This window comes from Caulobacter sp. GW821-FHT10C03 (assembly GCF_059415485.1).
In genome coordinates this window covers 109,779-165,449 of sequence record NZ_JBWKNI010000005.1, presented here as the reverse complement: position 1 = coordinate 165,449, position 55,671 = coordinate 109,779, and the positions used below count along the sequence as shown (strand labels likewise).

Genomic DNA, 55,671 nt, shown 5'->3' with positions numbered 1-55,671 from the left:
GCCAAGCTCGAGATGTTCCTCGATCAGGTGTTCGTCTTCACCCCCAAGGGCAAGCTGGTCAGCCTGCCGCGGGGCGCGATGCCGCTGGACTTCGCCTATGCGGTCCACACCAGCGTCGGCGACACCTGCATCGGCGTGAAGATCAACGGCGAGCTGAAACCGCTGCGCACCATCCTGACCAACGGCGACGTGGTCGAGGTGATCCGGGGCTCCAAGCCCGTGGTGCCGCCGGACTGGCGCTCGTTGACGGTGACCGGCCGGGCGCGTTCCGCCATTCGGCGTCACATCCGCCAGACCGAGAAGGAAGAGTTCCTGCGCCTGGGCCGGGCCTCGGTGGAGCAGATCTTCGAACGCGCCGGCAAGAGCCTGAAGGACGTGTCGCTGCGGCCGATCCTCGAACGGTTCGTTCTGGAGAGCGAAGAGAGCCTGTTCGACGCCGTCGGCCGCGGGCGGGTGACGCCGAGCCAGGTGCTGGAGACGGCGTTCCCCGGCATGAAGGACGCCGAGCGCGAGGCCGCCACGGCCCGTCGCAAGATCGAGGGCGGCAAGGGCGCGCGGCTCTATGTGCGCGGCGGCGGGCTGACGCCGGGCGTGTCGCTGCACTTCGCCCACTGCTGCAGCCCGGTGCCGGGCGACCGCATCGTCGGCATCCTGCGCGAGGACGGTGAAGGGCTGGACGTCCACACCATCGACTGCCCGAAGCTGGCCGAGTTCGAGGAGCGCGAGGACCTCTGGCGCGACCTCAACTGGACGCCGGAAGCCGAGCGCGACACCGTCTCGCTGGCCCGCCTGCATGCCACCATCGGCAATGCGCCGGGCGTGCTGGGGCAGGTCTGCACGATCATCGGCGAGGCGGGCGGCAACATCGTCAACCTGCGCATGCACCACCGGCAGAGCGACTTCTTCGACACCGACATCGACGTCGAGGTGCGCGACGCCAAGCACCTGACCAACATCTCGGCGGCGCTGCGCACCTGCCCGTCGGTCGAGACGGTGGACCGGACGCGGGGCTGACCCCGCGTCCGTCGCCGCGCGTCAGGCGGCCGCCTTTACCGGCTGCTCGATCCAGAGACCAAAGCCCACGGCCAGGCGGTTCCAGCCGTTGATGACGTTGATCATCAGGGTCAGCTTGACCTGCTCTTCTTCATCGAACTGAGCCGCGAGATCGGCGTGGGCGGCTTCCTGGGTGTGGCCTTCGGACAGGCGCGTCAGGGCCTCGGTCCAGGCCAGGGCGGCGCGTTCGCGGGGCGTGTAGCAGGGGGCCTCGCGCCAGGCCGACAGCAGGTAGATGCGCTGCTCGGTCTCGCCCTGGGCGCGGGCTTCGGCCGTGTGCATGTTGATGCAGTTGGCGCAGGCGTTGATCTGCGAGGCGCGGATCTTGACCAGTTCGACCAGGCTGGGCTCCAGGCTGGCGGCGATGGCGGTCGAGGCGGCGAACCACGACTTCATCACGGCGGGAGCGACGGCGAAGGGATCGAGCTTGGCGGTCATGGCGGGTCTCCTTTGAGAGGGTTGCGCCGTCATGACGAGGCGAAGGCCGCGCGTGTGACGCGGCCCCGCGAAATAATTTCAGTGCGAGCCCCGCAGCGCCGCCACCGCGTCCCGCGTCGCCTGGGTCAGGGGCGAGGGCAGGGCGTCGAGGGCGAACCAGCCCCAGTCGGCGATGGCCTCGGGCTCCTGGATCGCCGGCTCGCCCACGCAGCCGTCGGCGCGATAGGTGACGGCCAGCCAGTGGCTGTCGGCGGTGATCATGTCGGTGACGGCCAGCACCGGGCCGGCGACGACCTCGATCCCCAGCTCCTCGCGGATCTCGCGTTCGGCGCAGGCGCGGCCGGGCTCGCCCCAGTCGAGCTTGCCGCCCGGCTGGCCCCAATGGCCGGCCTCGGGCTCGCGGCGACGCTGGACCAGCAGGATGCGGCCCTGGGCGTCGAGAATGGCCGCGCCGCAGCCGACGCGGGGGCGGAGAGGGGAGTCGCTCATGGCGCTGTCCTACGCCCCTTCGTCGATGGTTTGTAGACTCGCCGCGCTGGCCTTATATCCACGGCTCATGACCAACGACGACGTCCTCGAAGAATTCCGCGCCGCCGGCGCCCTGCGCGAAGGCCACTTCGTGCTGTCCAGCGGCCTGCACAGCCCGGTCTTCCTGCAGAAGAACCTGGTGTTCATGCGGCCCGAGCGCTGCGAGCGCCTCTGCAAGGCCCTGGCCGACAAGATCGTCGCCACGGTGGGCCATGTGGACGTCGCCGTGTCGCCGGCCGTCGGCGGCATCATCCCCGGCTACGAGACCGCCCGCCACCTGAACGTGCCGTCGATCTATGTCGAGCGCGAGGGCGGCGGCTTCAAGTTCCGCCGCGGCTTCCACCTGGAGCCGGGCCAGAAGGTCGTGATGGTCGAGGACATCGTCACCACCGGCCTGTCGTCGCGCGAATGCATCCAGGCGATCAAGGACGTCGGCGGCGACGTCGTGGCCGCGGCCTGCATCGTCGACCGCTCGGGCGGCAAGGTCGATGTCGGCGTGCCGCTGATCGCCCTGGCCAGCCTGGACGTGCCGGCCTATCCCGCCGACGCCCTGCCGCCCGAACTGGCCGCGATCCCGATCGAGGATCCGGGCAGCCGCCGGCTGAAGGGCTGAGCCCCATGCTGCGGCTCGGCGTCAACATCGACCACGTGGCCACGATCCGCAATGCGCGCGGGTCGAGCTATCCGGAACCGGTGCGGGCCGCCGAGCTGGCGCTCGCGGCCGGCGCCGACGGCATCACCGCGCACCTGCGCGAGGACCGCCGCCACATCAGCGACGCCGACATCGTCGTGCTGACCGACCTCTGTCTCAAGCGCGGCAAGCCGCTGAACTTCGAGATGGCGGTCACCGACGAGATGGTCGGCATCGCCATCGGGGCCCGGCCGCACGCGGCATGCCTGGTGCCCGAGCGGCGCGAGGAGGTGACCACCGAAGGCGGCCTCGACGTGGTCAAGGGCGCCAACCGCATCGCCGACGCCACCGGCCGGCTGCGCACCGTCGGCGCGCGGGTGTCGCTGTTCATCGAGCCCGACCCCGCCCAGATCCAGGCTTCCGCCGACGCCGGCGCCCAGGTCGTGGAGCTGCACACCGGCGCCTATTGCGACGCCGCCCGCGCCGGCGACACCGAGCGCGCCGCGGCCATCCTGGAACGCCTGAAGGCGGGCGCGGCCCTTGCCGCCTCGCTGGGGCTGGAGGTCCACGCCGGCCACGGCATCGACTACGCCACGGTCAAGCCGATCGCCGCCATCCCGCAGATCGTCGAGCTGAACATCGGCCACTTCCTGATCGGCGAGGCGATCTTCGTCGGCCTGCCGCAGGCCATCCTGCGGATGCGGACCTTGATCGACGCCGCAAGGCTGGAGGCCGCGGCGTGATCATCGGGATCGGCTCGGACCTCAGCGACATCCGCCGGATCGAGAAATCCCTCGAACGCTTCGGCGAGCGCTTCACCAACAAGGTCTTCACCGAGATCGAGCGCAAGCGGTCCGAGCGCAAGCCCGACCGCGCCTCCAGCTACGCTAAGCGCTTCGCCGCCAAGGAGGCCTGCTCCAAGGCGCTGGGCACGGGTCTGAAGCAGGGCGTGCACCTGGCCGACATGGGCGTGGTCAACCTGCCGTCGGGCAAGCCGACCATGGCCCTGACCGGCGGGGCGGCGGCCAAGCTGGCGCAGTTGATCCCCGAGGGCATGGTCCCGGTGATCCACCTGTCGCTGACCGACGACCACCCCTACGCCCAGGCCTTCGTGATCATCGAGGCTCTGCCGGCGTCCTGACGGCGCGCGGCTTGCAGTGATTCCCTCTCCGAGGCGGCCATTGCGCCGTTTCGGAACGGGGGACTGCAACATGACCATCTGGACCGACGAAGACGTCGAACCCAAGCGTTCCAATCTGGCGCCCTGGCAGCAGAGGCCGTTCGCCTGGTTGGCTATCGGCTGGGGTTTCCTGGCGCTGGTGGCGGTGGCGATTTTGGCGACCTTAGCGGTCTGATTTCGCCGAGGATCGTCCTTCTTCCGTAAAATCCCCGCGAAAGCGGGGACCCAGGCTTTTTCTGCAATCCTCAGCGCTCGACGATAAAACACCTGGGTCCCCGCTTTCGCGGGGATTTTACGGGAAGAGTTGCTGCCTCTAGCTCGCCGGCGCGGCCTCGCGGCGATACCGCGCGCTGCGGCCGTCGGAGGTGATCGCCTCGAAGGCCGTCACCGCGCCCTTGGCGTCGCGTTCGAACACCACGCGGCGACTGGGCTCGTCCAGAACGGTGAAGCTCTCGCCGCCCAGCGGCAGCAGCACGGTGACCGGACGCTTGCCGCGCTTCATGCCGATGCGACCGTCGAGCTGGACGATATCGATCCCGCCGTAGCCCCCGACATAGTCGGCGAGCGGCTTGGCGACGGGCGGCGAGGCCTCCGCGCGGATCGCCTCCAGCGCCCAGCGGGCGTCCTGGGCGTCGGGGCCGGCGGCGGTCTTTAGCACCGCCTCAAGGGCCAGGGCCCTGGCGGTCTCCAGCGCCTTGGCGGGGACGACCGCGACGTCGGGCTGCACGCCGTCGCCCTCCCAGTTGGTCTTGGTGATCGGGCTGATCGGCGAGCCGTTTGACACGAAGACCGCGAAGCCGCTGGCCACAGGCACCGGGCCGCCGGGATTGGCCGCGCCGGCGCTGGCCTCGCCGACGATCACCGCGCGCTTGGCGTTCTTCAGGGTGTAGGCGAAGGCCTCGGCCGCCGAGCCGGTGCGCGGGCTGACGAGCAGATAGAGCGGCACGTCCAGACGCGGGGCGGCGTACCAGTCGGTCGGGGCCTCGCTGGCCGTGCCCTCGCGGTACTTGAAGGTGTTGTAGATGTCCGCGCCCTTGGGCGTGAAGGCGCTGGAGAGGTAGCCGACCATGGCCGGCGAGCCGCCGCCGTTGTCGCGCAGGTCGATGATCACCGCGTCGGCGTTGGCCACCGTCTGCAACGCCGCCTCGATGGTCTTGCGGGCCGGGGCGTCGGGCTGGCCGAACTCGAAGTCGGCGAACATCCGCAGGTCGATATAGCCGAGATTGCCGCCCAGGATCTCGACCCGGCGCACGCCGTAATTGGCGCGGCGGAAGGGATCGGGCCGGGCCGCGTCAGGGCCGGCCGAGGCTGGGACTAGGCGGGGGGCTGGTCCAGCGCCGGCATTGGGGCCGGCGCCCTGCGGCGGCGGGCCGTCGGCCGAGGGCGGCGACCAGGAGACGCTGAAGTGGTGGTCCAGGGGCCGCAGGCGCTCGGTGAGCGTGGTCGCCAGATCGCGCGGGTCGGTCAGGCGGTCGTAGGCGCCCTTTTCGGCCTCGGCGCGCAGCTGAGCCGCGACGGCCGCGCCCTTGGCGGCGTCGTAGTAGTTGTCGGCGATGGCCTTGGCGACGCCATCGACCACGGGACGTGGCGCGACCTGCGCGGCCTGGACGACCGAGACGGCGCAGAGGCCGGCGGCGAGGGCGAGAAGCGGGATGGACGGGCGCATGGCGGATCCCCTGACGAACCGCGCCGGAGAACATCATTCGCCGACGGGCGCGGCCAATGAATAATCTTTAAGGCGACCATCGTTCGGTTCGCCCAATCGTCGCCATGAAGCGTCACTATCGCGCCGATGCTTGCTCGCGGCGGCAACCGCGTCTAGCAAGACCTGTCGGGCTCGCCCGACCCCCATTCGCAAAGAGCCCCGCCGCGCATGACCGAAGCCGTCGAGACCACGCCCCCCGAAGAAGAGAAGGGCGGCGCCGTCAACGAATTCATCGAGATCATCAAGACCGTGGCCTACGCCCTGGGCATCGCCCTGGTGCTGCGGGTTCTGCTGTTCCAGCCGTTCACGATCCCGTCGGCCTCGATGGAGCCCAACCTCTATCAAGGCGACTACATCATCGTCTCGAAGTTCTCGTACGGCTATTCGAAGCACTCGATCCCGTTCAGCCCGCCGCTGTTCAAGGGCCGCATCCTGGGCTCGACGCCCAAGCGGGGCGACATCGTCGTCTTCAAGCTGCCGCGCGACGGCCACGTCGACTACATCAAGCGCCTGGTGGGCCTGCCCGGCGACCGCATCCAGGTTCGCGGCGGCGCGCTCTACATCAACGACAAGCCGGTCAAGCGTCAGGAACTGGCCGACGTGCTGGTCGACAGCGGCTACGGCTTCACTCAACCGATGAAGCGCATCCAGGAAACGACCCCCGAGGGCCGCACCTACCTGACCCAGGCCGACGCCGGTCCGGACACCCAGGGCGACAACACCGGGGTCTATGTCGTTCCGGAGAACTGCTACTTCTTCATGGGCGACAACCGCGACAACTCGGCCGACAGCCGCTTCAACCCGGGCATCTCGCCGTTCAAGACGGACGCCGGGACCTGCAAGTGGAACTACGAGAACGACCAGTACACCGGCGACTCGATCGGCGTGGGCTTCGTCCCGGCCGAGAACCTGGTCGGCAAGGCGCAGATCATCCTGCTGTCGTGGAACGCCGACGCGCACCTGTTCAAGCCCTGGACCTGGTTCCTGGACGCCCGTCCGAGCCGCTTCTTCCGCGTGCTGAAGTAACACCATGGCCGTGAAGGACAGACGGGTCGCCGCCGTCGGCGACCTGGAGCGCCGGATCGGTCATCGGTTCGAAGACCGCGAACTGCTCGAGCGGGCCCTGACCCACGCCAGCGTCGGCGACGGCGCCAAGGCCAAGGTCCGCGACAACGAGGTGCTGGAGTTCATCGGCGACCGGGTGCTCGGGCTCCTGGCCGCCGAGGCCCTGGCCGAGCGCTTCCCCAAGGCCAAGGAGGGCGAGCTCGCCCCGCGCCTGAACGCCCTGGTCAGCCGCGAGACCTGCGCTCGCGTCGCCAAGGGCGCGGACCTTGGTCCCGCCCTGCGCCTGTCGGCCTCGTCCAGCAAGATCGGCGGCCGCGAGACGGAATCGATCCTGGCCGGCGCCTGCGAGGCTTTGATGGCCGCCCTCTATCAGGACGGCGGTCTGGAACTGGCCCGCAAGGTGTTCCTCGACCTGTGGTCCGAGGAGTTCGACCGGGCCGGGCAGGGGCGTCCGCGCGACCCCAAGACGGCCCTGCAGGAATGGGCGCAGGGCAAGGGCAAGCCGCTGCCGACCTACCGCGTGCTCGAGCGCACCGGCCCCGACCACGCGCCGGTGTTCACCGTCGAGGTCCTGGTCAAGGACGTCGATCCCGCCATCGCCAAGGGCAAGTCGAGGCAGGAGGCCGAGAAGGCCGCCGCCAAGGCGCTGCTGGAGCAGGTGGGAGCGGGGTGAGGCCTCCTCTCCCTTCCCTCCGATGGGGAAAGGGTCGGGGATGGGGGTGAAGCGGCGGTTCGGCCGGCAAGCGCCCTGACCACCCCCACCTAACCCTCCCCCATCAAGGGGGAGGGCTTTTGCGGTGCTCTGTGCTACACGCACGCGCAATGACTGACTCCACCCAGAACACCCGCGCCGGGTTCGCCGCCATCATCGGCGCGCCGAACGCCGGCAAATCCACCCTGGTCAACCGCATGGTCGGGGCCAAGGTTTCGATCGTCACCCAGAAGGTGCAGACGACGCGCTTCCCCGTGCGCGGCGTCGCCCTGTCGGGCAACGCCCAGATCATCCTCGTCGACACCCCCGGGATCTTCAGCCCCCGTCGCCGGCTCGACCGCGCCATGGTGCGCTCGGCCTGGGCCGGTTCGGAAGAAGCCGAGGTCACCGTGCACCTCGTCGACGTGCAGGCCGAACTGGCCGACCGCGCCCGCAACGCCACTCCGGCCGAGCACCGCGCCGTGCAGGACGTCCAGACCATCATCGAGGCCCTCAAGGAGAGCGGTCGCAAGGTGATCCTGGCGCTCAACAAGATCGACGGCATCAAGCGCGACACCCTGCTGGGCGTGGCCAAGGACTTCTTCGACACCGGCGTCTACACCGACGTCTTCATGATCAGCGCCGAGACCGGCGCGGGCGTCGACGACCTGATGGCCAAGCTGGTCGAGGCCATGCCGGAGGGCCCGTGGCTCTATCCGGAAGACCAGACCGCGGACCTGCCGGCCCGCCTGCTGGCCGCCGAGATCACCCGCGAGAAGATCTATCTGCGGGTCCACGAGGAGCTGCCCTACGCGGCCACCGTCGAGACCACCTCGTTCGAGGAACGGGCCGACGGCAGCGCCCGCATCGAGCAGACCATCTATGTCGAGCGCGACGGCCAGCGGGCCATCGTGCTGGGCAAGGGCGGCCAGGTGCTGAAGTGGATCGGCCAGGCCTCGCGCGAGGAACTGCAGGACATCCTGGACCGCAAGGTGCACCTCTTCCTGCACGTGAAGGTCAAGGAGAACTGGGCCGAGGAGCGCGGCCTGTTCAGCGACATGGGTCTCGACTTCGATGTTTGACGGACAGGTCGCCCCCAGCGTGGACCTCGACGCCTATTTCGCGCGGATCGGCCATGCCGGCCCGCGCGAGCCGACGCTCGAGACCCTGCGGGCGATCTGCCAGAAGCATCCGGACGCCATCCCGTTCGAAAACCTCGACGTGCTGCTGGGCCGGGGGATCAGCATCGTCCCGGCCGACATCGACGCCAAGCTGCTGTCGGCTGGTCGCGGCGGCTACTGCTTCGAGCAGAACGGGTTGCTGAAGCGCGTGCTGAAGACGCTGGGTTTCGAAGTCCAGTCGCTGATGGCGCGCGTCTGGTGGATGAAACCTCCGGAAGCGCCGACCCGCGCCCGCTCGCACATGATCCTGAAGGTCACGATCGACGGCAGGGACTGGCTGGCCGACGCCGGCTTCGGCGGTTGCGTGCTGACCGCGCCGCTGGATCTGTTCTCCGACGAGGTGCAGGCCACGCCCAACGGCGCTTTCCGCATCGAGCCGGCCGCGCCGGAGATGGGCGGCGAGCGCCTAGTGCTGGCCGATCTCTCGGGCAAGTGGGCGCCGCTCTACCAGGTGGCGCTGGGGCCGTGGGACGACGTCGACTACGAGCCGGCCAACTTCTTCACCTACACCCACCCTAGTTCGCACTTCACCTGGAGCATGACGGTGGGCCGCACGACGCCGACCGCCCGCTACGCCCTGAAGAACAACCGCCTGACCCACCGCGACGCCACGGGCGCGCTGGTCGAGCAGCGCGACCTGTCGGTCGACGAGCTGGAGGCGGTGCTGCGCGACGTCATCGGCCTGCCGGTCGAGCCGGAATGGCGCGCGGTGCTGGAGAAGGTCGTGGGCTGGGGGACGCCCGCCTAGATGGAGTGGGAGGACGACGCCTTCGTGCTGTCGGCCCGCGCCCACGGCGAGACCGGGGCGATCGTCGAGCTGCTGACCCAGGACCGGGGCAAGTTCGTCGCCCACGTGGCCGGGGCGGCGTCGCGGCGGATGAAGCCGTTTCTGCAGGCCGGGGCGCGGGTGATCGTCCGCTATCGCGCCCGTGGTCCCGATCAGATGGGTTCGGCCCAGCTGGAGCCGATGGGCGAGGGGCCTTCGTCGTTGTTCGACGACCGCCTGGCTTTGGCCGGCCTGCAATCGGCCGCTTCGGTCGCGGCTGGGGCCTTGCCCGAGCGTGAGCCGCACCCGGGCGCGTTCCTGGCCCTGGAGACCCTGATCCGGGTGCTGGAGATCCCAGACATCTGGCCTGCGGTCTATGTGCGCTACGAGGCGGGCCTGTTGCAGGACCTGGGCTTTGGCCTGGACCTGTCGAAATGCGCCGCCACCGGCGACCTCGACGACCTGGTCTATGTCAGCCCGCGTACGGGCCGGGCTGTCAGCCGCAAGGCCGGCGCGCCCTATCAGGACAAGCTGCTGCCGCTGCCGCCGTTCCTGCTGTCGTCGCAGGGCGGCTTGAGCGACGGCGACGTCAAGGCGGGCCTCGACATTACCGGCCACTTCCTCGAGCAGTTCGTGTTTGGCCCTCTGAACCGCCCGCTGCCGCCGGCCCGCATGTGGTTGCTGGACCGGCTGGGCGAGGCGGGGCGGCTTTAGCCGTTCCTACTCGATCCGCTCGTGGACGCCCTCGGCGCCGCGAACCCAGTAGCCCGCGGCCTTGATCTGCTTGGGCGAAAAACCGCGAACCTCGACCAGATGCGCGCGCAGAGCCTTGGCGACGCGGGCTTCGGCGGCGAGCCAGATGAAGCCTTCCTTGTCGGCCGGCAGCACGGCGTCCAGCGCGGCAGTCAGAGCTTGGGTGTCGTCGCCGCCGTCGCGGACCAGCCAGTGCGGCGTCCAGGCGGCCTTGGTCTCGACGGCCAGGGCGTCGTCGGCGGCGTCGAGGATGGCCAGGGTGGCGATCGTCTCGCCGTCTTCCGCTTCCTCCAGCCGGCGGCCGATGGCGGGCAGGGCGGTCTCGTCGCCGATCAGCACCAGCCAGGGCAGGGCGTCGGGGATCAGCACCGAGCCGCGCGGGCCGCCGATGTTCAGCGTATCGCCGACCTTGGCCGACAGCGCCCAGGCCGTGGCCGGGCCGGCCTCGTGCACGGCGAAGTCGATGACCAGGCTCTGGGCGGCGTTGTCGAAGCTGCGCGGGGTGTAGTCGCGCATCACCGGCTCGCCGCCCTCGACGGGGAAGAACAGCTTGATGTGGTCGTCGAAGCCGGCGCTGACGAAGTCGGCCAGGTCGGGCGAGGCGAAGACCAGGCGCAGCATGCCGGGCGACAGGCGCTCGACGGCGGTGACGGTCAAGACTCGACGGCGGATCTCGTGGCGCACGCGGCGCAGGGCCCAGCGGTCGGTCGCTTCGGCGGTTTCGGCGGGGGTGGTCATCGGCGGGATATCCTTTTCGGAGGATGGGAGTCGGCCCGGACCGATGGACCCTAGACCCCCGCATCCGCCCGGGGATGTCCGGCGGAGAAATAAAAACGGCGGGATCCGAGGAGCCCGCCGTTTCCAGGTCTTAGAAGAACACCTTGCGGACGCTCAGCTTCACGCTGCGGCCGATGGGGTCGAGATAGTCTTCCTGGTAGCTGGTCGGGATCTCGCCCGTGGCGTCACGCACGGTCTGCTTCTCGTCGAACAGGTTGGTGATCCCGAAGGTCACCCGCGTGCCGCGCAGCACCGGATACTTGGCGACCAGTTCGCGCCGGGCGCCGAGATTGGCGAACAGGCGCAGGTTCACGGTCGTCAGGTCGGAGAACTTCAGCGTGCCGGTCGAACTGCCGGTCGTGCCGCCGTCGACCTCGGTGGCCTGCCGCCAGTTGGCGGTCAGGCGCGCGCCCATGCCTTGCTTGGTGAAGCCGACCTGGGCCTCGACCTCGTTGCGGGGCGTGCCGCCGCTGCTGCCGATGGCGTCGCCGTCCAGCAGGTCGAGCGGGGCTCCGCCGTCATAGATGTAGATCCGCTCGCGCAGGCGCACGGTGTGGAACAGGGCCAGTTGCAGGCGCGCGGCGCCGAGGCCGCCGCCCCCTGGGCCGCCCGGCCCGCCGGGACCGCCGAAGCCGCCGCCCGGTCCGCCGCCGAAGCCGCCCGGACCACGATCGCCGCCGCCGGGACCCCGGTCGCCGCCGCTGGACGCTTGGTCGCCGGTGGTGCGGGTCTGGTCGGACGAGGGCTGGGCGTTGGCGTTGTCGCCGCCGCTGCGCTGCTCGCCGCCCTGGCGCTGGAGGCCTTGCAGCAGGTCCATGCCGGGAGGCTGCGCGCCGTCGGCCGTCTGGGTCTGGCCCTGAGCAGGCTGAGCCTGGGCCGTCTGCCCCTGACCCTGACCCTGACCTTGGCGGCCCTGGCCGTCCTGGCCCTGGCGCTCACGCCAGCGCTGCATCTCTTCCGGCGTCGGGGTGGGGCGCGGCGGGGTCTTGCCGATCTGGTGCGAGTAGTTGAAGCCCCAGCGGATCTGCTCGCTCTCGCGCTTGGCGTAGTTCACCGGGCGGGCGTCGATGCGGATCAACGTGCCGTCGCCGTCGCGGAAGAACCGGTCGGGGAAGGCCGCCTCGGTCGCCGCCGTGGCGCTGGGGAACGACGAGATCGGATTGTCGATGCGGGTGCGCGTGTAGTTGGCGTTGACTGACAGGCCGTCGATCTGCGGCGGCTTCACCGTGACGCCGAACTTCAGGACGTTGCGCTCTTCGGACTTCAGGTCGGGATTGCCGCCGCTGACGCGGGTGATCTCGACGCTCTCGCCGTTGACGTAGTCGAACACCTGCACGCCCGAGGTCGTGACCTGGGCGCCGCCCAGTTGCGACATGCTGGGGGCGTTCTCCTGGCGGGTTCCCGAGACGATGAAGCTGACCGGCTTGATCGGCGACCAGTTCAGGCCGCCGCCGATCGTGCTCAGGGTCCCGAAGTCCGACAGCTGGTTCACGGCCAGGTTCAGGTTGGCCGACAGGTCGCCGACCTTGGCCATGAAGTTGTTCTTCCGGCTGGTGATCGGCACGTCGAAGCTGACCTGGGCGTTGGCCGTGCCGCGCGACAGGTCGGCTTCGCTCTCGACCCCGAGACGGCGCGACCAGGAGTCCACCCAGGCGCCTTCAGCGCCTAACTTGACCGTCGAGGAGATGTCGCCGCCCGGCAGGCGATACAGTGCGCCGTTCATCACCAGCTGGGTGTTCACCGTGTCGTTGATCGAGTGGGCGGTGTTGCGCTGGAAGCTGCCGGTCGGCAGGTCGGCATAGGGATCGAAGGTCGGATCCAGGGCGGCCAGCCGCTGGTTCAGGTCAACGACGCTGGCGTCGCGGTCGCTGGAGGTGCGGCTTTCGTCGTGGTCGTAGTTGCCGGTCAGGTTCCAGCGCCACGACTTCATCGACCCGTCCAGGGTGAAGCCGCCGTGGGCGTTCCACGAGCGGTTCCACTGCTCCATGGCGCCGAGGTCGGCGACATAGCGATAGAGGGTGGAGTCGCCGGCGTAGAACGGGCTGGTCGTGGGGATGTTCAGCCGGGCCTTGGACAGGCCCTGCAGCGACTGGCTCTGGTCGTAGGACAGGCTGCCGTTGACCGTGGCCGAGACGCCGTTGTCGAGCACGCGGTTGTAGACGGTGTTGTGCGACAGGCTGTCGGTGCGCGGCTTCAGCGTGCGGTAGGGCGAGACGTCGCCGTCATAGCGCTGGTCGGTCTCGGTCGGTTCGAGGTCGCGGTCGCTTTCCAGCAGCTTGTCGCTGTGGCTGTACTTGAAGGCGCTGTTCAGGCGGCCCTGGCGGTTGAGGCGCAGGGTGCTGGACTCGAATTGCTCGGTGGTCTGGCCGCCGTCGGTGGGGCCGGCCAGGCTGACCTCGCCGGTGCGGGCGCGGAAGCGCTGGCGCAGCACGACGTTGACCACCTTCTGGTCGGCCGAATAGCCGTACTTCAGAGCCACTTCCTCGGGCAGGATCTCGACCCGCTGGATGGCTTCGGTGGGGATGTCGCGGATCTCGCCCATGCCGGAGATGCGGCGGCCGTTCAGCAGTACGACGGGCGAGCCGCCGCTGGCGCTGGTGGTCTGGGCCGACAGTTCCGACAGCAGCTCGGTCACCGAGCTGACTCCGAGGGAGCGGACGTCGGCGGCGGTGAAGGTTTCTTCCGGCTGGATGTCGCCCAGCACCGCGCCGTACTGGCGCTGACCGGTGACGACGATGCCCTCGACCTCGACGTCCTCGGCCTCCTGGGCGACCTGGCGCGTCTGGGCGGGCTTGGCGGCTTCCTGCGCGTACAGCATCGACGGCGTGATGCAGCCCAGAAGGCCCAGCAGGGCCATCTTCCTCGTCATTTCCTATATCCCCACGGCTCGGCCGAATCCCTCAACCGTGCCTCTCTAACGCACTCAACCCCGACACAGCCTGAACGAAGTGGTTCAGGTTCGGTTTGGGTTCATCGGCTAAGGATGGGGGATGCGCATCCTGTTGGTCGAAGACGACGCGCCGCTGGCCGAAAGCATCGCCCAAGCCCTGCGCGAAGAGCAGTTCGCCGTCGATATCGCCGCCGACGGCGAGACCGGCGCGCACCTGGGCTCGACCGAAACCTACGCCGCCGCCGTGCTCGATCTGGGCCTGCCCAAGCAGGACGGCCTGTCGGTGCTGCGGTCGTGGCGCGAGCAGAACCGGCCGCTGCCGGTGCTGATCCTCACCGCCCGCTACGGCTGGACCGAGAAGGTCGAGGGCTTCAAGGCCGGGGCCGACGACTACCTGACCAAGCCCTTCCGGGTGGAGGAGCTGGTCATGCGCCTGCGCGCCCTGGTGCGCCGCGCCGCCGGCCACCACGGCCCGAAGATCGCCTGCGGGCGGCTGACCTACGACGCCCAGCTGGGCGGGTTCGAGTTCGACGGCATGCCGCTGAAGCTGACCAGCTTCGAGTGGCGGGTGCTGTCGTGCCTGATCCTGCGCAAGGAGGTGGTGGTCGAGCGGATGGATATCCTCGAACAGGCCTATGAGGGCGACGCTGGCGGCGACTCCAACTCGCTGGAGGTCATCGTCGGCCGGCTGCGGCGCAAGATCGGCCACGAGATGATCGAGACCGTGCGCGGCCGCGGCTATCGCCTGACCGCCGGGGGCGAGCCGTCGTGATCACTTCCTTGACCTCGATCCGCGCCCGGCTGCTGATCAGCGGCGTGCTGTTCACCATCCTGGCGGTGGTGCTGGCGGCCCTGACCATCCAGCCGACCCTCGACCAGTTCGTCCGCCGCAGCGTCGACGCCAGCCTGGAGTCGCAGATCTCGGTGCTGGCCCGCGCGGTGAAGACCGACGGCACGCTCGATCAGGACCGCATCCAGTCGGTCGGCCCGTTCGTGCGGCGCGGTGCGGGCTGGGCTTGGGTGGTCAAGGGACCGGCCGGGACGCTGCGCTCGCAGACCGTCGCGATGATGGATCCGCGCCAGAGCGGCGGCCCATCGCCATGGCCCAAGGCCGAAGGGCCTCGCCCCGATCGCGATCGTGATCGCCCGCAGGGAGGGCCGGGGTCGCAGGGCGAGCGTCCGCAAGGAGAGCGCCCCCAAGGAGAGCATTCGGCGCGCGACGCCCATCTCGAAAAGCCGCCGACCGGTCCGCTGAAGGAGTCGCGCCGCTGGCGCTCGCGCAGCGGCTGGAACGAGAGCTTCTATTTCCGCACCCTGACGGTGAACTCCAGCCGCGGCCCGGTGGTGATCACCGCCGGCGCGCCACGCTACATCCGCGACCGCATGCGCGACGAGGGGCTGCGGCCGCTGCTGCTGTCGCTGTCGGTGCTGGGCGTTGGCCTGTTGGCGGCGATGATCGGCCAGCTGGAGCTGGGCCTGCGGCCGCTGCGCAAGCTCGGCGCGTCTCTGGCCGCCGTGCGGGCCGGCGAGCAGCAGCGCATCGAGGATCGCCAGCCCAAGGAGCTGGAGCCGGTGGTCGCCGAGCTGAACGCCTTGCTCGACCACAACGAGGCGGCCCTGGCCAAGGCGCGCAGCCATGTCTCCAACCTGGCCCACGGCCTGAAGACCCCGCTGGCGACGCTGGCGGTGCGGCTGGCTGAGCCAGGGCGCGATCCTGACGGCAGCCTGGCCAGCCTGATCGCCCAGATCGACGGCGCGATCGGCCACCACCTGGGCCGCGCCCGCGCCGCCTCGCCGGGGGCGCCGGGCCGTCCGGCCCTGCACGTCAGGCCGCGCCTGGAGGACCTGGTCGCGGCCCTGTCGCGCATCCACGCCGCCGCCGGCGTGCGGGCCGAACTCGACATCCCCGAGGATCTCTTCGTGGCCTGCGATCCGCAGGACTTCGACGAGATGACCGGCAACCTGCTCGACAACGCCTGGAAGTTCGCCGAGCGGACCGTGCGGGTGAGCGCCAGCCGCGACGGGGGCAGGGCGGTGCTGGTCATCGACGACGACGGCCCCGGCCTGACCGACGAGGCGGCCGCCGCCGCCCTGGTGCCGGGCAGCCGTCTCGACGAGCGGGGCGCCGGGCACGGTTTTGGCCTGCCGATCGCCCTGGAGCTGGCCGAGCTGCACGACGGGGCCCTGACCCTGGGGCGCGCCCCGATCGGCGGCCTGCGCGCCACCCTGGCCCTGCCGGCGCGCGCCGGCGAAACCGCCGAAAGCTGACGCGCCGATCCCAATCCCGTGATCGGTCGGCCAGGCGACTAACAAGCGCCTTCGATCTGCTACGCTTGGGGCGAGGGCTGTTGATGAAAACCTACACGTTCGTCTGTCTGGCCGCGAACCAGGTCGCCACGGCCGTTGATATCCAGGACCTGGACGAGGGCGCCTATCGCCGGCACGCCCTATCGCTGCTGCGCGACCATGGCAGCGCCCAGGCCGTCGAGGTGTGGCGCGACGAGGCGGTGATCGACCTCGTCGAGCGAGCCGGAGCCGTTCTCGGGGCGCCGGCGGCTGTTAGCTCGTAAAAAGCCCCCACGCGCCTCGAATCGAGCGGCCGACATCTGCTAGGCTGGCGGGCCGAAACGAATCTGATTGATGAACAAGCCCGTCACTCCTCCCCCCGGCGGTCCCGGCGACGGCGACCGCATCCTCGAAGAGCCGCTGACCGAGGCGCTGTCCAAGCGCTACTTGGCCTATGCGCTGTCGACCATCGGCTCGCGGGCTCTGCCCGACGTGCGCGACGGCATGAAGCCGGTGCACCGGCGCGTGCTCTACGCCATGAGCAACATGCGCCTGAACCCGGAGTCCGCCGCGCGCAAGTGCGCCAAGGTGGTCGGCGAGGTGATGGGTAACTTCCACCCGCACGGCGACCAGTCGATCTACGACGCCCTGGTGCGCCTGGCCCAGGACTTCTCCCAGCGCATCCCGCTGGTCGAAGGGCAGGGCAATTTCGGCAATATCGACGGCGATAACGCCGCGGCCATGCGTTACACCGAATGCAAGATGACGGCGGCCGCGACGCTGCTGCTCGACGGCATCGACGAGGACGCGGTCGACTTCCGGCCCACCTATGACGGCCAGGACGAGGAGCCGGTGGTCCTGCCGTCGGGCTTCCCGAACCTGCTGGCCAACGGCTCGGCCGGCATCGCCGTCGGCATGGCCACCTCGATCCCGCCGCACAACCCGGCCGAGCTGATCGACGCCTGCCTGCTGCTGCTGTCCAATCCCGAGGCCACGACCGCCGACATCCTCGAGCGCGTGCCGGGGCCGGACTTCCCGACCGGCGGCGTCATCGTCGAGCCGGCCGCGTCCCTGCTGGAAACCTACGAGACCGGCCGCGGCGGCGTTCGCACCCGCGCCAAGTGGGAGAAGGAAGAGACCGGCCGCGGCACCTACCAGATCGTCGTCACCGAGATCCCGTATCAGGTGAAGAAGTCGGATCTGGTCGAGCAGCTGGCCGACCTGATCGAGAGCAAGAAGGCCGCCCTCCTGGGCGACGTCCGCGACGAGAGCGCCGAGGACATCCGCCTGGTGCTCGAGCCGAAGTCCAAGAACGTCGAGCCCGAAGTGCTGATGGAGAGCCTGTTCAAGCTCTCGGCGCTGGAAAGCCGGTTCTCGGTCAACATCAACGTGCTGGACGCGCGCGGCACGCCGGGCGTCATGGGCATCAAGCAGGCCCTGATGGCCTTCCTGGCCCACCGCCGCGAGGTGCTGACCCGCCGGGCCCGCCACCGCCTGGCCAAGATCGAAGCCCGCCTGCACATCCTCGACGGTTTGCTGATCGCCTACCTCAATCTCGACGAGGTGATCCGCATCGTCCGCTACGAGGAAAAGCCGAAGGAAAAGCTGATCGAGACCTTCGGGCTCTCGGACATCCAGGCCGACGCCATCCTCAACACCCGCCTGCGCCAACTGGCCAAGCTGGAGGAGATGGAGATCCGCCGCGAGCACGCCGAACTGGTGGAAGAGCGCGACGGCATCCTGGCCATGCTGGCCAGCGACAAGAAGCAGTGGGACCTCGTCGGCACGGGTCTGCGCCAGGTGCGCGCCACCCTGCTGAAGATCAAGCACCCGCTGGACAAGCCGCGCCCGACCGGGGTGACCGGCCGCTCGGTGTTCGACGTGGCCCCGGTGGTTGACGCCGACGCCGCCATCGAGGCGATGATCGTCCGCGAGCCGATCACCATCATCCTGTCCGAGCGCGGCTGGATCCGCGCCGCCAAGGGCAGGATCGAGGATCCGTCGGAGCTGAAGTTCAAGGAAGGCGACAAGCTCGGCTTCCTGGTGCCGGCCGAGACCACCGACAAGCTCCTGCTGTTCACCTCGGACGGCCGGTTCTTCACGCTCGGCTGCGCCAACCTGCCGTCGGCGCGGGGTCATGGCGAGCCGGTGCGGATGATGATCGAGCTGGACGACAAGGTGAAGATCATCGACGTCTTCCCGTTCAAGGCCGGCCGCAAGCGCATCCTGGCCTCCAAGCAGGGCTACGGCTTCCTGCTGCCGGAGGAGGAGGCCCTGGCCAACCGCAAGGCGGGCAAGCAGGTGCTGACGGTCGACGCCTCGGGCGCGGCCTTCTGCCTGGAAGCGGTGGGCGACCAGTTCGCCGTGATCGGCGACAACGGCAAGATCCTGATCTTCCCGCTGGAAGAGCTGCCGGAGATGCCGCGCGGCAAGGGCGTCAAGCTGCAGGCCTACCGCGAGGGCGGCTTGCGCGACGGCTTGTCGTTCAACGCCGAGACGGGCGGCTTCTGGATCGACTCGGCCCTGCGCCGCCGTGACTGGGCCGACTGGCAGACCTTCGTCGGCCGCCGGGCCGGCGCCGGCAAGCTGGCGCCCAAGGGCTTCCCGACGTCCAAGCGGTTCAAGCCCAAGTAGGCTTGAGTGATGTGATATGGGCGAGGGCGTAGCGCGCGTAGGTAGGCGCCATGCTCTCGCCAACCACCTGTGAGATAAGTCGACTTATGAGCTTGTGGCGCAAGTCCGTCGGAGCCCTGGCCGGGTTCCTGGGTCTGGCCGCCGCCCATCCCGGGGTGGCGGGCGGCTTGCCGCGCGCCAAGCCCGAGGCCGCGGGCTTCTCGTCGGAGAAGCTCAAGCGCGTCGACGAGACCATGCAGCGCCTGGTCGATCAGGGGCAGATCGCCGGCGGCGTGACCCTGCTGGCCCGCCACGGCAAGATCGTCAGCGAGCAGACCTTCGGCAAGCGCGCGCTGGAAGACGCCCAGCCGATGCCGGCCGACGCCATCTTCCGCATCCGCTCGGAGACCAAGCCGGTCACGGGCGTGGCCATGCTGATCCTCTACGACGAGGGCCGCTGGAAGCTGGACGACCCGGTCACCAAGTTCATTCCCGAGTTCGAAAACCTGCGCGTCGCCAACGGCGTCGACGCCAGCGGCCGGCCGGTCCTGTCGCCGCTCAGCCGCCCGCCGACCATGCGCGAGCTGATGACCCACACGGCCGGCTTCGCCTACGGCATCGCCGACGATCCGGGCAGCCTCGCCGACCAGGCCTATTATCGGGCGGGCGTGCTGCAGTCGGACTCGCTGTTCTCGATGGTGCAGAAGATCTCGAGCCTGCCGATGTACTCGGAGCCGGGCAAGCTGTGGCGCTACAGCGTCGCGGCCGACATCCAGGGCCTGATCATCGAGCGCCTGTCGGGGCAGGCCCTGCCGGAGTTCATGCGCCAGCGGATCTTCAGGCCGCTGAAGATGAGGGACACCGCCTTCTGGACGCCGCCCGACAAGCTGGCGCGATTGGCGGCGATCTATGACACCGACCCCGTCACCGGCAAGCTGACGCCCGCCGTCGAGGGCGGCTGGCGCGACGTCTCCCGGCCGCCGCTGGCGCCGTCGGGGGGAGGGGGCCTGCTGTCCACCGCCCAGGACTTCGCCCGCTTCGCCCAGATGATCCTCAACGGCGGCGACCTGGAGGGCGTGCGCATCCTCGAGCCGGAGACGGTGGCGATGATGCGGCTGAACCACCTGCCGCCCAGCTTCCAGGTCACCACCGACGGCACCTCCGGCGTGCTCAAGCCCGGCCAGCAGAAGGCGTTCCCTTTCGCGCTGGGCATGGGCTACGGCATCGACGTGGCGGTGGCGGTCGATCCGGCCGCCTCGGGCGCGCCGGTCGGACCCGGCACGATCAGCTGGGGCGGCAGCGCCGGCACCTGGTTCTGGATCGACCCGGCCAACGACCTTTTCTTCATCGGCATGATCCAGCGCCTGGGCGGGGTGGGACCTGGTCTCGACGCCGAGACCCGCAAGTGGGTCTATCACGCCCTGGAGAGGCCGCCGGTGCGCCAGGCGGCGAACACGCCGTCCAAGGTTCCGGCCGCCCCGTCGAAGGGGCCGCCGACCGGCCGGGCGCCGGCCTCGCGCTGAGGCCTTCGCCCCAACCGCTTGGTTTTCCCGCCTTTCCTCGCTATCACGCCCGCTTCGGCGAGCCCGCTCGCCTCCAGACTTCGAAAGCCGATCCGATGAGCGATACGCCCCCCGACCGCCTGTCCGCCAATCCCGACAGCCCCTTCTACGACGCCGCCGCCATGGAGCGGGGCGTGGGCGTGCGCTTCAAGGGCGTCGAGAAGAACAATGTCGACGAATACTGCGTCAGCGAAGGCTGGGTGCGGGTGACCGCCGGCAAGACCGTCGATCGCAAGGGCAACGCCATGACCATCAAGCTGCAAGGCGAGGTCGTGCCGTACTTCCGCGACCTCGAAGCCCCGTCCGAGTAGGACGCTGGTGAGCGATCCCGATCTCCAGGCCATGGCCGACGACGAGCTGTCGCGGGCCATGACCCTGAGCTGGCGCGACCTGTCGAAGGTGATTCCCTGGGGAGACACCTTCGAGGGCCTCTCGCCGGCCGGTCGCAACGTCGAGGTCGAGCGGAACTACCTCTGGGCCGCCCAGGAAGGCGGCGACATCCTGTGCGAGGTCGCCGTCTACGGCGGCGAGAGCCGCTATGACCAGGGCGCCCGCGCCCGAGGCGTGATTTCCCGCCGCTGAACCCAACCTTCGCCGTGCAAGCGTCGCGCGCATGCGTTAACCATAACGGTGCTCGTCGAATGGCGCTTGCGGGAGGGGTGGGGTGTATCAATCCGAGTTTCCGGTCGAGACGCCGGTCCCGATCTTCGATCCGACCCTGCTGGCCGGCATCGTCCTGATCGCGCTCGCGGTCGCCGCCCTGGCCTATTGCGCGGGGCGCTTCACGGGTCGCAAGGGCCGGGACGAGCGCTGGCGCGACGTGCCCAAGACCATTCACAAGGCGATCCTGGCCCGCTGCGTGGCCGCCACCAGCGCGCCGACGGGCGAGCTGCTGCGCCGCGCCGAGGAGCTGGTCGCCGAGGTCGACGCCCGGGTCGGGGCGCTGATCGAGTTCGGGGCCAGCGGCAAGGCCCTCAAGGCGCTGGGCAAGGCCTGCGTCGGCGAGTTTCCCAAGCCCGAGGTCAAGGCCGAGCACAAGCCGAAACCCAAGCCCAAGGTCTGCACCTGCGGCGGTCAGGCCGGCCATGACGAGGCCAAGGCCGGCCACGATCCGCACGCCAAGCCGCACGAGCCGGCGACGGCCTGCAGGGCGCCCGCGCCCTGCCAGTGCGTGGTCTGCTGCGCGCCGGTCACCATCGGCGGCCTGGCCTTGGCGACGCCGCAGGTGAAGATCAGCAGCAAGCAGACCGTGATCATCAACGCCGCCGCCAGCCCGGCCCAGGCCGCCGCGCCGCACCGCTGCACCTGCGGGGCCGACGCCCACGGCAAGGACCACGACGATCACGAGCACGACGAGGACAAGCCCGAGCCGCCGCTGGAGTGGAACGAGCACATGCGCCGCCTGCGCCTGGTGGTGGTCGAGTTCGCCGACGTCTGGAACAGCCCCGACAACCTGCGCCTGCTCGAACGCTGCCAGAAACAGCTGACCCACACCGAGCCGGCCCCGAAGTCCGCTCACGGACACGACGACGGCCATGGGGGCGGTCACGGCCACTGAACGGCGCCGCTTGGTTGGGCGCGATTAGGTGCGTATGCTCACGGCAAGGGCGAAATACCCGGTTTCCGCCACAGTCGAGGGCGGACGATTGAGAGCGTTTCCATCGCGGCGCCAGATCGATCGGCGCTCGCGGTGTGTCGCCAGAGCGTGATTCGGCGTAGAGACGGCTCCGTCTTCGCGGGCCGCGGGCCGAAGCAGGAGGAAAGGAATAGGCATGGCCGCGACGGTCTCATCCCTGACGCCGGGTTCGCCGGACGCCGCCAGTGAGCAGTTGTCGCTCTCGGACTACGTGCCGTACCGCCTGGCCACGGCCTCCAGCGCCGTCAGCCGCCTGATCGCCCGCGCCTACGAAGACCGCTTCGGCCTGTCGATCCCGCAGTGGCGGCTGATGTCGACCCTGATCGAGGGGCCGCTGACCCAGCACCAGGCCGTGGCGCGCACCGCCATGGACAAGGTCCGCGTCAGCCGCGCCGCCCAGGACCTGGTCGAGCGCCGCCTGGTGGCCCGCATCACCAACCGCACCGACCGCCGCTCGCACACGCTGGAACTGACCGCCGCCGGCCGTCGCCTGTTCGCCGAGATCCGTCCCCTGGCCCTGGCCTATGAGGCGGCGCTGCTGGCGGGCCTGGCTCCCGGCGAGGTGGCGACCCTGAAGCGCCTGATGGGCCGCCTGGAAGCCGCCGCCGTGCAGCTCTACGGCGCCGATGCGCCGCCCGACGCCGCCGCGCCGCCCGTCGAGGACTGAGCCTCGAAGACGCCGCGGGCGATGGCCCGCGCCAGGGTGTCGGCCGCCGCCGAGCCCAGCCGGGCCAGCGCCATGGCGCGCCCGGGACCGTCTCCCAGCGCCCGGGCGCCCGAGGCCAGGGCGAAGACCACGTCGCCGTCGAAGGGCGTGTGGACGGGGCGGATGGCCCGCGCCAGCCCGTCCTGCGCCATCATGGCCAGCCGGGTGCATTCGGCGGTCGTCAGGTCGGCGGTGACCGCGACCACGGCCAGGGTGGTGTTGGCGCCCTGCGTCAGCCGTCCCAGCGCCGCCAGCTTGGAATCGTCCGGGATCGGCTCGACCTCGGTCGGAGCGTCGGGCGCGGGGCGGGCGCCGCCGAACTCGCCGTCGATCTCCCAGGGCCAGGCCCAGAAGGTCTCGCCGTCGGCCATCCGTACAGAGCCGACCGGATTGACGGCCGCCAGGGCGCCGACCACCAGGCCGTCTCCCAGGTCGAGCGAGGCGCTGCCGATGCCGCCCTTGGAGAGGCCCGCCATCGCCCCGACGCCCGCGCCGACCGAGCCCAGGGCGAAGTCCTCACTCGCGGCGGCGGCGGCCTCGATGCCCAGCCAGCGGTAGGGCGGATCCAGACCCCAGTCCTTGTCGCCGCCGTTGCCCAGGTCGTGCAGCACGGCCGCCGGCACGATCGGGATGGCCGGCGAGGTCGGGGCCAGGCGGATGCCGCGTCCGGCCGCCGACAGGGCCGCCACCACGCCGTCGGCCGCGCCCAGGCCGAAGACCGAGCCGCCCGACAGGCAGATCGCGTGGGCCTTGCTGAAGTTGTTCTCCGGCTTCAGCACGTCGATCTCGCGCGTGCCGGGCCCGCCGCCGCGCACGTCGACGCCGGCCGTCCAGGCCTCGGGGCAGAGCAGGGCGGTGACGCCGGAGCGCACGGTCTCGTCCTGGGCGTGGCCCACCGTCAGGCCCGCGACGTCGGTGATCAGATTGCGCGGACCGGGACGGGGCATGGGGCTGAACTCCGCTCTAGGCGGCGGTAGGCGTATAGGTGAGGCGGCAGACGGTCCAGCCGTCGACGCGGGCCATGGTGAAGGCGCCGCCGAGTTGCCGGGCCATGGCGTGGACGATGCGCAGGCCCAGGCTCTGGGACTTGGCCGGCTCGAAGCCGTCCGGCGGGCCGGCGCCGTTGTCGCGGATGGTCAGCACGTGGTCGGCGCCGTCCTGTTCCAGGGCCACGACGATGCGGCCGTCCGAACCGGACGCGAAGGCGTGCTCCAGGGCGTTGTTGAAGCACTCCAGCATGACCAGGGTGACGGGCGTGGCCTGTTCGGGATGCAGGGCCGTCTCGCCGCCCTCGACCCGCACGCCGTGGCGGGCGCCGGCCGCTTGCCCTGCGTCGTCGAGCAGGGCCTCGGCGAAGGACCGGAAGGGCGTCGGCTCGCCGGTCTGGTCGTGAAGCTGGCGCTGGATCTTGGCGATGGTCTCGATGCGGCCGCCGGCCTCGGTCAGGGCGTGGCGGGCGTCCTCGTCCTTCACGCCCGACGATTGCAGGCGCAGCAGGGCGCCGACCACCTGGATGTTGTTGCTCACCCGATGGTGCATCTCGCGATAGAGCAGGTCGCGGCTGCGGGCCAGGTCGGCCAGGCTTTCGCGCTCGATCGCCAGCTTGCGCATCGTCTGGCGCATGCCGTCGATGAAGAAGATGTCGACCGCCGTGACGAAGACGTAGAACGAGATCGCCACCATGGTCGCGAAGTCGAACCGGAAGCCGTTGTACGGCGGGATGAAGAAGTACCAGGCCGCCAGGCCCGACAGGGTCGCGCACAGGATCGCCGGGCCGCGGCCGGCGAAATAGGCGGTCAGCACGATGGCCGGGAAGAAGGTCAGGTACGGAAAGCCGGGCGGGAACCAGCTGTTCAGGGCCAGGCGCACGAAGAAAGCGGCCGCGGCGGCGGCGACCGCCAAGGCATAGCGCAAAGCGATCGAGGACGAGCCCACGCGCGACATGATTTTCGAAAAGGCCCCGACTCGTACGGCGTCGAAAGCTCACGTCGCCGTTGCCGGAACTATTTCCTAAAACAACTTTCGGGTCACGCAAATCCCGACCGCCATGGTCCGAATACGGAAAGGCCCGCTCGTCTGGCGACGGGCGGGCCCTGCGTGATCATCCTTGGGTGGAGGATCAGAACTTCTTGCTGGCGTTCAGGTACCAGTAGCGGCCGGTCGAGTTGGCCAGCGAGCCGTAGTAGCCGAAGTTCGACGAGTTCAGCGGCGGATCCTTGTCGGCGATGTTGCGCACGCCGACGCGGAAGGTCGTGCCGTCCATGCGGCCGCCGCTCTTGAAGGCGTACTGGCCGTAGAGGCTGACCGTGGTCCAGTCGTCGACCTCGTAGTAGCGGCCGTTCACCTGGGTCACGCCGGTGTCGTAGACCGAACCGACGTAGTTGACGAAGGCGCCGGCGCCCCAGCCGTTCTTGCGCCAGGTCATGCTGACGCTGCCGCGGAACTCGGGATTGCCGTCCAGGCGGATCTGGCTGCCGGCGCTGGAGATCGTCAGGCCCGACAGCGTGCCGTCGGCGACGGCCTTCATCAGGATCTGCTCGATCGGGCTGGCGGCCTGGTCGTACTTGGTCAGCTTGGCCACGTTGACGGTGACGCCGAAGTCGCCCCAGGGGGTGTCGTCCAGGTCGTAGTCGAGGCTGAAGTCGACGCCCTGCAGAACCCGCGGCTGCAGGTTCATGTAGGTGTCGTTGATGTAGGAGATCGTGCCGACGGTGTTGGTGCCGGTCGCGGCCTCACGCACCACGTTGGGGTTCGAGCTGCCCTGCAGGCGCAGCAGGTAGTCGTAGGCGATCTGGTTGTAGCCGCCCAGGATGCCGATGACGTTCTTTTCGCGGATCGACCAGAAGTCGGTGGTCAGGGTGACCTTGCCGAACTCAAGCGGGATGAAGCGCGGCTGGTAGACGAAGCCGATCGAGGCGTTGTCGGCTTCTTCCGGCTTCAGGTCCTTGTTGCCGATGCGCACTTCCAGCGTGCTGGCGCTGGAGCAGGTGACGGCGTTGATCCGGCAGGCGGCGTAGTCGGTGCGGCTGTTCGAGACGGTCGCGCCTTCGCTGTAGAACTGCGGCAGGTTCGGCGCGCGGAAGCTCTGCGACACCGAGGTGCGGAACGACAGGCCTTGGCCGACCTTCCACAGCAGGGCGCCCTTGGGCTTCAGCACGTTGCCGAAGTCGGAATAGTACTCGTCGCGGGCGGCGAGCTGCAGGGTCACTTCCTCGACGAACGGGATGTTCATGTCCGACGAGATGATCGGCACGGCCAGTTCGCCGAAGATCGACGAGATCTGGCGGTGGGCCGAGACGTCCGGAGCCGCCGAAGCGCCCATGACGTCGCTGCCGTAGGTCACGCCCGTCACCGAGTTGGTGTAGGTGATCGTGCCGTCCATGCGGTCGTCGCGGTCGTCGCTGAAGGTCTCGCGACGCCATTCGGCGCCCAGGGCCACGCCGACGTCGCCGCCGGGCAGGCTGAACAGGTCGGCCTTGTTGACCTTGAAGTCGGCCAGGGCCAGCGAGGTCTTGCTGATGCGGTAGACGTCGATCAGGAACGAGTTGATCGTCGCCTTGCTGTTGGGCGTGCCGTCCTCACCCGAATAGTTGGTCAGCGAGCCGCCGTTGAACGGGTTGTAGGCGGTGGAGTCCGTGCGGTTCACCGCCGCCTGGAAGAGCGTGTTGCTGATGGCGTTGTGGGTGGCGTCCTTGGTGTTGGCCTCGGAATACAGCAGCGCCGATTCCCACTTCCAGCCGTTCCACTTGCCCTTCACGCCGCCCAGCAGGCGGAAGTTGTTGTCGGTGACGGTGTAGGTGCGCGGACCCGCGTCGACCGGACGATAGGTGGTGATGTTCATCGCCAGGCCCGTGGTCGGCACGCCCGTCAGGCCCGAGAGCCGGTTGGGGTTGGCCGAGCCGTCGCTGAGCGTGGTCGGGCCAAAGGGGTTCCAGTAGGCGTTGGCCGCGATGCTGATCGGGGCCGACGACAGCGGGGCCGACTGCTCGCGCTGGCCGGTGAACAGGGCGTGGTAGAAGCCGGCTTCGCCGAACAGGGTCAGGCCGTTGTCCAGGTCCTTCTCGGCGGTCGAGAACAGGTTGGTGCGCTCCAGCCCGCCCTTGAGGGTGCGCTGGGTGTTCTCGTCGTAGCGCAGCACGCGGTCGTTGGTGCCGGTGATGGTGCCCGACTTGATGCAGATGTCGCCGCTGAGCGTGGCGCTGCTGCAGCCGGCGGCGGTGTTGGACACCGGCTCGATGTGGAACACGCCCGACGAGGTCAGGGCCGTGCCGTTCTGGCGGACCACCGTCGACGACGGGATCACCGTGAACGAACCCCAGGGGCTGGAGGTCGAGCGGTTGTCGAAGCTGGTCGAGCCGGCGAACAGCTCGTCATCGATCTGCCAGCGGTGATCTTCGCTGGCGGCGTAGTCGCGCTCGGTGGCCATCATCCGGCTGTGAGCGGTGTAGTTGCCGAAGAAGGTCAGGCGCGTGCCGTCTTCCAGGCGCGTACCGGCCTTCACGTTGAACGAGCCTTCGCGATAGCCGGTGCCTTCCGAGCCGCCGACCTGGCTTTCGATCTTCAGGCCGCGGAACTTGGTGTCGAGCACGGTGTTGACCACGCCGGCCACGGCGTCGGTGCCGTAGATGGCCGCCGCGCCGTCGCGCAGCACTTCGACGCGCTTCACGCCCGAGACGGGCAGGGCGTTGGTGTTGGCCGTCTGCACCGGAACGAAGTTCTCGGTCTGGGTGCCGGGGTGCAGCACCAGGCGGCGACCGTTCAGCAGCATCAGGGTGTTGCCGGTGCCCAGGTTGCGCAGGTTGATCGACGAGACGTCGCCGCGGGCGTCGTTGAGGTTGCCGGTGGTGCGGGCTTCCTGGAACTGGACGTCGCCGGCCTGCGGGATCGAGCGGAACAGTTCGTCGCCCGACACGGCGCCGGTGGCGACGATCTCGGCCTCGCCGACCACGGTCACCGGCAGGGCTTCGGTGGTCTTGGCGCCTTCGATCTGGCTGCCGACGACGACGATGGCTTCGACTTCGGCGACTTCTTCGGGAGCCGCTTCAGTCGCGGCGGCTTCCGACTGGGGGCGGGCGGCCGGGGCGGCGCGCAGGGTGATGGTCTTGCCGTCGTCCGAGGCGACGACCAGGCCGGCGGCTTCGGCCAGGCGCTTGAGCGCCTCGGCGTCCGGCAGTTCGCCGGTCACGGCCGGGGTCTTGCGGCCGGCGGCGGCCTCGTACGGGAACAGGACCTGCTTGCCGGTCTGCTTGGCGTAGGTCTGCAGGGCCGAGACGGCGTCCTGCGGCGGGATGTTGAAGGTGTGGCGCGAGCCCTGGGCGGCGGCCTGACCGGCGATGGTCAGGACGGCGGCCGAGGCCAGCAGCAGGCCGCGGACGGTCCGGCGGCGTTGATCGGTACGCATGGACAAGATCTCGAGTCCCCTTTGTCCGCCGCGCCCCCTCGACGCGACGTTCTTACCGGCTTCGACGGGGGGCGTTACGGAAACCTCCAGTCGGCGCGTAAAATTTGTGGCGGAGGTGTGACGGGTGTGGCGGATGGGCAACGTTGAGGGCGCGCGACCTCGTCCTCACGCGGTGATCCGCTGAGCTGATGAAGGAGAGCGGAGCGCCCGGGCGACGCCCGGAGGTGTTGTTGTGTGTACCGTTTCGACGAAGCCTAGGCGCTCCGCGCGGTCGTTGGGCTGCCGGCTTCCCGGGCGGCGGCGCTCTTAACGCCTTACCAGGACCATCCGCCGGGTTTCCCGTTTGGACGGCGACGAGGAGAGGGGTGCTCTGTAGTCCTCGCCCAAGCCGACGGCGGGCGGGCCTGGCCAGCGCCAGGTCCCCGGACGCGACGGATCTTCCCAATCCGCCCCAGTCCCGCTCGATCGCATCCCGCCGCCGCATGGTCGCTGGCCGCGCGCCCCTTCGGTGCGGCGAGACGGGGTTATTATGCGGGTGGTTTGAGCGCGTCTGATCCAGGGCGGTGAGAAAGTTGCAAGGGGTTGGATTGGTTGGGGTTTTTGGCGCGGTCGACGGGGATTGGCAGCGCTCTATCCCCGTCCGCGTTCCTTCTCCCCTTGCGGGAGAAGGTGGCGGCCGAAGGCCGTCGGATGAGGGGTCTCTCAAACTTGAGACGCATCACCTGGCCTGACCGCCGCATGCGGTGTTGGGTTCTGAGAGACCCCTCACCCGACCCTGCTCCGCAGGGCCACCCTCTCCCGCAAGGGGAGAGGGATCGTTGTTCCGCTTTCGCGGGGATTTTACGGAGGAGAGAGCTGGCGCTGCGGAGACCTGAAAACGGCCCCCCACCACCTACCCCTTGCGCGCCAGGCGGATCACGCCGTCGTCGCCTTCGCTGGCCCGGACCGGGAAGGCGCTGGTGACGGCGGTGACGAAGGCCTGGGGTTCGGTGCTCTGGAAGTAGCCGGCCAGGCGCAGGTCGGCGATCGACGGGTCGGCGATGCGGACCTTCTGGCGGTTGTAGCGGTTGAACTCGGCCACGGCCTGGCTCAGCGACTGGCCGTTCAGCGCGATGGCGCCCTGGCGCCAGGCGAGCGCCCGATCGATCTCGGCGTCCGACAGCGGCTGGGCGTGGCCGCCGTGCGGGCCGTAGACCATGGCCGTGCCGGCGGCGATCCGCACTTCCTTGGCCGGCCCCTTGCCGTCGGGCTCGATGTCGGCGGCGCCGCGACGGACGGTGACGGCGGCGTTCTCGGCCCCCAGGCGGACGGAAAGCTCGCCGCCGCCGGTCTCGATGCGGGCGTCGCGGGCCTTGACCACGAAGGGACGGGCGTCGGGGGCGGCCTCGAACAGGGCCTCGCCCTTGACCAGCTTCACCTCGCGCACGCCGTTGCGGTAACGCACGACGACCTTGCTGTCGGTGTTGAGTTCGATGCGGCTGTTGTCGGCCAGCACCACGACGCGACGCTCGCCGATGTCGGTGGCGTAGGCGGTCGAGGCGGTGGCGCTGAGCATGCCGGCCCCGAGGACGCCGGCGATGGCGACGGCGGCGGCCATCATCGTCCAGGGCGAGCGGCGGTCGAAGGCGCGACGGGCTTCTTCCGGCGCGAACAGGTCGGCGTCCGGCTTGGCGGAGACAGGCTTGAAGACGCGCAGGCGGTCGGCGCGCTCCCAGGCGGCGTGCTCGCGCTCGAAGGCGGCCTCGTTCTCGAAGCTTTCGGCGCGCCAGGCCTCGAAGGCGGCCCGTTCGTCAGGCGCGCAGGCAGGATCGGACAGCCGCACCACCCACTGGGCGGCGGCCGCTCTCACTGCTTCGCGTCGCGATCCCGCTTCCCGACCCATGAACGCCCTTCGTCGATACGCACTGGCTGGGTCGCGCCCGGGCGGCCCAGCTTTTCGGAACAGTAGCGAAGCCCCTTGATCAGGTGCTTCTCGACAGTCGAGACGGACAGGCCCATGCGAACCGCTATCTCGCCCGGCGACAGGCTATAGACTTTCCTGAGGGTGAATACACGCCGGCATTGTGTCGGCAGCTCGGCGATCGCCTCGCGCAGCTGGCGAAGTTCGTCGCGCGAGACCAGCGAGGCCTCGGGTCCGGGGGTCTCGTCCATGCCGCCGATCTGCTCGAAATCGGCGACGGCGGTGATGGTCAGCACCTTGCGGCGGCGCAGGCCGTCGAAGGCGATGTTGCGGATGGTGCGCGAGGCGAAGGCGGCGGGATTGGTGATTTCGCGCCAGGTCTTGCAGGCGATCACCCGGGCGAAGGCGTCGTGGACCAGATCTTCCGGATCGGCCTCGCCATTGCGGCAAAACTTGCGCGCATAGGCCAGAAGCCGCGGTTCCAGGGGCAGAATCTCTCTGCGGAACCAGGCTCGGCGCTGTTCGTCTTCTGGTGTCATCGCCCTCGTTCCCCGGCCGGGAACCAACCCCGGCGAAGCCGTCGTGGCAAGAGGCGAACACGCGCCCCGACGGCGGAGAGGGCTTATGCGCCGTGTTTCCGCAGGTAACATTGCGAGGTGGGGCAAGGACTTGCGCCCGGTGCGCGGACGCCAAAAGATTCAGCAGATTTTTTGCGCGGCCTGTCCGTCAGGCGGGCGCTCGCGCCTCCTTCAGTCGAGCAATCCGGCAAGCTCGCCCGCAAGGCGCAAATCCTCGACGAATTCGGCCCGGGCGCGTTCGCGAGCGGCGGCGTCCGGCAGCCGCAGCAGGAAGGACGGGTGGTAGGTCAGCACGGCCCGGGTTTGATCGGGCAGTTGCAGCGCCTTGCCGCGATTGGCGCCGATGGGCGTGGCCTTGCCCGTCACCGCCTGCGCCGCCGTGGCGCCGAGGGCGACGATCACCCGGGGGCGGACGAGGCGCCGCTCGGCGTCCAGCCACCAGCGGCAGGCCTGCACCTCGCCGCGGTCCGGAGTCTTGTGGATGCGCCGCTTGCCGCGCGGCTCGTGCTTGAAGTGCTTCACGGCGTTGGTGACGTAGGTCCGATCGCGCGGCACGCCGGCTTGTTCGAGCGCCTCGTCGAACACCTGGCCGGCGGGGCCGACGAAGGGGCGGCCGGCGAGATCCTCCTGGTCGCCGGGCTGCTCGCCGACGAACATCAGCCGGGCGTGGGCCGCGCCTTCGCCGGGGACGCCTTGCGTGGCGTCGCGCCACAGGTCGCAGCGACGGCACAGCTGCACGCCGGCCGCCACGGCCTCGAGGCTCGTGGGAACGTCGCCGTTGTAGGATCCGTCGCGGGCCTGGCGCATGGCGGCTTTCAATACGCGGTCGGGAGCGGGGGAGGGCGTGGCGGCGACCATGGCGGCGGCGCGCGCCTGGGCGGTTTCGATCAGCTGCGGAATGAGCCGCGCCTCGGGAAGGTTGCGCCAATAGCGCTTGGGCATCTCCTGGCGCATCATCTTCTCGTTCAGCCGCGCCGGGTTGAAGATCGAGGCGTAGTAGGTGCGCCAGAGTTCCTCCTGGGCGTCTTCGGCCGGCGCGTCGGCCGGATCGGCGCCGTCGGAGACCTTCAGCGTCTGCCCGTCCCAGGCCACGCAGGCGTCGGGCGTCAGTATGGTCCAGGTCATGGTGGTGAAGCGGCGGGCGAAGAACGGCGCGGCGGCCTCGGTGACGCGGTGGGCCGGCTCGAACCAGGCGGCGTAGGCCTCCGGCTCGGTCTCGATCAGGCGGAAGCGGACGAAGGCGTGCATCTTGTGGATCGCCCGCGACACCGCCTTTTCCATGTCGCGGGCTTTCGCGATATCGGCATCGGCGGGGTTGTCGATCAGGCGGGGTTCGCGCTCCAGCCGCCACAGCAGCCGATAGAGCAGGGCGAAGCGCTCGCCGGAGCGGTGCAGGACGACGGACCTGGCCAGATCGACGAAGGCGGGCGGGACGCTGAAGGCGCCGGCGGTGGGCGCGGCGGTCGGGGTGACGGGCGCGGCTTCGAAGAGGTCGCGCTCCACCGTCCAGATCACCGTCTCGGGCGGGACGCCCTCGGCCCGCAGCGCTCGCGCGGCCGTTCGCCAGCCGTCGAAGTCGATCTCGGAGGCCAGCCGCACCACGCGCATCAGAAGAGGCTCAGTTGGGCCGGTTCGATCAGGCGGGCCTTCAGGTGCTCGCCGTCGGTCGCCATGCCCGGCGTCCAGCCCTCGGCGACGACGAAGGCCTTGGCGCGCTTGACCACGGCGCCCACGCGCTTGAGGTCGTCGAGGGTCAGCCGCGCCTGGCGACGGGCCAGCAGGATGCGGTCGACGGCCTTGGCGCCCAGGCCCGGCACGCGCAGCAGGGTCTCGCGGTCGGCGGCGTTGACGTCGACCGGGAACCTGTCGCGGTTGCGCAGCGCCCAGCCGGTCTTGGGATCGACGGAGAGGTCGAGGTCCTCGCCGGCGCCGATGATCTCGGGCTGCTCGAAGCCGTAGAACCGCATCAGCCAGTCGGCCTGGTACAGGCGATGTTCACGCAGCAGCGGCGGGCGGCTGGACGGCAGGCGGTGGCTGGAATCCGGGATCGGGCTGAAGGCCGAGTAGTAGACGCGGCTGAGGCGATAGGCGCCGTAGAGCGAGGCGCTGCGGGCCAGGATGTCGCCGTCGCTCGCCTGGTCGGCGCCGACGATCAGCTGGGTCGACTGGCTGCGGGCGAAGGTCTTGCGCGGCGCGGTGCGGGCCGGCTCGGCGCGTTCGTCGATGGCCAGGCGCATGCGGCCCATGGCCCGTTTGATGTCGCCGACGTCCTTCTCCGGGGCCAGGGACTTGAGGCTCTCGTCCTGGGGCAGCTCGATGTTGATCGACACCCGGTCGGCATAGAGCCCGGCTTCAGCCGCCAGTTCAGGCGAGGCCTCGGGGATGAGCTTGAGGTGGATGTAGCCGCGGAAGTCGTGGTCGAGGCGCAAGGCTTTCGCGATGCGGACCATCTCCTCCATCGTGTAGTCGCCGTTGCGGATGACGCCCGACGACAGGAACAGGCCCTCGATATAGTTGCGCTTGTAGAAGTTGAGGGTGAGGTCGATGACTTCCTGCACCGAAAACCGCGCCCGGGGCGTGTTCGACGACACCCGGTTGATGCAGTAGGCGCAGTCGTAGATGCAGAAGTTGGTCAGCAGGATCTTCAGCAGGCTGATGCAGCGTCCGTCCGGCGCATAGGCGTGGCAGATGCCCATGCCTTCGGTGGAGCCGACGCCCTTGCCGCCGACGGAGTCGCGCTTCTCCCCGCCCGATGAGGCGCAGGAGGCGTCGTACTTGGCGGCGTCGGCGAGGATGGAGAGCTTGCGGCGAATATCGAGAACGGCCATTCGCACAGTCTATAGTTCTCTATTTGTTCCGTCGAGTTCCGCGTTGTCGCAGTGAGGGCGGAACCGGCCGGGCGGCTCGCGCGATCCCTGTTACGGAAAAGGGAGTTCGCCCATGGCGCGCCGCAAGGAAGACTGGCCCTCGACGATGCTCGACGCCTGGGCGCTGGGGATGGAGGCCTCGGCCGTCATCGGCCTGCGGACCATGGTCCTGGCCGGCGGCGGGGCGCGGGCGCAGAGCGAGGCGATCCGCATGACCACCGAGAAGATGGCGGCCGCCGCCGACGTGGGGCTGAAGTTCTGGACCGGCGGCCTGCCCCAGGCCCCGGACGCGGCGACGCGGGCGGTGATCCGGGACTACCGCACCAAGGTGCGCGCCAACCGACGGCGGCTGGCGAAGGGGTAGGGCATCTGGCTCGGCGCGTGGTCCTCGTCCTTCGACAGGCTCAGGATGAGGACCATTTACAGGCTCGGGCGATCGAAAAACCTCATCCTGAGCTTGTCGAAGGACGAGGTTTTCGTCTCAGCCCTCAGTCCGGCCGCAGTGAGCGCGGACCCACCGCGTGCACCCGCTTGCCGCCGAGCGCCCCCGCCAAGGGCGGCGCGGCGAACAGGTTGGAGAAGGCCTGGTCGAGGATGTTGAGGCCCCCGGTATAGGCCCCGAAGGCCGGCAGGATCAGGCGCTGGCCGTCGGTGACGAAGCAGCGCTTGCGCACGCTGCCGCGACCGCTGGAGACGCGGGCGGCCGGGTGCAGGTGGCCCGCCACCTCGCCGGGCTGGACGCCGGGTTCGGGTTCGTGGCGCAGGATCAGGCCGCCGATGGAAAGCTCGTCGATCACCTGGCCGGGCAGGGCGCGGGGGCCGTCGGCGTCGTGGTTGCCCACCGCCCAGATCAGGTCGCGACCGACGGAGAGGGCGCGCAGGCGCTCGGCGTCGTCGGCGGCCAGGCGGTCTTCCGCCGCGCCGTCGTGGAAGCTGTCGCCCAGGAAGATCAGGGTCGCCGGCGTCAGCGCGTCCACCTCGGCCTCAAGCCGGGTCAGGGTCTCGCGGGTGTCGTAGGGCGGCAGCATCTGGCCGAAGCGGGCGGCGTAGGACGAGCCCTTCTCGAAGTGCAGGTCGGCGACCACCAGGGCGCGCTCGGCCTCCAGCCACAGGGCGCCGGAGCCGCGCAGCAGCACGAGGCGCTCGGACACCATGACCGTCAGGCCGCCGCAGTCGCTGAGCTGGAACCTCGTCAAGCCGAACACCTCAAGAAAGGGCCTCCGCGATCAGGTCTTCCTCCGCCTCGGCCAGGATCATGTCGCTGGCCGCGTCGCCGGGCGCGCGCTCGCGGCCGATCTCCAGCATGATCGGCACGGCGAAGGGCGAAACCTTGTCCAGCGCCGCATGGCGGATGCGGCCCTTGATGCGGGCCAGTAGATCCCCCAGCCGCGCCACGTCCAGCTGACCGGTCGCCGCATCCATGCGGGCGCAGCGTAGCAAGAGGTGGTCGGGCTGGTGCTTGCGCAGCACGTCGTAGATCAGGTCGGTCGAGAAGGTGACCTGTCGGCCCGACTTCTCCTCGCCGGGATAGCGCCGCTCGATCAGGCCGCCGACCAGGGCGCAGGCCTTGAAGGCGCGCTTCATCAGGAAGCTCTCGTTCAGCCAATCCTCGAGGTCGTCGCCCAGCATGTCCTGGTCGAAGAGGTCGGAGAGATCCAGCTCGTCCATCGGCCGCAGCGACCAGATGTTGAGGGCGTAGTCGTTGCAGACGAAGCCCAGCGGGCCGACGCCCAGGCGGTCCAGTCGGCGGGTCAACAGCATGGCCAGGGTGGTGTGGGCGAGGCGCCCCTCGAACGGATACATGACCATGTGGAACCGCTTCCCGCGCGGGAAGGTCTCCAACAGCATCTCGTCCTCGTCCGGGATCAGCGAGCGGAGCTTCTGATAGGCCATCCACTCCTGCACGTCGGGGGGCAGGGCCAGCCACTCGGCCTCGTCGTGCATCATCTTGCGCACGCGGCCGGCCAGATAGGTCGAGAGCGGAAACTTCGAGCCGCCCCAGCTGGGCATCTTCGGGTCCTTGTCCGGGGCGGGGGTGACGAAGGCGTCGGCGCCGACCAGGCTGTTGAAGCGCCAGACCTGGCCGGCGAACACGAAGGTGTCGCCCGGAGTCAGCTGCTCGAAATAGCCTTCCTCGGCCTCGCCGATCTTGCGGCCGCCCATCGGCCTGCGACCGCCGCCGATGCGGACATTGACCACGGCCGGCGAGACGATGGCGCCGACGTTCATGCGGTGGCGCTGGACGACCTGGGCGTTGCGGGCCTTCCAGAAGCCGTCAGCGTCTTCGACGATCCGGCGGAAGCGGTCGTAGGTCTTCAGCGCATAGCCGCCGGTGGAGACGAAATCGACGACGGTCTCGAAGTCTTCCCACGACAGATCGGCATAGGGGCCGGCGGTGCGGACCTCGTCATAGAGGTCGAGCAGCTTGAAGGGCTCGGAGCAGGCGCAGCCCATGACGTGCTGGGCCAGGACGTCGAGGGCGCCGACGCGGGCCGGTTCGCCGTCGAGGTGGTTTTCCAGGATGGCGTCGGCGGCGGCGCGGCACTCCAGCATTTCGAAGCGGCTGGCGGGCACGAACAGGGCGCGGCTGGGCTCGTCGAGGCGGTGGTTGGCGCGGCCGATCCGCTGGACCATCCGCGAGGCCCCCTTGGGCGCGGCCAGCTGGATGACGAGATCCACGTCGCCCCAGTCGATGCCCATGTCCAGCGTCGAGGTGCAGACCACGGCGCGCAGCTCGCCGCGCGCCATGGCCGCCTCGACCTTGCGTCGCTGCTCGGCCGACAGGCTGCCGTGGTGCAGGGCGATCGGCAGGCCCTCGTCGTTGAGCTTCCAGAGTTCCTGGAAGGCAAACTCCGCTTGAAAGCGCGTGTTGACGAAGACCAGCGCCGTGCGGCTGGCGGCGATGATCGCATAGACCTCGGCCATGGCGTGCTGGGCGGTGTGGCCGGCCCACGGCACGCGGCCGCCGGAGACGAGCACTTCGACGACGGGTTGGGCCCCGCCGGAGCCGAGGACGAGGTCGACGGATGGAACCTCCCCCAGGGGGGGAGGCGATCGCGTAGCGATCGGAGGGGGGAGGGTGTCCGGCGTTGCGGAAGCTGAAACCGCCCCCCCACCGGCGCGAGGCGCCGCCTCCCCCAGAGGGGGAGGTTTCTGGGCGCGATCGATCCTCCCCCCCTGGGGGAGGTGGCCCGGAGGGCCGGAGGGGGACGGCCGCAGGCCGCCGGCGCTGACCCCCTCCGTCGGCTTCGCCGCCACCTCCCCTAGAGGGGGAGGGTCTTGGTTTCTACCCAGCCACTTCCGCACCAGATCCGGATCATCGACCGTCGCCGACAGGCCCACCCGGCGCATGCGCGGGGCGAACTGCTGCAAGCGTGCGATGGCGAGCGCCAGGAGATCCCCGCGCTTGGACGGCCACATCGCATGCGCTTCGTCGACGATGACGCAGGACAGGTCGGCGAAATACTCCCGCGCGCCTTCCCAGGCGCAGAACAGGGCCAGTTGTTCGGGCGTGGTCAGCAGGATGTCGGGCGGGCGGATGCGCTGGCGGGCCTTGCGGCTTTCGCCGGTGTCGCCGGTGCGGCTCTCGGCGACGATGGAGAGGCCCATCTCGCGGATGGGGGTCATCAGGTTGCGCTCGACGTCGACGGCCAGGGCCTTGAGCGGCGAGATGTAGAGGGTGTGGATGCCCGCCGGCGTGTTGCGCGGCGCCCGTTCGGCCAGCTCGATCAGGCTGGGCAAGAAGCCGGCCAGGGTCTTGCCGCCGCCGGTCGGGGCGATCAGCAGGGCGTCGCGGCCGGACTTGGCCTTCTCGATCATCGCCAGCTGGTGGGCGCGCGGCGCCCAGCCGCGGGCGGCGAACCACTCGGTGAAGCGCGGGGGAAGCAGGTCGGCCGGAACCATCGACGGGGCTATAGCATGTTCCTGTTCTGTTTCTGGCGGGGAATCGACATTGGCCACCGAACAGCGTGCGAAGTTTGCCCTTCCTCGCCAAGCTTCCTAGGGTCGGCCCCGAAAGTTTTCGGAGTTCGCCATGTCCCGCGCCGCCCTTCTGCTGACCGCCGCCCTGGCCCTGCCGGCCCTGGCTCATGCTCAAGCGAAGATCGACAGCGGCCCGATCGATCCGGCCAGGCTGTCGGAGATCACCCGGGTGCTGGCGTCGGACGAGTTCCAGGGCCGCGCGCCCGGCGGTCCGGCCGAGCAGAAGACCACCGACTACATCGCCGCCCAGTTCAAGGCCCTGGGCCTGGAGCCGGCCGGAGACGCGGGCAGCTACACCCAGAAGGTGCCGCTGGTGCACACCCGCATCGACGGGCCGATCGCCATGAGCTTCGCCACGGCCGGCGGCGCCGTGCCCCTGGCCCAGGGCGAGCAGGCCCAGGTCATGACCCTGCTGCCGGTCGACGCCGTGGCGATCAAGGACGCGCCGCTGGTCTTCGTCGGCTACGGCGTCAGCGCGCCCGAGCGCGGCTGGGACGACTTCAAGGGCGCGGACCTGAAGGGCAAGGTCGCCGTCTTCCTGATCAGCGATCCCGACCTGGAAACGGTCGAGGGCGAGCCCGCCTTCGGCAAGTTCGGCGGCAAGGCGGCCACCTATTACGCCCGCTGGACCTACAAGTACGAAGAGGCCGTGCGGCGCGGGGCGGTCGGCGCGCTGATCGTGCACGAGACCCTCGGGGCCGGCTACGGCTGGAGCACGGTCAAGGCCTCGAACGGCGAAGGCTACGACATCGTCCGCGCCAACCCCGCCAAGGAGAAGCTGCAGCTGCAGGGCTGGATCCAGCGTGATGTGGCCGTCGACCTCTTCAAGCGCTCGGGCCTGGATTTCGAGGCCCTGAAGAAGGCCGCCCGCGATCCGTCGTTCAAGCCGGCAGCCCTGAAGGGCGCGAGCTTCTCGGCCGCCTACAAGGTCGCCCATGAGCCGATGATCAGCCACAACGTGGTCGCCAAGCTGCCGGGGACGAGCCACGCCGACGAGAGCCTGATGTACGCCGCCCACTGGGACGCCTACGGCGTCGGCGCGCCGGACGCGCAGGGCAAGACCATCCGGGCCGGGGCGGCCGACGACGCCATCGGCGTGGCCGGCGTCATCGAGGTCGCCCGGGCCTTCAAGCAGGGTCCGGCGCCGCAGCGCTCGATCCTGTTCGCCGCCTGGACGGGCGAGGAGCGGGGCCTGCTGGGCTCGGAATACTACGCCGTGAAGGCCGGCGACGCGGCGCTGGGCAAGATGGCCGCCAACTACACGCTCGACGTGCTGCAGACCGCCGGTCCGGCCAAGGACATCGTGCTGGTCGGGGCCGGCCAGAACGAGCTGGAGCAGGGCCTGGCCAAGGCCGCGGCCGCGCAGGGGCGCACCGTGACGCCGGACGCCAAGCCCGAGCGGGCGCTGTTCTACCGCGCCGACCACTTCTCGCTGGCCAAGCGCGGGGTGCCGGTGCTGCTGGTGATGGGGCTGGGCGGCGGGGCCGACCTGCTGAACGGCGGCCGCGCGGCCGGCGACGCCTGGGTCGCCGACTACACCAGCCGCTGCTACCACCAGCCCTGCGACGCCTGGAGCGCCGACTGGGATCTGCGCGGCGCGGCCCAGGACGTGGCCCTGGTCTACGAGGCCGGCAAGGCGATCGCCAATTCGCGCGCCTGGCCCGACTGGAACGCCGGCTCGGAGTTCAAGCCGGTGCGCGCGGCCAGCGCCGCCGCGCGAAAATAACGAGCGCGGGGCCGTCGGCGTCGCGCGCCGCCGTCGTCGGCCCCTTTACCCGGAACAGGCGAGCCCTTAGGCAGGACGCGCATCGGGCCGCGTGGGGCGGCCGAATCCGCATCTGACAAGGTTCCTTCATGCCCTCGGGTCTCGTCGCGCTCCTGGATGACGTCGCCGGCATCGCCAAGATCGCCGCCGCCTCGATCGACGACGTCGGGGCCGCCGCCGGCAAGGCGGGGACCAAGGCCGTGGGCGTGGTGGTCGACGACGCGGCCGTGACCCCGGGCTACGCGATGGGCTTCACGCCCGACCGCGAACTGCCGATCGTGGCCAAGATCGCCGTCGGCTCGCTGCGCAACAAGCTCTTGTTCCTGCTGCCGGGCGCGCTGGTGCTCAGCGCCTTCGCGCCGTGGCTGGTGACGCCGATCCTGATGCTGGGCGGGGCCTATCTGGCCTTCGAGGCGACCGAGAAGATCCTCGAGATATTCATCCACCACGACGAGGCCGTGGAGACCGAGGAACTGGCGCTCAGCGGTCCGGAGCTTGAGAAGGAAAAGGTCGGCGGGGCCATCCGCACCGACCTCATCCTGTCGGCCGAGATCATGGCCATCGCTCTGGCCGACGTGTCGGGCAAGCCGATCCTGATCCAGGCCGCGGCCCTGGCCATCGTCGGGGTGGTGATCACCGTGCTGGTCTATGGCGTGGTCGGGCTGATCGTGAAGATGGACGACATCGGCCTGCACATGGCCAAGAGCCCGCGCGCGGCGACGCAGAAGTTCGGCCGCGGGCTGGTCAAGGCCATGCCGGTGGTGATGAGCAGCCTGGGCTATATCGGCACGGCGGCCATGCTGTGGGTCGGCGGCGGCATCATCGTGCACGGCCTGCACCACTTCCACCTGACGCCGATCCCGGCCTGGGTCGAGGGGCTGCAGCACTGGGCCGGCCTGGTTCCGGTGATCGGGCCGGTGACCGGCTGGCTGGCCATGGCGCTGGCTTCGGCGGTGGTCGGCCTGGTGATCGGCGGCGTCATCGCCGGCGTGCTGCACTTCATTCCGCGCAAGAAGGCGCACTAGGTCGGGGAGCGCGGATTGGCCGAACCCAAGCCGAAAGCCGTCAAGAAGGCCGCGCCGCGCAAGTCGGTGAACGCGGCCAACCTGGCGCACCTGGGCCCCGAGGCTCTGGCCGAGCTGCTGATGGAGGTGGCCGAGGGCCACGCGGCCATCAAGCGCCGGCTGAAGCTGGCCCTGCTGGGCGAGGTGGGGGCTGCCGACCTGGCGGCCGAGATCGACAAGCGCATCGACGCCATCGCCGACAGCCGCGCCCGCATCAACTGGCGCAAGTTCAAGGAGTTCGTCCGCGATCTCGACGCCCATCGCGCCTCGGCGGCGGGACGGCTGGGCGAGCTGGATCCCAATCTCGCCGTGCCGGTGCTGGTGCGGCTGGTTCGGGTGTCGGAAGACCTGGAAGGCCGGATCAAGGATCCCAAGGGTGAACTGCAGGCGGTGTTCGACCAGGCGGTCGTGGACGTCGCGGCCCTGTCGCCCAAGGCTCTGACGCTGGACAGCCGCTCGCTGGCCGACGCCCTGCTGGCCTTCGTCGAGGGAGCGTCCACCAAGCTGTCGGTCGACCTGCTGCGCGCCGCCGCTCCGGCCCTGGCCGGCGACGCCGTGGCCGTGTTGCGGGGCAAGGTGCGCGAGCGCCTGGCCGCCCAGCGCCGTCCCGACCCGCGCCTGCGCGCCGCGGCTCAGGTGCTGGCCGATTTGGAAGGCGACGTCGAGGGTTTCGCGGACCTGTTCACGGCCTCGCAACTGGTGCTGCCGCCGATCGGCGCCCAGCTCGCTCGCCGCTACCTGGCCGTCGGCCGCATCGCCGACGCCCTGGCGGCGCTGGACGTCTCGGCGCCCGGCCCGGGGATCGTCGAGCAGGCCGATGTCGGGGCCGTGGCCTGGAACGAGGCCCGCATCGCCGCCCTGGAAGCGGCCGGCGAGCCGCTGGAGGCCCAGGCCGTGCGCTGGGCGGGCTTCAAGGCCACCCTGTCGGTCGAGATGCTGCGGGCCTTCCTCAAGGGCCTGCCCGACTTCGAGGACGTCGAGGCCGAGGACCAGGCGCTGGACTACGCCCAGGCCTATCCCGACCCTTACAAGGCGCTGGCCTTCCTGACCGCCTGGCCCTCGGCGGCCGGGGCGGCGCGGCTGGTCATGGAGCGCGGACCGGCCCTGCACGGCGACCGGCCCGAGGTGCTGGAGCCTGCCGTTCGCCTGCTGGAGCACCGCCATCCGCTGGCCGCCACCGTGCTGCTGCGGGCCATGGTCGACGACGTTGTGCGCTACGGCCGGGCCGACCGCTACGCCGACGCCGCCCGCTGGGTGCTGGAGGCGGAGTCGCTGGCGCCGGGCCTGCCGGACGATATGGCCATCGACGATCACCCGACCTGGGCGCGGCGGGTGGCGGGCTATCGCCGGCTCTAGAGCTTGGCTTTAGCTGCGGCGTAGCGACGCGGCCCGCCGCAAGCCTCTGATAAGCAAGCCTTAAACCTACGGGGCGCAGAGGTGGCGGTTCTCGTCCCGCAGCCGCCGCGATGTTCCGATTGCCCTGGTTCCGCCCCGTACCCTCGACCCCTGAACTGATGAAGGCGCAGGTGCGCGCCTTCTCCAGGCAGGTGCCGATGATGTACGCGCTGGTGCTGGTCAACACGATCGCCCTGTCGGCGACCCACCTTCGCGACGCGCCGCTGCTGCTGACCCTGGGCTTTCCTGGCCTGCTGACCGTGGCCAGCCTGGTCCGGCTGGTGACCTGGTGGCGGGCCCGCAAGACCGCCATCGACCAGGCTTCCGCCAAGCGCCTGCTGCGTCAGACCCTGGTCTTCGCCGGGCTGCTGGGCCTGGGCTTCACCCTGTGGTCGTTCAGCCTGTTTCCCTATGGCGACGCCTTCGCCAAGGCGCACGTGGTGTTCTACATGGCCATCACGGCCATCGGCTGCGTGTTCTGCCTGATGCACATGCGGGCGGCGGCCTTCCTGCTGACCGGCATCGTCGTCGGGCCGATCACCGTCTTCCTGCTGGCCAGCGGCAATCCGGTGCTGACCGCCATCGGCTTCAACATGGCCCTGGTGGCGGTGGCCATGCTGGTCATCCTGCTGATCTCGTATCGCGACTTCTCCAACCTGGTCGAAAGCCAGCGGGGGCTGGAAGAGCGGCAGGCCGAGATCCAGAGCCTCAGCGACGACTATCTGCGCCTGGCCAACATGGACGGCCTGACCGGCCTGCCCAATCGCCGGCAGTTCTTCTCGCGCCTGCAGCGGGTGACCGACGAGGCCGCCGCGCAGGGCCGCCGCTTCGCCGTCGGGGTGATCGATCTCGACGGCTTCAAGCCGGTCAACGACGCCTATGGCCATGCGGTCGGGGATCGCGTGCTGGTCGAGGCGGGCGAGCGCCTGGCCCGCGACCATGGCCAGCCGCTGTTCGTGGCCCGGCTGGGCGGCGACGAATACGGCCTGATCATCGAGGCCGACCTCGATCCCGAAGCCCTGCAACGCCTGGGCGCGGACCTCTGCGCGGCCTTGCGCGAGCCCTACTGCTTCCCGGGCGTCACGGCCCAGGTCTCTGGCTCGGTGGGCTTCGCGGTCTATCCGCAGGCCGCCAGCGCGCCCAACCTGCTCTACGAGCGCGCTGACTACGCCCTCTATCACGCCAAGCAGAACATCCGGGGCGCGGCGGTGGTGTTCTCGGCCGACCACGAGACGGCGATCAAGACCGCCGGCCTGATCGAGCAGGCCCTGCGCCACGCCGACATGGACGCCGAGTTCCGCCTGGCCTTCCAGCCGCTGGTCGATATCCGCGACGAGCGCACCATCGGCTTCGAGGCCCTGGCCCGCTGGACCAGCCCGACCCTGGGCGTCGTCTCGCCGGGCGACTTCGTGCCGGTGGCCGAGCGTTCGGGCCTGATCGCGCGGATGTCGCCGGTGCTGCTGGGCTGGGCCCTGGACGCGGCGGCGACCTGGCCCGAGGACATCCGGCTGTCGTTCAACCTGTCGGTCCGCGACATCGCCTCGCCGCACCAGATCGCTCGGATCATCGAGATCATCCAGGCCAGCGGCGTCGATCCCGGGCGCATCGATCTGGAGGTCACCGAGACCGCCGTCATGCGCGACTTCGATCAGGCGGCCCGCTCGCTGGCGGCGCTGAAGGCGCTGGGCGTGCGCATCGCGCTCGACGACTTCGGGGCCGGCTATTCCAGCCTCAGCTACGTGCACCGCCTGCCGATCGACAAGCTGAAGATCGACGGCAGTTTCATGCGCGGCCTGGAGGCGGCCGACAAGCGCCGCGCCATCGTCAAGACCATCCTCGACCTCTGCCGCAACCTGGGCCTCGACTGCGTCATCGAAGGCGTGGAGACCCCCGAGCAGCTGGTGCTGCTCCAGCCTCTGGGCTGCCGCGTGGTGCAGGGCTTCCTGTTCGCGCGGCCGATGCCGGGCGAGGCGGTGGCGGGCTATCTGGCGACGGAGCGGGACGTGGCCGCGGACGCCGAGGGGCTGCGGTCGGCGGGGTAGGGGGCTAGATTCCCTCTCTCTGAGAGAGAGGGAGGGGCCCGCCGCGAAGCGGTGGGAGGGTGAGAGGTTTCACCGTCGGCCGTCAGGATCTCGGCCTCTTTCACCCAAAGCGCTCGCGGTTTCTGGTCGGAAGACCTTTCCGGAAGCATGGCTCCATGGTGGTCAGCCCCGGAGGTCGTCATGACGCCTCGACGGTGTCTTTTCGGAGAGTTTGTTACCTCTCACCCTCCCACCGCCTGCGGCGGCGGGCCCCTCCCTCTCTCAAAGAGAGAGGGCTCTGAAGGTCGAACGCCGATCTTCGAATTCGCCCCCATACGATCAAACCCAGTAGCGCCGTTCGTCAAGCTGTGATTGCATCGAGAAAAATAAGGGGAGAGAAACGAATGGAACTGGTCCAATGGCCGGCGCTGATTGCGTTGGCGGTCGGCGTCGTGGTTTGGGGCGGCGTGATTCTGGTCCGCAATTGGCGCGAAGCGCCCGCGACGGCCGAGGAAGATCTCGACTAGTCTTTCAAGTTCTCAGCTGATCGATCGACAAAACCGTCTCGTACTGGCGGCGTGATCGTGCGCGGCTCGATCTCGCCCACGGGGTCGGCTGGCGCCTGCCGGCGGGCTCGACTAGTTTGCCGCCATGACCACCCCGCTTTCCGCCCTGAAGCCCATCGTCCTGACCAATGACGCCGGCGTCGCGTTCCTGCGACGCCATCCGGCGACGCGCGAGGTGGCGACCGATGCGTCGGAGGCTGGCCTGCTGCGGGCGAGCCTGCACTTCGTCGACGCCATGGAACCGCCGCCGGAAGAGCAGTGGGCCATGCCCAACGCCGATGTGCCGGAAGACCGCGCGCATGACCTGAGCTTCGAGAACACCGGCCACGCGCCGCCCTACGGGTTCTGGATCACCCATCCCGACGTGCTGGCCTGGGCGACGGACTTCGTCGAGGACGACGGCGCGGCGTGGCTGGTGAGGGTCTGGCTGAAGGGCGTCTGAGGCTTGGTCGATATCCAAGAGCTTGAGTCGATTTTCACCGAGCATCCCCGCGAAGGCGGGGATCCAAGCCGACTCCACAGATGATCCGCAGCCTGGCCTTCTCCTGAAAGTCAGCTTGGGTCCCCGCCTTCGCGGGGAAGGACGGATGTGGGGGTGGCAGGCTGGTGACTGTCGATCCGAGCCACTGGCGCGCCTCGTCATGGCGAACTGCCGCCTGACGACACAAACCCTTGTCAGATAAGCTGGTGCGGGCGGTCGGGGTCGAACCGACACTCCTTTCGGAACCGGATTTTGAGTCCGGCGCGTCTACCAGTTTCACCACGCCCGCGCTTCGCTGCTTGCCCGGGGGCGAAGCGAAGAGGCGACTTCCTAGCAGCGGTCGCCCGGAAGTTCCAGAGGCGTTTCGCTCACCCCAGCCACGGCGCTTTCGCCAGCCGTTCGGCCAGGAACTCCATCAGCACCCGCACCCTGGCTGGGCGGATGGCGCTGGGCGGGGTGACCAGGTGCATGGCGATCGGGGGCGGGGTCCAGTCGGCCAGGACCTGCTCCAGCTTGCCGTCGGCGACGTCGTTCCAGACCATGAAGTCGGGCTGCATGGCCAGGGCCTGGCCCTCCAGCAGCAGGGCGCGGAAGACGTCGGCGTTGTTGGCGCGCAGCTGGGCCGGCACGCTGATGGCGTATTGGCCCTGCTGAGCGTGCTCGAACCGCCAGGCGTCGCGCGAGCGGCCGCCGGTGTAGAAGAGGGCGCGGTGGCCGGTCAGATCTTTCGGATGCTGGGGCCGGCCATGACGGTCGAAATAGTCGGGCGAGCCGACCAGCATCACCCGCACCGGGCAGAGGCGACGGGCCAGCAGGCTGGAATCCTCCAGGGCCGAGATCCGCAGGGCCAGATCGAAGCCGTCCTCGACGATGTCGACCAGCTGGTCCGACAGCGACAGCTCGACCGACACCTCGGGATAGAGCGCGAAGAAGTCCGAGAGGGCAGGGCCGAGATAACCGATCCCGAACGACATCGGCGCGGCCATCCGCACGAGGCCGCGCGGCACGGCCGACTGGGCCGAGGCCTCCAGCTCCAGGGTCTCGCCGTCGGCCAGCAGGCGGCTGGCGGCCTCCAGCGAGCTCTGGCCGCTGTCGGTCAGCGACAGCCGGCGCGAGGTGCGGTGGAAGAGGGTGGCGCCCAGCCGCTGCTCCAGGCGTGACACGGCCTTGGAGACGGTGGCGTTCGACAGACCCAGGTCCTTGGCGGCCCGGGCGAACGAGCCGGTTTCGGCCACCTTGGCGAACACGGCCCAGGCCTCGAAGTCGGGGAGTTTCATCATGTCGTTTTTGGAAATGGTTTCTTTCGACCATTTCTATTTCGGATCAGGCGATCTGTCTCCATCTTCCTCGTCAACGGAGACGCCGGCACGGCTTCCCCACCTGACACACCGGGAGATCGACATGATCGAAGTTCGCAAGTTCGACAGCCTGGGCGGCGCCAATCACGGTTGGCTCGACGCCAAGCACCACTTCTCGTTCGCCGGCTACCATGATCCCAAGCGCGTCCACTGGGGCGCCCTGCGGGTCTGGAACGACGACACCATCGCCGCCGGCACCGGCTTCCCGCCGCACCCGCACAACGACATGGAGATCATCACCTATGTCCGCGAGGGGGCGATCACCCACCAGGACAGCCTGGGCAACAAGGGTCGCACCGAAGCCGGCGACGTGCAGGTGATGAGCGCCGGCACCGGCATCCGCCACTCGGAGTACAACCTCGAGCCGGGCGTGACCAAGATCTTCCAGATCTGGATCATTCCGGACCGCGGCGGCGAGCCGCCCGCCTGGGGCGCCAAGCCGTTCCCCAAGGGCGACCGCTCCGGCAAGTTCGTGGCCCTGGCCAGTGGCTTCGAAGGCGACACCGACGCCCTGCCGATCCGCACCGACGCCCGCGTCCTGGGCGCGACGCTGAAGGCCGGTGAAGAGACCGAGTATTCGCTGGGCGACGGCCGTCACGCCTACCTCGTGCCCTCGACCGGCAAGGTCGAAGTCAACGGCGTGGCGCTGGACACCCGCGACGGCGCGGCGATCGCCAACGAGAACACCATCCGGGTGAAGGCTCTGGAAGACGCCGAACTCGTGCTGGTGGACGCCGCCTAAACCTTCAAGACGCGGCGGCAGTCGCCGCGTCTTCCTCCCCAACCTCAGACTGAGCTTTCTCTAGGAGACTCCCATGGCCAAGGTTCTGGTCCTTTACTACTCGTCGTACGGCCACATCGAGACGATGGCCAAGGCCGTCGCCGAAGGCGCTCGCAGCACCGGCGCGACCGTCGACATCAAGCGCGTTCCGGAAACCGTGCCGGAAGAGATCGCCAAGGGCGCTCACTTCAAGCTCGACCAGGAAGCCCCGATCGCCACCGTCGCCGAACTGGCCGACTACGACGCCATCATCATCGGCACCGGCACGCGTTTCGGCCGCCTGAGCTCGCAGATGGCCGCGTTCCTCGACCAGGCCGGCGGCCTGTGGGCCCGCGGCGCGCTGAACGGCAAGGTCGGCGGCGCGTTCGTCTCGACCGCCAGCCAGCACGGCGGCCAGGAAACCACCCTGTTCTCGATCATCACCAACCTGCTGCACTTCGGCATGACGATCATCGGCCTGCCCTATAGCCACCAGGGCCAGATGAACAACGACGAGATCGTCGGCGGCGCGCCCTACGGCGCCACCACCGTGGCCGGCGGCGACGGCAGCCGCCCGCCGACCCAGATCGACCTGGACGGCGCCCGCCACCAGGGCGAACTGATCGCCGCCGCGGCCATCAAGCTGCACGGCTAAGCCCGATGCCTGGTCCTCGTCCTTCGACAAGCTCAGGATGAGGACCATGGCCAAGGCCGAGCATTCGAGATCCTCACCCTGAGCCTGTCGAAGGGCGAGGGTCTCGCACACTACCCTCGGCCGGGTTCCTCCCCCAATGACCCGGCTGTACCGGCCGCGTCGCGCTTCATCCTCCCCCCAGGAAGCGCGGCGCGGCTTTTTCTTTTGGAAAACGGCGGCTTAACCGCGTTTGGAAGCATCACGTTCAGCCTGATGCGCGAAGATGCTCGCACGCAGGGGACAGCGAGGCGGGCGTGGCGAAGAAGATCAAAGCAGCGAAGCGGAGGTCGGGAATGGCCGACTTCATGACGCTGCTGGTCTGCATCGCCTGCACCGTGTGGGCCTTCAGGACGATCGTCGGCCTGGCCGGCTGATTATCGCTTGGCCTTGGGCCAAGAAGGCGGCACTTGAGCGGCAAAGCCGTTTCAAGACCAGGATGTCGCCGCCCATGAACACCCAATCCGCCCAGGGCGTCACGATCGTCGATCACCCGCTGGTGCAGCACAAGCTGACCCTGATGCGGGACAAGGAAACCTCCACCAAGACCTTCCGCGCCCTGATGCGCGAGACCGCGACCCTGATCTGCTACGAGGTCACCCGCGAGCTCTCGATGGACGAGGTCGAGATCCAGACCCCCGTCGCCCCGACCAAGGCCAAGGTCATCGCCGGCAAGAAGCTGGTCTTCGCCCCGATCCTGCGCGCGGGCCTGGGGATGGCCGAGGGCATGCTCGACCTCGTGCCGTCGGCCCGCGTGGCCCACATCGGCCTCTATCGCGATCCGCAGACCCTCGAGGCCGTCGAGTACTACTTCAAGACCCCGGAAGACATCGCCGACCGCCTGGTCATCGTCGTCGATCCGATGCTGGCCACCGGCCACACGGCCGTCGCGGCGATCGACCTCCTGAAGAAGCGCGGCGTGCGCGACCTGCGGTTCGTCTGCCTGCTGGCCTCGGTCCCGGGCGTGGAGACCCTGCGCGCGGCCCACCCCGACGTGCAGATCTGGACCGCGGCGGTGGACGCCTCGCTCAACGACCACGGCTATATCGTTCCGGGCCTGGGCGACGCCGGCGACCGCACTTTCGGGACGCGCTGACCCGCCAGCGCGCTTCGGCCCCAAAGCAGGGCTGTTTGTGCGTCTGCGCACTTGCGCGACTCCCCGGGCGCGGTAAGCAACGACGTTAACCTTTCGGGACGCCATGCTGGTCACGCCGCCGCAGATCTATGTCGCCGACGACGACGCCCTGACGCGCGAGCTGGTCGAGATCCAGCTTGGGCGCGGCGGCTACGCCGTGCGCACCTATCCGACGGTGGAGGACCTGCTGTCGGCGGTCGAGGCCGCGCCGCCGGCCCTGATCCTGCTCGACGTGCGCATGCCGGGGCTTTCGGGCCTGGACGCCCTGCGCAGCCTCAAGGCCGCGCCGGGCGGGGCCGAGATCCCGGTGCTGATGCTGACGGGGGAGGGGCGGCTGGACCGCATCGTCCAGGCCCTGCAGCTGGGCGCCGCCGGCTACGTGATGAAGCCCTTCACGGGCAAGGCGTTGCTGGATCGGATCGGCGAGGTCTTGGAGGCGCGGGTTTGACGGCGGTGGGCCTCAGACGAATTTTCTGAGGTCGATTTCGCGATCTGGGTAAACAGTGCGCCAAATATTGGCGTAGGCGTTAAAAGTGGACGTTTTCTGGCTGTTCAGGAAATCCAAATTAAATCCAACGAGTGGGTTGGTTAGATTTTGGTATTCTGCTTCAAGTTTCTTTTGAACATTTCTCAATATTCCCAAAAATATCACAACATGTGTTATGAGAGCGGTGTCGCCGATCTCGTGGAGCGGAATGGATGTGAGACCGTCAATGGGCACATCAAAATCGCTCGGCACATAGTTATCAATGAATTTTTCTCTCTGGTTTCCGGGTGTCTGGCAGGCATCATTGAGCTTTTTAAAAGCAGATATGCCGTTTTCGGAAATTGTCGCGACGCTTTCCCATAATTGTCGACGTTTTTCAGTGTCGCGCTTCCTGGCTTCCCTGCTGTCTCGGCCGGCGATCCATGCTGCAGCCATGATGGCGACTATTGACCCGACCGCTTGAACCCATGCTGCGGTTCCTTCGTGTTTATCAAATGTGGGGGAAAGCACACAAACGATGGCTATTGCGATTGGAATGGAAATGGCCAGGACGAGATATTTTCGCATATCGAACCGCTTCCGGCGTTGCGCAGCGATGAATAGACTTATGGAAAAATGGGAAATAGCCAAAACAAAAAGGCCGGGGATCGCTCCCCGGCCTTTCGTTCGTCAGGGCCGTGGGGCCGATCAGATTTCCTGGTTGTACTTGCCGACGCGAGCGCCCAGGCGCGGCTTCACTTCCTGGTGGAAGAGGGCCTTCATGTCGTCTTCCGACTGGGTGCTCTCGACCACGACCACCACTTCGGGCTTGTTCGACGAGGCGCGGACCAGCACCCACGAGCCATCGTCCAGGTGGACGCGCACGCCGTTGACGGTGATCACCTCGGTGATCTTCCGACCCAGGATCGAGCCGCCGGCGGCGAACAGGTCTTCGTATTCCTTCACCACCTCGGCGACGACGCCGTACTTCTTCTCGTCGTCGCAGTGCGGGCTCATGGTCAGCGAGGTGAAGGCGACCGGCAGGGCCTTGCGCAGGTCCGACAGCTTCTTGTCCGGGTTGCGGTCGAGCATGGCCAGCACGGCGGCGGCGGCGGTCAGGCCGCAGTCGTAGCCGTAGCCCAGCGGGGCGTTCATGAAGAAGTGGCCGCTCTTCTCGAAGCCGGCCAGGGCGCCGGTCTCGGCGCTCTTGCGCTTGATGTAGCTGTGGCCGGTCTTCCAGTAGATGACCTTGCAGCCGTGTTCTTTCAGGATCGGGTCGGTGGCGTAGAGGCCGGTCGACTTGACGTCGACGACGAAGGTCGCGCCCGGGTGCAGCGGGGCCAGGTCGCGGGCCAGCATCAGGCCGATCTTGTCGGCGAAGATCTCCTCGCCCTCGTCGTCCACGACGCCGCAGCGGTCGCCGTCGCCGTCGAAGCCGAAGGCCAGGTCCGCGCCATGCTCACGGACGGCCTTGGCCATCTCGTGCAGCATTTCCAGATCTTCCGGGTTCGGATTGTACTTGGGGAAGGTGTAGTCGAGGTCGGTGTCCATGCCCACGACGTCCGACACGCCCATGCGCTGCAGGGCGTCGACGGCGAAGGCGCCGGCGGTGCCGTTGCCGCAGGCGGCCAGGACCTTCAGCGGGCGGCTGATCTGGGCGCGGGTGGCGACATTGGCGATGTAGCGCTCGGCCTGGCCTTCGACGCGGATCAGCTTGCCGCCGTCACGCTCCACGAACTTGGCGTTCAGGACGATGTCCTTGAGCTTGCCCATCTCGTCCGGACCGAAGGTCAGCGGCTTCTGGGCGCCCATCTTCACGCCGGTCCAGCCGTTTTCGTTGTGGCTGGCGGTGACCATGGCCACGCACGGGATGTCGAGGTCGAACTGGGCGAAATAGGCGGTGGGCGACAGGGCCAGGCCGATGTCGTGCACTTCGCAGCCGGCGCTCAGCAGGCCCAGGATCAGGGCGTTCTTGATCGACGAGGAATAGGAGCGGAAGTCGTGGCCGACCACGATCTTCGACTGGCCCAGTTCCTGGATGTAGGTGCCCAGGCCCAGGCCCAGGGCCTGAATGCCCAGCAAGTTGATCTCGGGGCCAAACAGCCAGCGCGCATCGTATTCACGGAAGCCCGTCGCCTTGACCAGCGGCTCGTTTTCATAAGCGGCGGTATTCGGAACCAGATCGGCGCGGGGAGTCGAGAACATAGGAGCTCGCTTCAATGAGTGGTGGGGTGCGTTTAGCTGTCGGAGTGGTTGCTTGCCACCCTCTTCGTATGACGATGATCGATCAATGTGACGGTTGATCGAGATTTGGCGTCGCGGCGGGCGCCTATTGTGCGAGGTCGCCGGTGGCGGCGGCCGCGGCGTCGGCTTCGCGCTGGCGGCGTTGGTCGCTGCGGCGGGCCGAGTCCTTCTCCCGTTCGATCAGCGCCTTCATCTCCGGGGTCTGCTGCAGGGGCGTGGAGCCGAAGGGGCCGGGCGAGCGGTCGCCGTAGCCCTGCGGCCAGACCATGGCGAAGGCGATCATCGCCAGGGCGACGAGCGCGCAGAGGGGCATGAAGATGCGATCGGGCATGGTCCGGCTATAGCACGTCGTTCGTGGCGGGACAGGGGCGATGCTCGGCTGGATGCTTACGTTGCGTCATCCGCCCTTGCGCCGCCTGGCGTCGCAAGGGCGTCGCGCCGCTTGACGGCGGCCCCGCGCGGCCTTAGCCCGCGCTGGACCAATCAAGGGAGTTCCGATGCCCGTCCTCGTCCTGCTTCGCCACGGCCAGAGCCAGTGGAACCTCGAGAACCGCTTCACCGGCTGGGTGGACGTGGATCTCACCGCCGAGGGCGAGGCCCAGGCCCGCAAGGGCGGCGAACTGATCAAGGCCGCCGGCCTCGACATCGACGAGGCCTTCACCTCGGTCCAGACCCGCGCCATCCGCACCTGCAACCTGGCGCTCGACGCGGCTTCGCAAAGCTTCGTGCCGGTGACCAAGGACTGGCGTCTGAACGAGCGCCACTACGGCGGCCTGACCGGCCTGAACAAGGCCGAGACCGCCGAGAAGCACGGCGAGGAGCAGGTCACCATCTGGCGTCGCTCCTACGATGTTCCGCCCCCGGAACTGGCCCCGGGCGGCGAATACGACTTCGCCAGCGACCGCCGCTACAAGGGCGCGAACCTGCCCTCGACCGAGAGCCTGGCCACCACGCTCGTCCGCGTGCTGCCCTACTGGGAAGAAGCCATCGCCCCGAAGCTGAAGGCCGGCGAGAACATCCTGGTCGCCGCCCACGGCAACTCGCTGCGCGCCATCGTCAAGCACCTGTTCGCGGTGCCGGATGACCAGATCGTCAAGGTCGAGATCCCCACCGGCAACCCGCTGGCCATCGAACTGGACGCCGACCTCAAGCCGGTGGGCGCCCGCTACCTCGACGAGGCCCGCGCCGAGAAGCTGCCGACCATCGGCTGAAACCGTTCTTTCAGGTCTTCCGGGGTTCCTTTCGTCCGGGGACGAAAGGAACCCTAGGTCGTTTCAGGTCTTGTCTGCGCGCAGGAAGTGCCTGGAAACACGACGTTAATGCTGCCGGGCGCATCAAGTAGGCGTACCCTTCGGGGAAACGATGCGAGCTTGCATGAACACCCCGGCAGCGGCAGGCCAGGAACACCGGCGCCTGACGCAACAAGAAGTCGACGTGATCTGCGCCAAGCACGACCGCCTGTGGTCGGCTCGGCTCGGCGGCGCGCGCGCGGTGTTCGCCTTCTGCGACCTTTCCGGATTGGTGCTGGCCGGCCGTAACCTGTGCGACGCCGACTTCACCGGCGCGCTGCTGGTCGGCGCGGACTTGCGCCGCTGCAAGCTCGACAACGCCAATCTCTACGGCGCCGACATGCAGGGAGCGGACCTGACCGATTCCTCGCTGCGGCGCTCGGACCTGCGCGGCTCCAGCCTGCGCGGCGCCAACCTGACCGGCGCCGACATGTTCGAGGCCGACCTGCGCGAAGGCCAGATCGCCGCCGCCGACCGCGAGAAGGGCTACCGCATCATCGAGCCGGTGCAGCGCGAGGCCTATGCGGCCGGCGCCAACCTGTCGGGGGCCAATCTCGAGCGCTCGCGGCTGTCGGGCATCGTCGCCACCAAGGCCGACTTCAGCGACGCGATCCTGAAGGACGCCAAGCTGGTGCGCGCCAACCTCAAGCAGGCCAATTTCAACGGCGCCAACATGGCGGGGGCCGACCTTTCGGGCGCCAACCTGTCCGGCGCCGACCTGCGCAACACCGTGCTGGTGGGGGTGAAAACCCTGTCCTGGAACGTCACCGGGGCCAGCATGGAAGGGGCGCTGACCGACAAGGCCTCGGGCGTCGACGTCTCCGACATGCCCTACGAGCAGATGATCGCCGACCACGCCCGCTGGTGCGAGACCGGCGGGGCCGAGGGCAAGCCGTCGTCGTTCGACCGGGCGGACCTGCGCAATCTGAAGAGCATCCGCGGCTTCAACCTGACGGCCCTGTCGGCCAAGGGCGCGGTGTTCTACGGCCTCGACATGGAAGGCGTGCAGATGCAGGGCGCCCAGCTGGAAGGGGCGGACCTTCGGGCCTGCAACCTGCGCCGGGCCGACCTGCGCGGGGCGCGGCTGAAGGGCGCCAAGCTTTCCGGCTCCGACCTGCGCGACGCTCAGCTCGGGCCGCTGCTGATCGGCAAGGACCGGCTGCTGCCGGCCGACCTGACCGGCGTGCTGCTGACCAACGCCGACCTGGCCCGGGCCGACCTGCGCGGCGCGTGCCTGGCCGGCGCGGACCTGTCGCGCGCCAACTTCACCAACGGCAACCTCAAGGATCTAGACCTGACCGGGGCGATCCGGCTGGGCGCGCGGGGGTTGGACGACGTCATCTGACGAAATGTGACGAAAAGACGCGGCCTTAACCGTTCGCTCGTCGATTCCTGTTATCCGATGAAATTCAAGAGACTTACGCAGAGTCGGGAGGGGGTCCCGCAATGAACGCCGTGCAGAACCTTGCGGGTCGCCGCAAGCTCAGCCAGGCCGAACTCGACATGCTCGTCACGGCCCACGAGAAGTTCGTGACCGGCAAGCAAGGCGGCAAGCGCGCCTCGCTGCGGTTCATGAACCTGTCGGGCCTGGACCTGTCGTTCCGCAACCTGACGGACGCCGACCTGTCGGCCTCGATTCTCGACGGCTGCCGCATGGTGCGCACCAAGCTGGATCGCGCCAGCCTGTTCGGCTGCGACCTGCGCAAGGCCGACCTGCGCCAGGCCAGCCTGCAACGCGCCGACCTGCGCGGGGCCTGCCTGCGCGGCGCCAACCTCTCGCAGGCCGACCTGACCCAGGCCGACTTCCGCGAGGGCCAGATCGCCATTCCGCACCCCCGCAAGGGGCTGGACACGCTCAAGCACGAGACCCGCAACGGCGAGGTCGACGAGGTCAACTTCTCGGGCGCGACCCTCGACGGCTCGCAGTTCACCGGCGTCTCGGCCTTCAAGGCCGACTTCTCCGACTGCTCCCTGCGCGGGGCCAAGCTGTCGGGCGCCAACCTGAAGGAAGCCAACCTCGCCGGGGCGATCCTCGACAACGCCGACATCAAGGGCGCCAACCTCGAGGGCGCCAACCTGCAAGGCTCGGTGATGGCCGGGGTCGACACCTCGACCGCGCGGACCAGCGGCGCGCACATGAGCGGCGCCCTGACGGCCTCGACGCCGGAAGCGGTGAACAAGGCCCGCGAGCTCTACGCCCGCTGCCTCGCCAACCAGCAATGGTGCCAGACCGGCGGCAAGGAAGGGCAGGCGGCCCGCCTCGACGGCGAAGACCTGCGTCCGCTCGGCGACCGGCTGAAGGGCCTGCGCCTGACCGCCATGACCGCCAAGGGCGCCTGCATGGTCGGCATGGACCTGTCCGGCGCCCAGCTGCAGGGCGCGAACCTGCAGAACGCCGACCTGCGCGCGGCCAATCTGCGCGGGGCCGACCTGCGCGGCGCCAAGCTGACCGGCGCCAACCTGACCAAGGCCGACCTGCGTCAGGCCTATCTGTCGCCGCTGCCGCTGGGTCCCCAGCGCCAGACCCAGGCCAACCTGGCGGCCGCCCGCATGCGCTACGCCATGGTCCAGACCGCCGACCTCTCCGAAGCCATCCTCGACGGCGCCGACCTGCGCGGCGCCGACTTCACCGGCGCCCGCCTGGCCAAGGCCAGCTTCCGCGACTGCGACCTGAACCAGGTGCAGGGCGTGGATTTCGCTCCCGCCTAGTCCCTCTCCCCTTGCGGGAGAGGGTGGCCTCGCGGAGCGAGGTCGGGTGAGGGGTCTCTCAAACCTCGAAGCTTCGTGCGGCGGTCAGGCTGTGTGAGGTCTCTCATGTCTGAGAGACCCCTCATCCGTCGGCCTTCGGCCGCCACCTTCTCCCGCAAGGGGAGAAGGGGCCTGGATCTCACACCTTCGCCGGATAGACCGGGGTGATGTCCACCGGGATGTCCTTCAGCGTGGCGATCACGCCGCGGGCGTCGTCGTCGAGGTGGGCGTAGCGGTCGAAGAAGGCGACCATGCCGGCGTAGTCGCCGTCGCCTTGCAGCTTGACGATGTCGGCCACCAGGTCGCGGATGCCGGCGGCCATCTTGGCGTCGTCGATGCGGTAGCGCTTGGCGACGGGGTCGAAGACGAAGGCGCCCTTGGACTTCAGGTAGCCGTACTGCAGGGCCGCGCCCCGGCCGTGGGCCTCCTCGTCGCCCCAGCGAGCGGCGCGGAAGATGCCGGCGGTGTAGGTGGCGAAGAGCTGCGGACGCTCGGCGGCC

Annotated in this window: 52 protein-coding genes and 1 tRNA gene (2 of these 53 running past the window's edge); 33 read left to right on the top strand and 20 right to left on the bottom strand. The window is 69.1% G+C overall.

The window, feature by feature from the left end:
• Positions 1–1,014, top strand: partial view of a RelA/SpoT family protein gene (locus AC07NG_RS08410; protein WP_494593278.1) — the end only. The gene continues 1,242 nt to the left of window position 1, outside the view; the window shows 1,014 of its 2,256 coding nt (coding positions 1,243–2,256); the start codon falls outside the window, past its left edge; it ends in the stop codon at positions 1,012–1,014.
• Between the two features lie 21 nt (positions 1,015–1,035).
• On the opposite strand, the gene AC07NG_RS08405 is transcribed toward AC07NG_RS08410, so the two are convergent.
• Together AC07NG_RS08405 and AC07NG_RS08400 are read right to left on the bottom strand one after the other, a co-directional pair.
• Positions 1,036–1,491, bottom strand: coding sequence for a carboxymuconolactone decarboxylase family protein (locus AC07NG_RS08405; protein WP_494593277.1), 456 nt, complete (start codon positions 1,489–1,491; stop codon positions 1,036–1,038).
• Positions 1,492–1,569: 78 nt separating this feature from the next.
• Positions 1,570–1,980, bottom strand: a complete 411-nt coding sequence (locus AC07NG_RS08400) for an NUDIX domain-containing protein (protein WP_494593275.1) — start codon at positions 1,978–1,980, stop codon at positions 1,570–1,572.
• A gap of 67 nt (positions 1,981–2,047) precedes the next feature.
• Here AC07NG_RS08400 and pyrE point away from each other — a divergent pair, with 67 nt between their 5' ends.
• The 4 genes from pyrE to AC07NG_RS08380 all read left to right on the top strand — a co-directional run bounded on the left by pyrE (position 2,048) and on the right by AC07NG_RS08380 (position 4,005).
• Positions 2,048–2,632, top strand: coding sequence for an orotate phosphoribosyltransferase (gene pyrE, locus AC07NG_RS08395; RefSeq protein ID WP_494593273.1), 585 nt, complete (start codon positions 2,048–2,050; stop codon positions 2,630–2,632).
• Between the two features lie 5 nt (positions 2,633–2,637).
• Positions 2,638–3,393 (top strand): pyridoxine 5'-phosphate synthase, encoded by a 756-nt coding sequence (locus tag AC07NG_RS08390; protein ID WP_494593271.1) that lies wholly within the window; start codon positions 2,638–2,640, stop codon positions 3,391–3,393.
• Positions 3,390–3,791 carry a holo-ACP synthase gene (acpS, locus tag AC07NG_RS08385; protein ID WP_110121957.1) on the top strand — a complete coding sequence of 134 codons (402 nt, stop codon included), beginning with the start codon at positions 3,390–3,392 and terminating at the stop codon, positions 3,789–3,791. The genes AC07NG_RS08390 and acpS overlap by 4 nt, the downstream gene beginning before the upstream one ends.
• A gap of 70 nt (positions 3,792–3,861) precedes the next feature.
• Complete coding sequence (locus AC07NG_RS08380) at positions 3,862–4,005, top strand: hypothetical protein (protein WP_494593269.1); 144 nt, start codon at positions 3,862–3,864, stop codon at positions 4,003–4,005.
• A 138-nt stretch (positions 4,006–4,143) separates the two neighbouring features.
• Here the strand turns inward: AC07NG_RS08380 and AC07NG_RS08375 are convergent, their stop codons facing one another.
• Positions 4,144–5,496: a S41 family peptidase gene (locus AC07NG_RS08375; RefSeq protein WP_494593267.1), complete on the bottom strand. Its 1,353-nt coding sequence runs from the start codon at positions 5,494–5,496 to the stop codon at positions 4,144–4,146.
• 207 nt (positions 5,497–5,703) lie between these two features.
• Between AC07NG_RS08375 and lepB the strand changes: the two genes are divergently transcribed.
• From lepB to recO, 5 genes are all read left to right on the top strand, one after another.
• Positions 5,704–6,561 (top strand): signal peptidase I, encoded by an 858-nt coding sequence (gene lepB, locus AC07NG_RS08370; protein WP_492856076.1) that lies wholly within the window; start codon positions 5,704–5,706, stop codon positions 6,559–6,561.
• 4 nt (positions 6,562–6,565) lie between these two features.
• Complete coding sequence (gene rnc, locus AC07NG_RS08365) at positions 6,566–7,273, top strand: ribonuclease III (RefSeq protein WP_487288204.1); 708 nt, start codon at positions 6,566–6,568, stop codon at positions 7,271–7,273.
• A gap of 149 nt (positions 7,274–7,422) precedes the next feature.
• Positions 7,423–8,373 carry a GTPase Era gene (gene era / locus AC07NG_RS08360; RefSeq protein WP_494593265.1) on the top strand — a complete coding sequence of 317 codons (951 nt, stop codon included), beginning with the start codon at positions 7,423–7,425 and terminating at the stop codon, positions 8,371–8,373.
• Entirely contained in the window at positions 8,366–9,220 is an 855-nt protein-coding gene (locus AC07NG_RS08355; protein ID WP_494593263.1) for an arylamine N-acetyltransferase family protein, read from the top strand. Before era ends, AC07NG_RS08355 begins: the two co-directional genes overlap by 8 nt.
• Complete coding sequence (recO, locus tag AC07NG_RS08350; RefSeq protein WP_487288201.1) at positions 9,221–9,952, top strand: DNA repair protein RecO; 732 nt, start codon at positions 9,221–9,223, stop codon at positions 9,950–9,952.
• 6 nt (positions 9,953–9,958) lie between these two features.
• Here recO and AC07NG_RS08345 read toward each other — a convergent pair whose 3' ends face one another.
• Together AC07NG_RS08345 and AC07NG_RS08340 are read right to left on the bottom strand one after the other, a co-directional pair.
• Positions 9,959–10,729: a siderophore-interacting protein gene (locus tag AC07NG_RS08345; RefSeq protein WP_492856079.1), complete on the bottom strand. Its 771-nt coding sequence runs from the start codon at positions 10,727–10,729 to the stop codon at positions 9,959–9,961.
• A 130-nt stretch (positions 10,730–10,859) separates the two neighbouring features.
• Entirely contained in the window at positions 10,860–13,637 is a 2,778-nt protein-coding gene (locus AC07NG_RS08340; RefSeq protein ID WP_494593260.1) for a TonB-dependent receptor plug domain-containing protein, read from the bottom strand.
• Between the two features lie 121 nt (positions 13,638–13,758).
• Between AC07NG_RS08340 and AC07NG_RS08335 the strand changes: the two genes are divergently transcribed.
• The 9 genes from AC07NG_RS08335 to AC07NG_RS08295 all read left to right on the top strand — a co-directional run bounded on the left by AC07NG_RS08335 (position 13,759) and on the right by AC07NG_RS08295 (position 22,422).
• On the top strand, positions 13,759–14,430 hold the full coding sequence (locus AC07NG_RS08335) for a response regulator (RefSeq protein ID WP_110121948.1): 672 nt from the start codon (positions 13,759–13,761) through the stop codon (positions 14,428–14,430).
• Positions 14,427–15,926, top strand: a complete 1,500-nt coding sequence (locus tag AC07NG_RS08330) for an ATP-binding protein (protein WP_494593257.1) — start codon at positions 14,427–14,429, stop codon at positions 15,924–15,926. The genes AC07NG_RS08335 and AC07NG_RS08330 overlap by 4 nt, the downstream gene beginning before the upstream one ends.
• An 83-nt stretch (positions 15,927–16,009) precedes the next feature.
• Positions 16,010–16,228 carry a hypothetical protein gene (locus AC07NG_RS08325; protein ID WP_110121947.1) on the top strand — a complete coding sequence of 73 codons (219 nt, stop codon included), beginning with the start codon at positions 16,010–16,012 and terminating at the stop codon, positions 16,226–16,228.
• 70 nt (positions 16,229–16,298) lie between these two features.
• Positions 16,299–18,578 (top strand): DNA topoisomerase IV subunit A, encoded by a 2,280-nt coding sequence (parC, locus tag AC07NG_RS08320; protein WP_492856082.1) that lies wholly within the window; start codon positions 16,299–16,301, stop codon positions 18,576–18,578.
• A gap of 86 nt (positions 18,579–18,664) precedes the next feature.
• Complete coding sequence (locus AC07NG_RS08315; RefSeq protein WP_494593254.1) at positions 18,665–20,080, top strand: serine hydrolase domain-containing protein; 1,416 nt, start codon at positions 18,665–18,667, stop codon at positions 20,078–20,080.
• Between the two features lie 95 nt (positions 20,081–20,175).
• The gene (locus AC07NG_RS08310) at positions 20,176–20,430 is read left to right on the top strand and encodes a DUF3297 family protein (protein WP_110121943.1); all 255 of its coding nucleotides are present in this window, start codon (positions 20,176–20,178) and stop codon (positions 20,428–20,430) included.
• Positions 20,431–20,461: 31 nt separating this feature from the next.
• Positions 20,462–20,701 carry a hypothetical protein gene (locus AC07NG_RS08305; RefSeq protein WP_492856093.1) on the top strand — a complete coding sequence of 80 codons (240 nt, stop codon included), beginning with the start codon at positions 20,462–20,464 and terminating at the stop codon, positions 20,699–20,701.
• A gap of 82 nt (positions 20,702–20,783) precedes the next feature.
• Complete coding sequence (locus AC07NG_RS08300; RefSeq protein ID WP_494593252.1) at positions 20,784–21,677, top strand: hypothetical protein; 894 nt, start codon at positions 20,784–20,786, stop codon at positions 21,675–21,677.
• Positions 21,678–21,891: 214 nt separating this feature from the next.
• A complete protein-coding gene (locus AC07NG_RS08295; protein WP_487288194.1) occupies positions 21,892–22,422 on the top strand; it encodes a MarR family winged helix-turn-helix transcriptional regulator in 531 nt (176 codons plus the stop codon).
• Here the strand turns inward: AC07NG_RS08295 and AC07NG_RS08290 are convergent.
• The 7 genes from AC07NG_RS08290 to AC07NG_RS08260 form a co-directional block, all read right to left on the bottom strand.
• Positions 22,371–23,408, bottom strand: coding sequence for a P1 family peptidase (locus tag AC07NG_RS08290; RefSeq protein ID WP_494593250.1), 1,038 nt, complete (start codon positions 23,406–23,408; stop codon positions 22,371–22,373). The genes AC07NG_RS08295 and AC07NG_RS08290 overlap by 52 nt on opposite strands.
• Before the next feature lie 16 nt (positions 23,409–23,424).
• Positions 23,425–24,405, bottom strand: coding sequence for a sensor histidine kinase (locus tag AC07NG_RS08285; RefSeq protein ID WP_494593248.1), 981 nt, complete (start codon positions 24,403–24,405; stop codon positions 23,425–23,427).
• 175 nt (positions 24,406–24,580) lie between these two features.
• Positions 24,581–27,862, bottom strand: a complete 3,282-nt coding sequence (locus AC07NG_RS08280; RefSeq protein WP_494593246.1) for a TonB-dependent receptor — start codon at positions 27,860–27,862, stop codon at positions 24,581–24,583.
• 892 nt (positions 27,863–28,754) lie between these two features.
• Positions 28,755–29,711, bottom strand: a complete 957-nt coding sequence (locus tag AC07NG_RS08275; protein ID WP_494593244.1) for a FecR family protein — start codon at positions 29,709–29,711, stop codon at positions 28,755–28,757.
• Positions 29,708–30,301: an RNA polymerase sigma factor gene (locus AC07NG_RS08270; protein WP_110119596.1), complete on the bottom strand. Its 594-nt coding sequence runs from the start codon at positions 30,299–30,301 to the stop codon at positions 29,708–29,710. Before AC07NG_RS08270 ends, AC07NG_RS08275 begins: the two co-directional genes overlap by 4 nt.
• A 210-nt stretch (positions 30,302–30,511) precedes the next feature.
• Positions 30,512–31,948 carry a UdgX family uracil-DNA binding protein gene (locus AC07NG_RS08265; protein WP_494593242.1) on the bottom strand — a complete coding sequence of 479 codons (1,437 nt, stop codon included), beginning with the start codon at positions 31,946–31,948 and terminating at the stop codon, positions 30,512–30,514.
• On the bottom strand, positions 31,948–33,168 hold the full coding sequence (locus AC07NG_RS08260; RefSeq protein ID WP_494593240.1) for a putative DNA modification/repair radical SAM protein: 1,221 nt from the start codon (positions 33,166–33,168) through the stop codon (positions 31,948–31,950). Before AC07NG_RS08260 ends, AC07NG_RS08265 begins: the two co-directional genes overlap by 1 nt.
• Before the next feature lie 112 nt (positions 33,169–33,280).
• Here AC07NG_RS08260 and AC07NG_RS08255 point away from each other — a divergent pair, with 112 nt between their 5' ends.
• Complete coding sequence (locus tag AC07NG_RS08255; protein WP_199228418.1) at positions 33,281–33,571, top strand: hypothetical protein; 291 nt, start codon at positions 33,281–33,283, stop codon at positions 33,569–33,571.
• A gap of 124 nt (positions 33,572–33,695) precedes the next feature.
• Here AC07NG_RS08255 and pdeM read toward each other — a convergent pair whose 3' ends face one another.
• On the bottom strand, positions 33,696–34,403 hold the full coding sequence (gene pdeM / locus AC07NG_RS08250) for a ligase-associated DNA damage response endonuclease PdeM (protein WP_494593238.1): 708 nt from the start codon (positions 34,401–34,403) through the stop codon (positions 33,696–33,698).
• A 10-nt stretch (positions 34,404–34,413) separates the two neighbouring features.
• Positions 34,414–37,110 carry a DEAD/DEAH box helicase gene (locus tag AC07NG_RS08245; RefSeq protein WP_494593236.1) on the bottom strand — a complete coding sequence of 899 codons (2,697 nt, stop codon included), beginning with the start codon at positions 37,108–37,110 and terminating at the stop codon, positions 34,414–34,416.
• Positions 37,111–37,240: 130 nt separating this feature from the next.
• Here AC07NG_RS08245 and AC07NG_RS08240 point away from each other — a divergent pair, with 130 nt between their 5' ends.
• The 6 genes from AC07NG_RS08240 to AC07NG_RS08215 all read left to right on the top strand — a co-directional run bounded on the left by AC07NG_RS08240 (position 37,241) and on the right by AC07NG_RS08215 (position 44,441).
• Complete coding sequence (locus tag AC07NG_RS08240) at positions 37,241–38,914, top strand: M28 family metallopeptidase (protein WP_494593234.1); 1,674 nt, start codon at positions 37,241–37,243, stop codon at positions 38,912–38,914.
• A gap of 128 nt (positions 38,915–39,042) precedes the next feature.
• On the top strand, positions 39,043–39,978 hold the full coding sequence (locus tag AC07NG_RS08235) for a DUF808 domain-containing protein (protein ID WP_494593232.1): 936 nt from the start codon (positions 39,043–39,045) through the stop codon (positions 39,976–39,978).
• 15 nt (positions 39,979–39,993) lie between these two features.
• Positions 39,994–41,373 carry a DUF6880 family protein gene (locus AC07NG_RS08230; RefSeq protein WP_494593230.1) on the top strand — a complete coding sequence of 460 codons (1,380 nt, stop codon included), beginning with the start codon at positions 39,994–39,996 and terminating at the stop codon, positions 41,371–41,373.
• Positions 41,374–41,483: 110 nt separating this feature from the next.
• Positions 41,484–43,454: a putative bifunctional diguanylate cyclase/phosphodiesterase gene (locus tag AC07NG_RS08225; protein ID WP_494593228.1), complete on the top strand. Its 1,971-nt coding sequence runs from the start codon at positions 41,484–41,486 to the stop codon at positions 43,452–43,454.
• 383 nt (positions 43,455–43,837) lie between these two features.
• The gene (locus AC07NG_RS08220) at positions 43,838–43,960 is read left to right on the top strand and encodes a hypothetical protein (protein WP_487292547.1); all 123 of its coding nucleotides are present in this window, start codon (positions 43,838–43,840) and stop codon (positions 43,958–43,960) included.
• Between the two features lie 124 nt (positions 43,961–44,084).
• Positions 44,085–44,441 (top strand): hypothetical protein, encoded by a 357-nt coding sequence (locus AC07NG_RS08215; protein WP_494593226.1) that lies wholly within the window; start codon positions 44,085–44,087, stop codon positions 44,439–44,441.
• A 243-nt stretch (positions 44,442–44,684) separates the two neighbouring features.
• On the opposite strand, the gene AC07NG_RS08210 is transcribed toward AC07NG_RS08215, so the two are convergent.
• Both AC07NG_RS08210 and AC07NG_RS08205 read right to left on the bottom strand, forming a co-directional pair.
• A tRNA-Leu gene (locus AC07NG_RS08210) sits at positions 44,685–44,769 on the bottom strand.
• Between the two features lie 79 nt (positions 44,770–44,848).
• Positions 44,849–45,757 (bottom strand): LysR family transcriptional regulator, encoded by a 909-nt coding sequence (locus tag AC07NG_RS08205; RefSeq protein WP_494593224.1) that lies wholly within the window; start codon positions 45,755–45,757, stop codon positions 44,849–44,851.
• Positions 45,758–45,881: 124 nt separating this feature from the next.
• Between AC07NG_RS08205 and AC07NG_RS08200 the strand changes: the two genes are divergently transcribed.
• The 4 genes from AC07NG_RS08200 (at position 45,882) to AC07NG_RS08185 (ending at position 48,872) form a co-directional block, all read left to right on the top strand.
• The gene (locus AC07NG_RS08200) at positions 45,882–46,580 is read left to right on the top strand and encodes a pirin family protein (protein ID WP_110119677.1); all 699 of its coding nucleotides are present in this window, start codon (positions 45,882–45,884) and stop codon (positions 46,578–46,580) included.
• 73 nt (positions 46,581–46,653) lie between these two features.
• Positions 46,654–47,253 carry an NAD(P)H:quinone oxidoreductase gene (gene wrbA / locus AC07NG_RS08195; RefSeq protein WP_494593221.1) on the top strand — a complete coding sequence of 200 codons (600 nt, stop codon included), beginning with the start codon at positions 46,654–46,656 and terminating at the stop codon, positions 47,251–47,253.
• Between the two features lie 487 nt (positions 47,254–47,740).
• On the top strand, positions 47,741–48,385 hold the full coding sequence (upp, locus tag AC07NG_RS08190) for a uracil phosphoribosyltransferase (protein ID WP_492854690.1): 645 nt from the start codon (positions 47,741–47,743) through the stop codon (positions 48,383–48,385).
• A gap of 103 nt (positions 48,386–48,488) precedes the next feature.
• A complete protein-coding gene (locus tag AC07NG_RS08185; protein WP_494593219.1) occupies positions 48,489–48,872 on the top strand; it encodes a response regulator in 384 nt (127 codons plus the stop codon).
• Between the two features lie 12 nt (positions 48,873–48,884).
• Here AC07NG_RS08185 and AC07NG_RS08180 read toward each other — a convergent pair whose 3' ends face one another.
• From AC07NG_RS08180 to AC07NG_RS08170, 3 genes are all read right to left on the bottom strand, one after another.
• Positions 48,885–49,478, bottom strand: a complete 594-nt coding sequence (locus AC07NG_RS08180) for a hypothetical protein (protein ID WP_494593217.1) — start codon at positions 49,476–49,478, stop codon at positions 48,885–48,887.
• A 120-nt stretch (positions 49,479–49,598) separates the two neighbouring features.
• Entirely contained in the window at positions 49,599–51,095 is a 1,497-nt protein-coding gene (locus AC07NG_RS08175) for a phosphomannomutase/phosphoglucomutase (protein WP_494593215.1), read from the bottom strand.
• A 124-nt stretch (positions 51,096–51,219) separates the two neighbouring features.
• Complete coding sequence (locus tag AC07NG_RS08170; RefSeq protein WP_487292541.1) at positions 51,220–51,465, bottom strand: hypothetical protein; 246 nt, start codon at positions 51,463–51,465, stop codon at positions 51,220–51,222.
• A 166-nt stretch (positions 51,466–51,631) separates the two neighbouring features.
• Here AC07NG_RS08170 and gpmA point away from each other — a divergent pair, with 166 nt between their 5' ends.
• The 3 genes from gpmA to AC07NG_RS08155 all read left to right on the top strand — a co-directional run bounded on the left by gpmA (position 51,632) and on the right by AC07NG_RS08155 (position 55,132).
• The gene (gene gpmA, locus AC07NG_RS08165; RefSeq protein ID WP_487292540.1) at positions 51,632–52,345 is read left to right on the top strand and encodes a 2,3-diphosphoglycerate-dependent phosphoglycerate mutase; all 714 of its coding nucleotides are present in this window, start codon (positions 51,632–51,634) and stop codon (positions 52,343–52,345) included.
• A gap of 163 nt (positions 52,346–52,508) precedes the next feature.
• Positions 52,509–53,768, top strand: a complete 1,260-nt coding sequence (locus AC07NG_RS08160) for a pentapeptide repeat-containing protein (RefSeq protein WP_487292539.1) — start codon at positions 52,509–52,511, stop codon at positions 53,766–53,768.
• A 101-nt stretch (positions 53,769–53,869) separates the two neighbouring features.
• Positions 53,870–55,132, top strand: coding sequence for a pentapeptide repeat-containing protein (locus AC07NG_RS08155; RefSeq protein ID WP_492854688.1), 1,263 nt, complete (start codon positions 53,870–53,872; stop codon positions 55,130–55,132).
• 178 nt (positions 55,133–55,310) lie between these two features.
• Here AC07NG_RS08155 and AC07NG_RS08150 read toward each other — a convergent pair whose 3' ends face one another.
• On the bottom strand, positions 55,311–55,671 hold the end of the coding sequence (locus AC07NG_RS08150) for a DUF8614 domain-containing protein (protein WP_494593212.1). The gene runs 1,160 nt beyond the window's last position; 361 of the gene's 1,521 nt are visible here — the last part of the coding sequence; its start codon lies beyond the right edge, outside the window — the gene reads right to left on this strand; it ends in the stop codon at positions 55,311–55,313.

Excerpts from the sequence above, each read along its gene's own strand:
- AC07NG_RS08405 (WP_494593277.1), bottom strand. The coding sequence starts at position 1,491 with ATGACCGCCAAGCTCGATCCCTTCGCCGTCGCTCCCGCCGTGATGAAG.
- AC07NG_RS08400 (WP_494593275.1), bottom strand. The coding sequence starts at position 1,980 with ATGAGCGACTCCCCTCTCCGCCCCCGCGTCGGCTGCGGCGCGGCCATT.
- pyrE (WP_494593273.1), top strand. The coding sequence starts at position 2,048 with ATGACCAACGACGACGTCCTCGAAGAATTCCGCGCCGCCGGCGCCCTG.
- AC07NG_RS08390 (WP_494593271.1), top strand. The coding sequence starts at position 2,638 with ATGCTGCGGCTCGGCGTCAACATCGACCACGTGGCCACGATCCGCAAT.
- AC07NG_RS08380 (WP_494593269.1), top strand. The coding sequence starts at position 3,862 with ATGACCATCTGGACCGACGAAGACGTCGAACCCAAGCGTTCCAATCTG.
- AC07NG_RS08375 (WP_494593267.1), bottom strand. The coding sequence starts at position 5,496 with ATGCGCCCGTCCATCCCGCTTCTCGCCCTCGCCGCCGGCCTCTGCGCC.
- lepB (WP_492856076.1), top strand. The coding sequence starts at position 5,704 with ATGACCGAAGCCGTCGAGACCACGCCCCCCGAAGAAGAGAAGGGCGGC.
- rnc (WP_487288204.1), top strand. The coding sequence starts at position 6,566 with ATGGCCGTGAAGGACAGACGGGTCGCCGCCGTCGGCGACCTGGAGCGC.
- era (WP_494593265.1), top strand. The coding sequence starts at position 7,423 with ATGACTGACTCCACCCAGAACACCCGCGCCGGGTTCGCCGCCATCATC.
- AC07NG_RS08355 (WP_494593263.1), top strand. The coding sequence starts at position 8,366 with ATGTTTGACGGACAGGTCGCCCCCAGCGTGGACCTCGACGCCTATTTC.
- recO (WP_487288201.1), top strand. The coding sequence starts at position 9,221 with ATGGAGTGGGAGGACGACGCCTTCGTGCTGTCGGCCCGCGCCCACGGC.
- AC07NG_RS08345 (WP_492856079.1), bottom strand. The coding sequence starts at position 10,729 with ATGACCACCCCCGCCGAAACCGCCGAAGCGACCGACCGCTGGGCCCTG.
- AC07NG_RS08340 (WP_494593260.1), bottom strand. The coding sequence starts at position 13,637 with ATGACGAGGAAGATGGCCCTGCTGGGCCTTCTGGGCTGCATCACGCCG.
- AC07NG_RS08335 (WP_110121948.1), top strand. The coding sequence starts at position 13,759 with ATGCGCATCCTGTTGGTCGAAGACGACGCGCCGCTGGCCGAAAGCATC.
- AC07NG_RS08325 (WP_110121947.1), top strand. The coding sequence starts at position 16,010 with ATGAAAACCTACACGTTCGTCTGTCTGGCCGCGAACCAGGTCGCCACG.
- parC (WP_492856082.1), top strand. The coding sequence starts at position 16,299 with ATGAACAAGCCCGTCACTCCTCCCCCCGGCGGTCCCGGCGACGGCGAC.
- AC07NG_RS08315 (WP_494593254.1), top strand. The coding sequence starts at position 18,665 with ATGAGCTTGTGGCGCAAGTCCGTCGGAGCCCTGGCCGGGTTCCTGGGT.
- AC07NG_RS08310 (WP_110121943.1), top strand. The coding sequence starts at position 20,176 with ATGAGCGATACGCCCCCCGACCGCCTGTCCGCCAATCCCGACAGCCCC.
- AC07NG_RS08305 (WP_492856093.1), top strand. The coding sequence starts at position 20,462 with ATGGCCGACGACGAGCTGTCGCGGGCCATGACCCTGAGCTGGCGCGAC.
- AC07NG_RS08295 (WP_487288194.1), top strand. The coding sequence starts at position 21,892 with ATGGCCGCGACGGTCTCATCCCTGACGCCGGGTTCGCCGGACGCCGCC.
- AC07NG_RS08290 (WP_494593250.1), bottom strand. The coding sequence starts at position 23,408 with ATGCCCCGTCCCGGTCCGCGCAATCTGATCACCGACGTCGCGGGCCTG.
- AC07NG_RS08285 (WP_494593248.1), bottom strand. The coding sequence starts at position 24,405 with ATGTCGCGCGTGGGCTCGTCCTCGATCGCTTTGCGCTATGCCTTGGCG.
- AC07NG_RS08280 (WP_494593246.1), bottom strand. The coding sequence starts at position 27,862 with ATGCGTACCGATCAACGCCGCCGGACCGTCCGCGGCCTGCTGCTGGCC.
- AC07NG_RS08270 (WP_110119596.1), bottom strand. The coding sequence starts at position 30,301 with ATGACACCAGAAGACGAACAGCGCCGAGCCTGGTTCCGCAGAGAGATT.
- AC07NG_RS08265 (WP_494593242.1), bottom strand. The coding sequence starts at position 31,948 with ATGCGCGTGGTGCGGCTGGCCTCCGAGATCGACTTCGACGGCTGGCGA.
- AC07NG_RS08260 (WP_494593240.1), bottom strand. The coding sequence starts at position 33,168 with ATGGCCGTTCTCGATATTCGCCGCAAGCTCTCCATCCTCGCCGACGCC.
- AC07NG_RS08255 (WP_199228418.1), top strand. The coding sequence starts at position 33,281 with ATGGCGCGCCGCAAGGAAGACTGGCCCTCGACGATGCTCGACGCCTGG.
- AC07NG_RS08245 (WP_494593236.1), bottom strand. The coding sequence starts at position 37,110 with ATGGTTCCGGCCGACCTGCTTCCCCCGCGCTTCACCGAGTGGTTCGCC.
- AC07NG_RS08240 (WP_494593234.1), top strand. The coding sequence starts at position 37,241 with ATGTCCCGCGCCGCCCTTCTGCTGACCGCCGCCCTGGCCCTGCCGGCC.
- AC07NG_RS08235 (WP_494593232.1), top strand. The coding sequence starts at position 39,043 with ATGCCCTCGGGTCTCGTCGCGCTCCTGGATGACGTCGCCGGCATCGCC.
- AC07NG_RS08225 (WP_494593228.1), top strand. The coding sequence starts at position 41,484 with ATGTTCCGATTGCCCTGGTTCCGCCCCGTACCCTCGACCCCTGAACTG.
- AC07NG_RS08220 (WP_487292547.1), top strand. The coding sequence starts at position 43,838 with ATGGAACTGGTCCAATGGCCGGCGCTGATTGCGTTGGCGGTCGGCGTC.
- AC07NG_RS08215 (WP_494593226.1), top strand. The coding sequence starts at position 44,085 with ATGACCACCCCGCTTTCCGCCCTGAAGCCCATCGTCCTGACCAATGAC.
- AC07NG_RS08205 (WP_494593224.1), bottom strand. The coding sequence starts at position 45,757 with ATGAAACTCCCCGACTTCGAGGCCTGGGCCGTGTTCGCCAAGGTGGCC.
- AC07NG_RS08200 (WP_110119677.1), top strand. The coding sequence starts at position 45,882 with ATGATCGAAGTTCGCAAGTTCGACAGCCTGGGCGGCGCCAATCACGGT.
- wrbA (WP_494593221.1), top strand. The coding sequence starts at position 46,654 with ATGGCCAAGGTTCTGGTCCTTTACTACTCGTCGTACGGCCACATCGAG.
- upp (WP_492854690.1), top strand. The coding sequence starts at position 47,741 with ATGAACACCCAATCCGCCCAGGGCGTCACGATCGTCGATCACCCGCTG.
- AC07NG_RS08185 (WP_494593219.1), top strand. The coding sequence starts at position 48,489 with ATGCTGGTCACGCCGCCGCAGATCTATGTCGCCGACGACGACGCCCTG.
- AC07NG_RS08180 (WP_494593217.1), bottom strand. The coding sequence starts at position 49,478 with ATGCGAAAATATCTCGTCCTGGCCATTTCCATTCCAATCGCAATAGCC.
- AC07NG_RS08175 (WP_494593215.1), bottom strand. The coding sequence starts at position 51,095 with ATGTTCTCGACTCCCCGCGCCGATCTGGTTCCGAATACCGCCGCTTAT.
- AC07NG_RS08170 (WP_487292541.1), bottom strand. The coding sequence starts at position 51,465 with ATGCCCGATCGCATCTTCATGCCCCTCTGCGCGCTCGTCGCCCTGGCG.
- gpmA (WP_487292540.1), top strand. The coding sequence starts at position 51,632 with ATGCCCGTCCTCGTCCTGCTTCGCCACGGCCAGAGCCAGTGGAACCTC.
- AC07NG_RS08160 (WP_487292539.1), top strand. The coding sequence starts at position 52,509 with ATGAACACCCCGGCAGCGGCAGGCCAGGAACACCGGCGCCTGACGCAA.
- AC07NG_RS08155 (WP_492854688.1), top strand. The coding sequence starts at position 53,870 with ATGAACGCCGTGCAGAACCTTGCGGGTCGCCGCAAGCTCAGCCAGGCC.